This window comes from Pseudoalteromonas sp. NS-SX12 (assembly GCF_057367955.1).
Window position 1 is genome coordinate 2,843,497 of record NZ_CM170634.1, and the last position, 56,950, is coordinate 2,900,446.

The following is a 56,950-nucleotide window of genomic DNA, read 5'->3' on the forward strand; positions in this document are numbered from 1 at the left end:
CATGCGCTCTAAAGTTTGTAAACGCGTTTCAAGTGCTGTCGATGACATGCTTGAACTTGCGCCTACCTCAGAAACAGGAGCGGGAGCAGCCAGTAACTGACTGCTCCCGCTAAGAAACATGGTTGCCAAAATAACTTTCGGCTTAATCATATTATCTTCTATATTAGTATACTAAAACTGCGCGACGGTTTTTCGCGAAAGCATCTTCAGTACGTGTTTTAACCATTGGCTTTTCTTCACCGTAGCTAACTACTGAGATTTGGCTTTCCGCAACACCTAGGCTTTGTAGGTATTTAGATACAGCTTCACCACGACGCTCACCTAGTGCGATGTTGTACTCAGGAGTACCGCGCTCATCAGCGTGACCTTCTACAAGTACTTTAACACTTGGGTTCTTAACTAAGAAATCAGCGTGTGCTTGAAGTAACTCAACGTAATCACTGCGAACTGTTGATTTATCAAAACCAAAGTAGATGATTTGCTCTTGACGAAGCGCTTCGTATTTTTCTGCAAGAATTTCTTCTGGCGTCTTTTCTTTAGCAACAGTTTCAACTTGTACTGTTTCTTCTTGACCTTGATTACTTTGATTCGCAGATGTATCTTCTTCAACAGTTGAAGATGAGCTACAAGCAGCTAACGTCATTACAGGCACTGCAATGAGTAGGCTTTTTAGTAGTTTGTTAAGTTGCATTGAGTTGATTCCTTTTTTAAAAGTCTAACCTGTAATCTTTACAAAAATGGCGACCACGCGGGTGCCTTAACTTCACCTTCCGCTACCGGTAGGCGAGCTTTAAACCGTCCATCCATTGATACCAATGCAAGGACCTGTTTATTATTATGTAACGTACTATAGATAATCATTGAGCCATTTGGCGCAATGCTTGGTGACTCATCTAAGCGAGTACGTGTTAACACACTGAAGTCACCTGATTTTAATTCTTTTTTAGCAATATGGTATCGACCTAAGGTACGATTTACCATCACCAAGCTATTACCATCAGGCGTGATTGAACCCGCTAAATTCATATCACCGTCAAAAGTAAGTCTTCTTTTCTTACCAGTTGCTAAATTTACGCTATAAATCTGAGCATTACCAGCCCTTTCCGACGTAAATATGATTTCTTTACCGTTTGGATGCCAGCTTGGCTCAGTGTCGATACTTCTGTGTCTTGTAATGCGGCGTGCTTTCTTACTTTTCAAGTCCATAACGTAGATTTCAGTCGCACCGTTTTTGTCTTTAGACAGCACCATTGCTAGCTTATTACCGTCAGGCGAAAATCGTGGTGCACCATTGATGCCTTTGAAGGTTGTTAAGCGCTCGCGTTTACCGGTGTAAATATCTTGAATATAGATCTGACTCTGGCGATTTTCGAATGTTACGTACGCCAGCTTTGTGCCATCTGGTGACCACGTTGGCGACATTAGCGGCTCTTTCGAACGTAATAGCGTTTGCTCGTTGTAACCGTCATAATCTGCAATCACTAATTGATATGGACGATCTTCGTTTTCACGTACAATTACATACGCAATTTTAGTTAAAAACGCACCGCGTTCACCGGTAAGTGCTTCGTACACCACGTCGCTAATACGGTGACCGTAACGGCGGAAACTATCGCTGCCAATTACGGTTTGACGCGCATCTAAAATATGGTCTTCCGAATTAACTAAGCGGCCTTTACTTAAAATCTTTGTATCGCCACCTGTAATTTGGCCGCGAATAACATCAATTAGTTGATAGCTCACTAAGTAACGGTCGCCCATTTGCTCGGTAATGCTACCAACTAAAATGGCTTCAACACCTTCAGAAACCCACGCACTGTAATCTACTTCTAAATCCGTTGTTGGCTGCTGAGGCATATTAGCCGGCGCCACTGGATTAAAACGACCACTGCGACGTAAGTCGGCAGCAATCACGTCTGTAATATTGCTTGGCGCGATACCATTTCCGCTATATTTAAATGGCACGATACCAATCGGGCGTGCTGAATCGACACCTTCGGTAATTACAATTTCAAGAGCGGCGTTCGCTGCTGTACTCACTAATAGCACAACCAACAAAGCCCATTTTTGTAATGCGCTAATCATGTTATCCCTTAAATATCTGGTTTAATGGTTAAGTTAATATTTTTAAGTTTTTCAAAAACCGCTTTGTCTTTTGACACTGGTAATGTATCAGCTCTGCGTACCGCACGAATACTGGCTTCACACACTTGTTTATCGCCACTTAGTGCTTCAACCTGTGTTACTAAACCGTTAAACGCAAGGCGCAAGTTAAGACGGCATTGCTTGCCTTTCATGCTGTCTTCCAACAATAAGTTTTGCTGGATTTTGGCGATAATAAGCGCGGTGTATTTTTCTACTTCAGAAAGTACTTGTGCTTGCTTAGCACGACTGCGCGCTGCAGCTTCCGCGGCAAGTTGCTCTTGCATCATTTTTTCAGCGAGTGCTTTTTGACGCGCAGCTTCGGCATCGGCCTTACGTTTGGCCTCCGCTTTTTTCAGCCTTTCCTCTTCTGCTTTGCGTTTTTTCGCAAGCGCTTCGGCTTTTTTCTTCGCTTCTGCCGCTTTTTTCTGTTCAGCTTGCTGCTTTTTCTTCGCTTCTCGCGCTGCAGCTTCCGCTTTTTTCTTTTCTCTTTCTTTACGCACGCGCTCTTTTTCAAGCTTGGCGATACGTCTTGCCTCTTCTTCACGCTTCTTTTTAGCGTTTGCAGCACGACGTTCTAAGTCACGAATGCGTTTTGCCTCAGCGGCTTTTTTATCTGCTTCTTGCTTTTTGAGTTCGTTAATGCGTTTTTCTACGGCTTTATTATCAACCGACACGGCCTCAACGGCTTTTTGCTCTGGCTTAACGGGAGCATTTAAAGTGACTTCCATTACTTGTGGTGTTGATGGCTTTAACCAGTTGCCAATAACAAGCGCGACAATAATGCCAATATGCAAAGCTGATGATTTTACCAGAGCAGATTTAAAGTCGTTTTTCATAATTACTGCTCAAAAGACTCCGTCATTAATCCCACCGACGGTACGCCTGCTTTTTTTAGAAAATCCATTAGCAGTAACACTTCTTGGTAAGTTACCTTGCCATCGCCTTTTAACATTACTGGGGTTTTGGGGTCTTTATCCAACGCCAATTTAACTTGAGCAGCAATATCAACTGCTTCCATTGGCGCTTCAGGATCAATACCAATACTGGCATAGTAATTACCATCAGCATCGATTGATACCACAATTGGTGGTGTTTCCGTTGCTTCAACAAGCTCCGATTGTTCCATCTGTGGTAAATCAACCTTAACACCGTGGGTGATTACGGCCGCTGTCGCCATAAAAATAATAAGCAAAACCAACATAACGTCTATATAAGGTACTACGTTGATTTCGGCGACCGGACGACGTTTTTTACGTTGGTACATTAGTTTGCTTCCACTTTTGCCACAGCTTGGCGATGAAGAATATTAGAAAACTCTTCCATAAAGTTGCCGTAAGATGATTCTACTTTTTCAACCGTATGAGAAAAACGGTTAAACGCGATAACAGCAGGAATTGCAGCAAATAAACCCATTGCAGTTGCAATCAACGCTTCTGCGATACCAGGCGCTACCATTTGTAAAGTTGCCTGTTTTACTGAGCCAAGTGCGATAAATGCGGTCATAATCCCCCAAACCGTTCCAAACAGACCAATGTATGGGCTAATTGAACCAACCGTTGCAAGGAATGATAGGCTTGATTCTAATTTTTCCACTTCACGAGAAAGCGTTACGCGCATTGCGCGGTGCGTGCCATCTAAAATAGAACCTGGTGATGCATGATTGTTTTTTGCAAGGCGTGCGTATTCTTTAAAACCAGAAGTGAACATTGCCTCTAGGCCATCAAGTTCATTACGGGCAGACAATTCCGCATACAATTTACTTAAATCGACACCCGACCAAAATTTGTCTTCAAACTTTTTAGCATTCGTTTTTGCCGCTGTTAGCGCTTTTCGACGTTGAATGATCATAGCCCAAGAAAAAATAGACATTAATACCAAAGTCAACATCACAAGTTGCACCAAAAAGCTCGCTTTAAATATTAAGTCAATAATTGAAATTTCGGTGGCCACTGCTCACTCCTGAAATGATTGATAGTCAAGGGTTAGTTCGTTTAGTGCTTGGAAAGTTCCCTTGTTAGTATGAGATTTAGTTTAACCATACTAATACCTGCATACAATGGCTAGACACTAAGAATCGCATCAACTGAACAAAAAAAACACACAAATTAACTTTATGATACTAAATGATGATTTTATAACGCACTAAACATTCAAAAACATAACGTTTATTCACTAAATATGAATAAATACTCAAAACTTTAAATGTAAGAATCACCAAAACAATAAAACTTATAGAACAAATTTTACGCTTTAATAAATTTTCCTTTAAATACAACGGTGTAATTATTAACAATTAATTAACTGATGGTTATATGCACAAACAAAAACACCATCGCATTAGTTTTTTTTATATCAAAAAATAATTTTTCTAGTTTGATGAAAACCACACTAATCCGTAATATAGCACCTGTAAACACGAGGACATGCACACACTGTGCTAACCCTAGTTTCATATACACAGTGATTACTGATTTGTCATTGTGTAGCATTTTTTTAAATGCGTTCCCTGGATTACTTCCTTCAACTTGTTGTTTGCCCGCTCCCTAGCGGGCTTTTTTTTGCCTAAAATTTAGAACAACCCCACTAACTCCACTATAAATACGCTCAGATATAGATAACGAATCGACTTCTAACCCACATTTTTGCTAACTGCTATCGTTAATTGATTGGCAATAGACCGCCTTTACATAAAAGACTCTTTTACAAGTGTTACCTGTTGCAAAGCAAAAGTTACATAACGAAAAAGGCCGCTAAGCGACCTTTTTCAATAACTAATCCAAACTAACGTTCCTTGTATTACGCGTCTTTTATTGGAAAGCCAAAATGTTTATAGGCAAACTCTTGGGCAATACGCCCTCTTGGCGTACGCTGAATAAATCCTTGCTGTATCAAATATGGCTCAATCACATCTTCGATTGTTTCGCGCTCTTCTCCTATTGCCGCAGCAATATTATCAAGACCAACAGGGCCACCCATAAACTTCTCAATAAGGCACAGTAAATATTTGCGGTCCATATAATCAAAGCCGCTTTTATCAACATCTACCATATCAAGTGCGCTGCCAGCAACTTCAGCTGTTACCACACCATCGGCTTTAACTTCTGCATAATCCCGAACACGGCGTAATAATCGGTTGGCAATACGCGGGGTACCACGGGCACGGCGTGCCACTTCAACCGCCCCTTCGTCCTCCATTTCAAGGGATAAGAAATCCGCAGAACGACTAACAATGTGTGATAAATCTTCAACTGAATAAAACTCTAAACGCTGAACAATACCAAAACGATCTCTAAGTGGCGAAGTAAGGGAACCTGCACGGGTTGTTGCACCCACTAATGTAAACGGCGGCAAATCTAATTTAATAGAACGTGCAGCCGGTCCTTCACCTATCATAATATCGAGTTGATAGTCTTCCATTGCTGGGTAAAGAATTTCTTCAACATGTGGGCTTAAACGGTGAATTTCATCAATGAAAAGCACATCGTTTTCTTCTAAGTTGGTTAGCATAGCCGCAAGATCGCCGGCTTTTTCAAGTACCGGGCCTGATGTTGTTTTAATATTCACATTCAGCTCGTTAGCAACAATATTCGCTAACGTAGTTTTACCTAAACCCGGCGGGCCAAAAATAAGCAAATGGTCAAGTGCTTCTTCACGAGAGCGCGCCGCTTCAATAAAAATTTCCATCTGCTCTTTTACATGGGGTTGACCACGGTAATCAGACAACAGCTTTGGACGTATCGCTCTATCGATAACGTCCTCATTTCCTTTTTTCTCGGGCTCTATTAATCTATCTGCTTCAATCATCTTACATCATTGCCTTTAACGCTTCTTTAATTAGCGCTTCGCTTGATAAGCCACTGCCTTTAATTGCTTTAACCGCTTTTTCTGCTTGATTTGCTTTATAACCGAGCGCCATTAACGCTGCTATTGCATCATCTTGTGCACACCCTTTAACGGTTGGATCTTCCTGCATTTCCAATATTGCACCATCGGTATAAGGAGTAAAGAGGTCCATACCCCAATCTTTCAGCCTGTCTTTCATTTCAAGCACTAAACGCTCAGCTGTCTTTTTACCTACACCAGGCAATTTAACAAGACTAGTTGCATCTTCATTATGTACACAGGCAACAAATTGCTCGGCAGACATACCTGATAAAATTGCCAAACCTAACTTAGGTCCTACACCATTGGCTTTTAATAATTCACGAAATAGTGCGCGTTCAGTTTTATTATTAAAACCAAACAATAACTGTGCATCTTCTCTTACCACAAAATGGGTGTAAACAACCGCTTCTTCACCTTCTTTAGGCAAGTTGTAAAAGCAGGTCATTGGCATATTCACTTCATAGCCAACACCACTCACTTCAATTAAGATTTCCGGTGGCTGTTTTTCTACTAATGTTCCGCGTAATCGCCCTATCATCGTCTTAATCGTCCTCTTACTGTTTTACTCGCTTGCCCTGAAAGCTTGATTAAATGTTGTTGTGAATGGCCATGACAAATGGCGATTGCCAACGCATCGGCGGCATCTGCTTGTGGTGTACCAGGTAATTTTAAAAAACTCTTTACCATATGTTGTACTTGCGATTTATCAGCACCACCGGTGCCAACAACGGCCTGCTTAACTTGCCTTGCAGAATATTCAAACACCTCAAGTGACTGAAGCGAAGCCGCTACCATGGCAGCGCCACGGGCTTGGCCAAGTTTTAAAGCAGAATCGGGATTTCGCGCCATAAATACTTGTTCTATCGCAAAGCTATCTGGCTGATATTGTTCAATTAGCTGCGTCACACCTTGAAAAATTATTTTAAGGCGCTCGGCCATTGGCTTTTCGCCCATTTTAATACAGCCGCTACCTAAGTATTCAAACTTCATACCTTGCTGTTTAATTAAACCATAGCCCGTAAAGCGAGAGCCAGGGTCGATGCCAAGTATTATTGCCAATGCACACCTTTTGCGATGTTTTCTTGTGATAACTAATAATGACTAATAACTGTATGGATTACCAGTAATAGTTTTTAAACTGCGCACAGTTGCACAAAATTTAACTTATTTTGCGCTATATGCTTTGCGCCAAAGCCACTCTATTGGACCTGACTTGAAAAGTTTTAAATAGAAAAACGCAAATACCAGCTGAAAAACTGAGAATATTAAACACAAGTAGATATAGTCTAAACGCGTTGCACTATGCACAAATTCAGGTGAAAAGTAGCGAAAGAAGAGCGCAAATACGATTGATTGCAAAATATAAAGCGAAAATGCCATACGTCCCGCAGGCGCAAAAATACTGTTTAATACGGTAAGCTTTTCATTTAGCTTAATAAAAACATGGCAATACATTAACGCACACACTAGTCCTGAAAATGTGGCAATGGACATAGTGAGTTCAACCAAGTGAACATAATTAACACGCAGCAGCGCGTCGATGCTCGATATGGTTATCACCACCAATAAAGATGCAAGCAATTGCTTTGTTGATAAACCCGTATTGAAAAAATCGGCGCGATATAAATAAACACCAAACAGTATAATGCCTGCGGTAATCCAAATAAAACACACCCAGCTAAACACAAACATAATAATGGTAAACACAATTTGCTGAATTAATTGCTCACCATAACCTGATTGCCAAGTGTTAATAATTTCGAAATATTCATCGCTATTGCGGTAGATGGGTTCGTTTGGGATTAACGCAAACAGCAATATTAATGAAAAGCCTATAGCAAAATAAGTTTTTGCTTTTTTTAAGAGAACTTCTTGGCTACTGCCTATTTCCCGATACACAATCAACCCTGCTAGTGCGTAGTTAACCAAAATATCGCCAGAAAAAATAAACACACTATGGATAAAGCCAAAAATAAGAAGCCAATTTAAACGCGACTTTAACAACGTAAGGGCATCGTCTTGACCATGCTTATCATACAAAATAGCTAAGCCTACACCGAACAATAAACAAAATAAGGCTCTAAAACGACCATCAATAAAAAAGGCATTTATCACCTCAATCACATTATCGCTAAGCGGTGTAACTTGAAGCGGCACATAACCTAATTCAAAAACGCTATGATAGTAAATATTCATAAACAGAATACCCAACACAGCAAAACCTCTCAGCACATCAAGCGTTTTAATACGTGGCATACATACAACCTACATTCGAGAAAACTAAAAACGCAGCCATAGTGAGCGTCAAGTAACTGTTGGTAAAGTTTTAAATGATAAACGGCGAGATTAAAGGATAACAATCACACGCTCATAGCTGTCCGTATCAAAACAATAATACGCAGTGATGTGCGAACTTCTCATATTTCCAATGGCGCGATGGAAACACCCTATGTTACCTGAACGCGGGTTAACAAACTTATTCGCCATTTGAAATCTATTAGCTTTGATAAAGGTGATTTATTCGCTCGGTTCAATTATTAGAGCAAGATAAAAAGCCGCTAATATGACATTTTTGTGGCAAGAATTAAAAACTGATCCTAGCATTATTGATAGTTAAATATCGTACTAAATTACGAGCAATTCTACTGATGAATAAGGAGTGTTCATGTCTATCAAACGATCATTTTTGTCACTATCGGCGCTAATTATTTTAGCAATGGCAGTAATGGCGAGTCTTATTTGGTATTCAACAAATCAAATGGCAGAACTCGGAAGCGAACTAGCGCTAAGTAAAGAGTTGAGCAACAACATGTTGATGTTGCGACGTCATGAAAAAGACTTTTTACTGCGTAAAAACGAAAAGTATGTTGATAAGTTTAATCAGCGCATTGTGTTAATTAAGCAAAATATCCATGCATTACACAACGCACTCGATACCATTCCATCGTTAAAGCTACAACTTAGCGATACTCACGATTTAATCGAACAATACGAAACTCAGTTTCTTACCTTAGTGGCACTCGACAAGCGCATTGGCTTAACAAAAGATCAAGGATTGCGACAGGCATTCAATTTAGCCGAAACCCAATTAAAAGAAGCGGTGCTAACAACGGGCGACACCAATGCAATAAGCTCTATGGTACGGCTTGTACTACTTGAAAACGACTTTCAATCATCGTTAGATATTGCGGCCAAAAATCAAGCTCAAGAAAAACTAAGCACGGTCAAAACCTATCTCACTACTTATAACACCGTAAGCGCCACAGCCACCCTTGCAAACTTCGAAAATGCCGCAGCAAACCTTGCTGATGCATTAAAACAGCGAGGTTTATCAGAAGAAGAAGGATTACGCGGTGCATTACGAGGCAGCATTCACCAAGTAGAATCCACGCTCAACCAATTAACAACGGGCATTAACGCTGAAATTTCCGACACATTGCAAGTCAGTAAAAAACAAGGCGCAATGGTGTCTGGACTTATCACAGTGGTTATTTCAATTATTTTATTGTGGCAAACTTATCGCATTATTCATCGCCTACACAGTGCCAATGAAAAAATGGCAGATATTAGCCACGGCAATGGCGATTTAACCCAACACATTGAACTAGACGGTGAAGATGAATTGTCAGAATTTACCGATAGCATTAACGAGTTTATTGATACCACAGCAGAAATAGTGCGTGAAATTAAGCATAAAGGTGAAGCCGTAGAAAAAGGCGCACACCACTCTGCCGAGTTAAGTTTACGTTCGCAAACCGCAATTGAAGATCAAAAAAATAATACGCTCGCAGTCAAACAAGCGGTGTCAGAACTGGTTAAAGCCGTTGAACTCATTGCCCAAAGCAGTGTTGACGTAGAGGCAAGTGTAGAGCAAGCGGAACAAGATATGCGTGAAGGCACTGATGTAATGAGCCAAACACACACCAATATGGGATTGTTAAAGTCACAAGTAGAATCCACCAGCGAGATTATGAGTGAATTAACCCTATCAAGTCGCGAAATTGAAGGGGTAACGAGCGTGATAAGTGATATCACTGAGCAAACCAACTTGCTCGCACTTAATGCCGCAATTGAAGCTGCACGTGCCGGCGAAACAGGCCGAGGATTTGCCGTTGTTGCCGATGAAGTAAGAACGCTTGCCAAACGCACACAGCAATCAACAGTAGAAATCGGAAAAATGATTAAAACATTGCAAGATCTAGTGGTTCGTTCTGAACAGGCAATGGAACAAAGTTTAAGTCTCACCAGCGAAATGAACGACTCTCTTGATACTGCGAGGGAAAGTATGGATCGCAATAAACAATCGCTCGATGCCATTCGGGATCGCGTTATTCAAATTGCAGGTGCCACACAAGAACAAATGTACACAGTGAAGGAAGTAGAAAGTGCAACCGAAAATATCTCTGTTTCGGCTGAACAATTGTTTATTGATTCATGCGAAAACAGTCAAAATTGTCATGCACTTGAAACCGATGCGCAAAATATGAAGCAAGATGTCGCGCGTTTTACCGTTTAGTTTCCCTTTGCAAGCAAACAAAAAAGGCGCACGTTAACGTGCGCCTTTTTTTAGATTTGGTAACGATTACTCGTCAGCCGCCTCAACCACAGATACACCTAGTTCAACCAGTGCATCTGGGTTTGCAACGCTTGGTGCATTTGTTAATAAACATGATGCTTGCGTTGTTTTCGGGAACGCAATTACGTCACGGATATTTTCAGTGCCACATAGCAACATGACTAAACGGTCTAAACCAAATGCTAAACCTGCATGTGGTGGTGTACCGTACTTAAGTGCATCAAGTAAGAAGCCAAACTTGTCTTCTTGCTCTTGCGCTTCAATACCTAAGATGCGGAATGCCGCTTGTTGCATATCATTGTTATGAATACGAACAGAACCACCACCTACTTCGTAGCCATTAAGTACCATGTCGTATGCATCTGAAATCGCTGCTGCTGGGTTTGCTTCTAGTTCAGCCGCAGAAACGTCTTTTGGTGCAGTAAACGGATGGTGAACCGCGTGCAGTGTACCTTCATCGTCTTCTTCAAACATTGGGAAATCAACAACCCAAAGTGGTGCCCACTTAGTTAGGTCAGTAATTTCAAGATCTAAACCAATTTTCAGACGAAGCGCGCCCATTGCTTCGTTAACAACATTGCGCTTGTCAGCACCAAATAAAATGATGTCGCCTGTTTGCGCATTAGTGCGCTCTAGTAATTGGCTGATCACCTCTTCATTTAAGAATTTAGCAATTGGTGATTGTACGCCTTCAACGCCAGCTGCAAGGTCGTTCACCTTCATCCATGCTAAGCCTTTCGCACCGTAAATGCCGATGAACTTAGTGTATTCATCAATTTGCTTACGTGAAAGCGATGCGCCACCTGGCACAGTAAGTACCGCTACGCGACCTTTTTCATCGTTAGCAGGACCTGAGAAAACTTTAAACTCAACGTCTTTAACTAAATCCGCAACATCAACTAATTCCATTGGGTTACGTAAGTCTGGCTTATCTGAACCAAAACGACGCATTGCATCTGCGTACGACATGGTTGGGAATGTACCTAGGTCAACGTTTAGTAGCTCTTGCCACATATCTTTGATCAGCTTTTCAGTCATTGCGCGCACTTCGTCAGAGCTCATAAATGACGTTTCTAAATCGATTTGAGTGAATTCAGGCTGACGGTCAGCACGTAAGTCTTCATCGCGGAAACACTTAACAATTTGATAGTAACGGTCAAAACCCGACATCATTAATAACTGTTTGAACAGCTGTGGTGACTGAGGTAATGCGTAAAAACTACCATTGTGTACACGGCTTGGTACTAAATAGTCACGTGCACCTTCAGGAGTCGCTTTAGTAAGTACAGGCGTTTCAATATCTAAGAAACCGTTATCGTCTAAGAAACGACGAACAAATGACGACGCTTTAGCACGTAACTTAATGCGCTCACTCATTTCGATACGACGAAGATCTAAATAGCGATACTTCAAACGCATTTCTTCAGAGTTTTGCTGATTAAAATCAAGTGGTAGAGGTTCTGAACGGTTAATGATCTCTAACCCTTTACCTAAAATTTCAACTTCACCTGTCGCCATATCTTTGTTGATTTGGCTTTCTGGGCGAGCACGTACAATACCCGTTACTTTTACACAAAACTCGTTACGTAACTGGTTAGCAGTATCCATTAAGCCTTCAACGTCTGGATCAAATACCACTTGCACTAACCCTTCGCGGTCGCGTAAGTCGATAAAGATTAAGCCACCTAGGTCACGGCGTTTATTGATCCAACCACACAGTTCGACCGTTTGTTCTACGTTTGATTTATTTACTTGTCCGCAATATATAGAGCGCATATCTATCCTGTCCGTAAAAGACTTATCAATTTTTCGAGCGCATAATCGGCTCGAAATTAGTCATCACTAAAAAATAAACGCCAATTATACTTAAGCGCTTTAAAATTGCGAGTGTAGAGAGTAAATTCCGTCTTTGATAAACTACAAAAATTGCTCATTAAATAATTTTCTAAATGCTGTATTTAGGTTGCCCACAGTGGTCCAGTAACCACTGGAAAGGTCGAGTGTTCACAAGCCACTGTAAAAATAGTGAAATGCTTACGCAATATGCCCAAATTTTTAATACTGTTGAGGGCAATACCAGCTTTTACGCCGACCCTACGCCAACAGCAATTAATAACTGGTATCAAAGCACTGGTGATGAATTTCGCTTTACCTTTAAAATACCGAAACGTATTTCGCATCAAATGGCGCTAGAAGGCATAAATCAAGACCTCAAAGGTTGGCTCACCTTATTTGAACCCTTACTACCTAAAATAGGTTCTGTAATGCTGCAGTTGCCCAAATCATGTTCGCCCGCTTATATGCCACGAATTGAGCAATTTATTCAAATTTGGCCAAAGCACATTCCATTATCCATTGAAGTAAGACACCTTGGCTTTTTCCAAAAAGACGACAATGAAAAGCATTTTAATCAGCTACTCATGCGTCACAATGTTGACCGCATTATAATGGATACCCGAGCACTTTTTTCTGAGCCTGCTAATACAGATGCGATTATTGATGCGCAAAATAAAAAACCACGCGTGCCTGTCAATGTTATCGCAACCGGAGAAAAGCCGATTATACGTTTTGTTGGTTGTTCGACATTAAAAAACAATCACGCCTTTTATGCGCCTTGGGTCAAAAAAATAAAACAATGGCAAAGTGAAGGTAAAACACCGTATGTATTTTTTCATACTGCCGACAACCACGACTCAGCCCAACTTGCCCGTCAATTTTGCCAAGATGGTGGCTTTAACCACAATGTGTTAGCGCCTTTTCCTGCGCAAACAGAAGCAAAACAAAACGACTTATTTTAGGTATTTATGTCAGCAATCGATAAAACCTCACCGTACATGAATTACTTTAACGGTTACCCTGAGCCAATAAGAGCGCAGGTTAACGCCCTGATAAGCTCAGGTAAGTTAATACAATACTTTAAGAAAAAATACCCAAGCGGCCATCAATATAATTCTGAAAAAGCGCTTTATGAATATGCCAATACGCTAAAACAACAGTTTTTGAAAAATGCCGCAAAGTTGGACTCGGTAAAGTATGAAAAGCGAAAAGACTTGGTGCTCAATGCACTTGGTACGCACACCTTTAAACGACACGCACACGGTAAAAAGCTTAAAGCTCAGCACCATATTGCGGTGGCAAATCAATTAAAATATGCGCCTTTAGAGGTTTTGAAAGCGTTAGTCGTTCATGAACTCGCGCATTTTAAAGAAAAAGACCATAACAAAAGCTTTTACAACTTATGCTGCCATATGCAAGCAAACTATTTTGAATGTGAATTGGATCTGCGATTGTTTATGGTGTTGTGTGAAAAAGGAGAGAATTTTTACTCTCCTTAACAGGGATGCTTTAAAAAATTATTTAAAGCTAGCGATTTGGTCGCGCACAGCATTTACCGTTTTGTGCGCGTATGATTGGCCTGTTACGCCATACGGGTAACTACCAAGGCTCCAATTTGGGTTAGAAAAATAGTCGTACTGTGTTGCACTACCAAACACATGCGGATACGCCATAATAGAAGCAAATACATTTTGTACGCCATGACCCATGCCATCAACATACACGCCACCACGCGTATCACCTTGCTTACGTGAGTGCGCTAATCCCATATTATGGCCAAGTTCATGAACAAAGGTTGTGGCACCACAATCTACCGCTGTAATGCTATACATTAGATCACTTGACGAATTATATAAGCGACCGTTGCTGCCTTGACCAACCCACGCAATACCGCATGAAATTAAACCCGAATTATCACCAACGGCTTGACTAGTACCCAGTAATGCAACCATATCTGCACGTGTTTGGTTACGGTAATTTTGAATGCTTGAACTGTTTGTTAATGAACGTAGCATACCTTCCGTTGGTTGTGCACTGACATTACCAATACTCGAAGAGCCTACTAAGCGTAACGTAATGTTATTGCCATTTTGGCTATATACTTGATTTGAAAACGAGATTAACTGGTTGATTTTAGTGTTAATGTTACCCGTTTTACGCGCTGCTTCATCTGTGTATAACACTGCAATATCAATTGTTGCTGCATAAGCGTTAGACGCAAGTAAGGCTGCCGCTACTGCAGCCGATTTTACCATTTTCTTCATTTTGATTTCCCTTTTAGATTGGCTTATTTGCCATTATCGACCACCGAAATGGGGTCATGATTATGTGATGACGTGTGGCCATCGCTATCACCTTGGTTTGGCATATGCTCAACATGATTTTTATAAAGATCACGTTTAGCGGCTATCCAACCATGCTGATTTTTAGATTCAAATGCATAGTTACCCGACGGTACTGTAAATTGGCCGTAAAGCGCGTCACTGCCAACCGTCAGCACGGTATTATGAAAACGCCCATCGCCTCCCACCACTAAGGCATGAACACTTTTATCCCCATTGGGAAAAACCGTTACCTTAGTGACTTCCGCTGAAAATTCTTCAGCCGTTTGTGGTATTGCCATATCAAACGTATTGCCCTCTTCAAGCGCCCGTAACGCGTCGAGATCAAATTCAACATAGTGCTCACCGTTTAAATCCGAAGGAATAAGCCCTGCATCGGCTAAAAAATGTTTTGCTTCTGGCGACGATTTGATGATATTGCTGTAATGATTTTTTGCTTGCTCAGAATTATCGGCCCCTTGTGTCTTTGCTGGCTGAACTGTGATTTCTATTTCATCCGTGGTAACGTCTTTTCCTGCCCCTAAAGTGCCAGCGGCGAGCACTAATTCGCTTGGCTGTTCTGTGGCAACAACCACAGACTCAACTTGCTGAGCACGCTGCGTGTGCTCATCAGATATTCCGTATAAATAGGCAGCACCCACAATTAGAGACACAAGGATTAAAATCACGACTTTAATTTTCATAACTTACTTTTTCATTTTCTATTTTGGGTACAAAATATTAAAGAAATGACCAATAAACAACCACCTGTTAACAGTTGTTTACTAAGTTTATTATGAGGAACAATGATTTAGCTGCAGATACAAAAAAGGCCTCACAAATGAGGCCTTAATAAATTGGGAAAAGGTTTTACAAACCAAGGTCTGCCATAAAGTCGTCATCAATATCATCGTTTGCCGATGATTTTACTTCAGCTTTTTTTGTTGGCTTTGCTTTTTCACTGGCAATAATATCGTCTGGATCAACAGCTTCAGCAATATCAAAATCATGCAGTTTGATAAACTCGGTTTTATCCATTGCGAGTTCTAGGTAGAAGATATTTTGATCTTCTGTGGTAAACGTAACGCGGCGTGCTTGCGGTCTATCCATGGTGGTATCAACAGAGATTTGAACTTGCTTATTAATTGCCATCATTTTTGGCTGGTTCTGCGTAATGGATGTATGTAATTGCTCACGTACCTTATTGGTAAAATCACCGACAACTTGGTTCATAAGTTCACCAAGCACATTTGATACGTCGTCTGATAAGTGGCTCTTAGCAATCTCACTTTCTGGCATACCCATATTACGCATATAGTCGCCATAAATTTCCATCGCAGCTTGCGCGGTGAAGTTTTTCACAACAAGACCAGTAAAGCCACCGTCAAACAGCACAAAGCAGCCGATATCGGGGCGCATACAGGTGCGTGTTATTTTCTGCACCATCGCAGAATAGGCGATTTTATTGTTGGTTGCCGCTGACAGCACTTCGGTTACGGATTTACACAAGGTCGCTAAAATATCTTCGGTACTGATTGTATTATTTTTTCTCATTCTTACTCTGCCTAGGGTCTGTTGATCTTTGCTGTTCTATTTTTGTTCTCTTTGAGCGTGCTTTTATCGCGGCGCTCGATGTGTGGCCTAGCAATCTAAGCTAATATCGAGCAACAATGAGAAAAGTGCGCTCAAAAGAACCGTTCGGCAGTGCTTGATTGGGTTTTCTACTGTGTTATCGGCTGACTCACATAGAATAACTATGCCACGCAGCCTCTGCCTTGTATAAAACCCAATCAAACTGCTGCAAAAACGAACTTGAAAGGTCAACAGACCCTAGAACTGCAACTATATTGAGTATAGACAGCAAACTACACCTAATTAACAAAAGAGAAAACTAAATTTTACTAAAAACATCAAAATTTTAATTAATGATTGTGTGAAGGCACTGACTAATGACGAGAAAAAACGTAAAATATGCCGATTAAAAGCTTGAGAGATCACGCAAGTGAGTAAAGACAATATTTACGCAAACCAACAAGCGGTTAAAGATTTTACCTTTGATGAACGCGTTGTTGAGGTATTTCCAGACATGATCCAGCGCTCTGTGCCTGGCTACGCAACCATTGTAAGCACAATGGGCAAGCTTGCGGGACAATATGCGCAAAACAATTCCAATTTATATGATTTAGGCAGCTCGCTTGGCGCGGTAACGCTGAGCATGCGCCGTAATATCGACAAACAAAATTGCCAAATTATCGCGGTTGATAATTCTGCGGCAATGGTTGAGCGCTGTAAACTTCACCTTGAGGGCTTCCGTTCAGATGTACCTGTCACAGTTGAATTAGCCGATATCAACGAAATTGAAATAAGCAATGCATCTGTGGTGGCGCTCAACTTTACGTTGCAGTTTATTCCTCAGCCGCAGCGTTTTGCCTTGTTAGAAAAAATCTACCAAGGCTTAAAACCCAGTGGTGTGTTACTACTGAGTGAAAAAATTAAAGGTGAAAATACCTTAGTGGATGATTTGCTGATTGACCTTCACCACGATTTTAAACGTGCCAACGGTTACTCAGAGCTTGAAATAAGTCAAAAACGCAGCGCAATTGAAAATGTAATGCGCCCAGAAACACTCAATGCACATTTTGAGCGCCTATCAGAGATTGGCTTTCAACATACCCAAGTGTGGTACCAGTGTTTTAACTTCTGCTCAATGATTGCAATTAAATAATAGGTTTAGAAATGAATAACTGGTTTACTGACTTTTACGCAGCAATTGCAAAATCACCATTAAGTCATTGGTTAGAAACACTGCCAGCGCAGCTTAGCCACTGGCAACGCGAAGCGCAACATGGCGATTGGCCTAAATGGGAAAAAGTACTTAAAAATTTACCTGAGTCAAATACCAAGCACATTAACATTCAAGATAAAGTTGAGTTTGGTGAAGCATCTGAGCTAAGTGAAGGTCATACTAAACAGCTTGAGCATTTGCTAAAACGCATGATGCCTTGGCGTAAAGGCCCCTTTACTATTCATGGCTTGCATATTGACACTGAATGGCGCAGTGATTGGAAATGGGATCGTCTATTGCCGCATATCTCAGATTTAACCAATCGTACCGTACTGGATATCGGTTGTGGCTCGGGATATCACTTATGGCGTATGCGCGGCGCAGGTGCTGAGTTTGTTGTGGGTATTGACCCATCAGATCTGTTTTTAAGTCAATTCCAAGCGATTAAACACTTTAATCCAGACCCTAATGTGCATCTTTTACCGTTAGGCGTAGAGCAATTACCTGAACTAAAAGCGTTTGATACGGTATTTTCGATGGGTGTGTTATATCACCGTCGCTCACCGATTGATTTCTTATCACAACTGAAAGCACAGTTACGCCCAGGCGGTGAGTTAGTGCTTGAAACCTTAGTGGTTGAAGGGGACGTAAATACCGTACTAATGCCAACTGACCGCTACGCAAAAATGCGTAATGTTTGGTACATCCCTAGCACCGCTGCATTAACCTTGTGGTTAGAGCGCGTTGGTTTTAAAAATGTACGTGTGGTAGACAATGATCAAACATCACTTGAAGAACAGCGTAAGACCGATTGGATGACCACTGAGTCACTGGCGGATTTTCTTGATCCAAATGATGTAAACAAAACCATCGAGGGCTACCCTGCTCCGCTTCGTGCCATCTTAATTGCCGAAGCCTAAGCGCTCTCTCAGTCTAAGTTACTCTCAAGCAAGCGATTATTTGTTTGCTTGAGAGCCACACCCTACACTTCTTTAAACTTCTTGGACAAATGTCCTCATCCAGTTGCAATAAATGTGGTAGCAACGCACGAAATCAGGTAAAATGCGCGCAATTTTTTATGCAACCCACATGCAACCGTTAAGGAATTTCCGTGAGCGAACAGAAACAATCTTTAAGCTATAAAGATGCAGGCGTAGATATCGACGCTGGTAACGCATTAGTTGAACGTATCAAAGGCGTAGTTAAAAAAACTCGTCGTCCAGAAGTAATGGGCGGCATTGGTGGTTTTGGCGCACTTTGTGAACTACCAACTGGCTACAAAGAACCAGTACTTGTTGCAGGTACCGACGGTGTTGGTACTAAATTACGTTTAGCAATTGACCTTAAAAAGCACGATACAGTTGGTATCGACTTAGTTGCTATGTGTGTGAACGATTTAATCGTTCAAGGTGCTGAGCCACTATTTTTCTTAGATTACTACGCAACAGGTAAACTAGACGTTGATGTTGCTGCTGACGTAGTAACGGGCATTGGTAAAGGTTGTGAGCTTTCTGGCTGTGCACTTATCGGTGGTGAAACTGCTGAAATGCCTGGCATGTACGAAGGTGATGACTACGATATGGCTGGTTTCTGTACCGGTGTTGTTGAGAAATCAAAAATCATCGACGGCACTAAAGTAGCTGCAGGCGATCAACTAATCGCGCTTGCATCAAGCGGTCCACACTCAAACGGTTATTCATTAATCCGTAAAGTACTGGAAGTGTCTGGTGCTGATACAAATGCTGAGTTTGAAGGCAAAACATTAGGCGAGCACCTAATGGAACCAACGCGTATTTACGTTAAATCAATTTTAGAACTTCTAAAAGATGTTGACGTTCACGCGCTATCACACATCACAGGCGGTGGTTTCTGGGAAAACATTCCACGTGTATTACCTGAGTCTGCAAAAGCAGTGGTTAAAGGTGATAGCTGGCAATGGCCTGCTGTTTTCAACTGGTTACAAGAAAACGGTAACATTGAAACACACGAAATGTACCGTACATTTAACTGTGGTGTTGGTATGATTTTAGTTGTGCCTGCAGATAAGCTTGAGCAAAGCTTAGAAATCTTAAAGGCACAAGGCGAAGATGCATGGCACATTGGTGAAATCCAAGCTGCTAGCCAAGGCGAAGAGCAAGTAGAAATTATCTAATGACTAGCAAAATCGTCGTTTTAATTTCTGGTAGCGGCTCGAATCTTCAAGCCATTATTGATGCGGTTCAAGCGGGTCAAATTAATGGTGAAATCTGTGCGGTTATTTCTAACCGCCCAGATGCTTATGGCCTTACCCGCGCTGAAAATGCCGGCATCGAAACGCTTGTGCTTGACCATAAAGCATTTGATAGCCGTGAAGACTATGATACAGCGTTAATGGATAAAATTGACGCTTTTAGTCCAGATCTAGTTGTATTAGCTGGTTTTATGCGTATCCTAACTCCTAGCTTAGTGCAAAATTATTTAGGAAGAATGTTGAACATTCACCCGTCTTTGTTGCCTAAGTACCAGGGTCTGAATACCCACCAAAGAGCATTGGACGCAAAAGACAAAGAGCATGGAGTTAGCGTACACTTCGTTACCGAAGAGTTAGACGGCGGTCCTGTTGTTTTGCAGGCCAAAGTTGCTATTGAGTCGGACGATACAGCGCAAACGTTAGCCCAACGTGTTCACCAACAAGAGCACATTATTTATCCTTTGGTGGTTCAGTGGTTCTGTGAAAAACGACTAACAATGGAAACAGATAATGCAGTTCTTGATGGCCAGGTTCTTCCAAAGCAAGGCGCTACAATCTAAATTTCTTATGGGTGCGGTACTTACCAGCGCCCTTTTCTCGCCATTTATTTCGGCAACACCAACACAACTTCATTCATATCAAGCTGAATACGATATTCTACGCCAAGGTGAACGTCATGGCAGTGCATTTCGCCGCCTAAATGTGTCAGAGCAAGGCTGTGAGTTAAGTTATAAAAGCGATATCAAATGGATGATTTTCAATGATAAACGCTCCGAACATGCCGAGTTTTATTGTGCGAATGGTGATATAAAGCCGCTAAGCTACGTGATGGAACGTACCGGAACGGGCCCTGATCGCAAGTACACATTAAATTTCAATCACGACAAAAAGCAAGTGATGTCGAATCGCTCAAAGTACCCGCTTGAAATTAACTGGGAAACTGGCGTGCAAGATTTAATGACTTATCAAGCGAAAATGCGCTTGGATTTAATGGCAGGGAAAAAGGTATTTGATTACCCTATCGTCGATAAAAAGGGGAAAGCTCGTCACTATAAGTTTGAAATATTAGGCACAGAAACCATTACACTGCCTTATGGTAATGTCGAAACAATCAAAGCTAAACGCGTTTACAACAGCGATAAACGCCAAGCCTTAGCATGGTTTGCGCCAAGCATGGATTACCTATTAGTACGTATGTGGAAAGGTGAAAAAGGCGTAGAGCAATTTGATGTGCAACTAAAGAGTTACGAAGTTAAAAAGTAATTTTGAATCTATTTAAAACAAAAAAGCAGCGACCATTCGCTGCTTTTTTAATTCATTTATGTCGATTAAAAAACGACGCAGTGAATAACGTGTGTTCATCGACAAAATGAGAATCAATAGAGACTATACTGGCACGCCTAGCTTAAATAATACAAACTCACCGCCGCTCATTTTGTGCCACGATTCATTATTGGTAAGTGGCCTGGTTGCGATAACCGTTACGATGTCATTTGGTGTGGTTTCTGTTTTAAAATCAACAATCATATCTGCATCAATTAAACGCGCTTCGCCAAACGGTGCTTTACGCGTGATCCAATGTAAATTGTTCGAGCACACCGCTAATACGTATACACCATCACTGAGTAGCATGTTAAACACGCCTTTTTCTTGCAGCTGAATTGCTAATTTTGCTGCATAACGAAAAACCGGTTTCATATCACTTGGCTTCTTCGGGTATTTTTTACGAATTTCATCTAAAATCCAGCAAAACGCCAACTCACTGTCAGTATTGCCCACAGGCTTGTAAAAGTCGGGCTTTAGGTCTTGATAGTTCGAAAGTTGTCCGTTGTGCGCATAGGTGATCTCTCTGCCCCATAATTCACGCGTAAAGGGATGCGTATTTTCAAGACACACACGACCGCGATTGCCCTGACGAATATGACTTATTACCGAACAACTTTTTATTGGGTAAGCTTTTACTAATTTGGCAATCTCAGACGTGCAGCTAGGTTCAGAGTCTTTAAAAGTACGACATCCTTTACCTTCATAAAAAGTAATGCCCCAACCATCTTTATGCGGCCCTGTATTACCGCCACGCTCTAATAAACCTGAAAAGCTAAAACAAATATCCGTTGGCACATTCGCTGACATGCCGAGCAATTCACACATTGCACAACCCCATAATAAATTTAGTTAATTCTAACCATAATCTAAACTGAGTTAAAGTAATCTAAAGGCTATCTATTAGAGATTATCGAGTACTTTTTGTTGTTGTTTTGCGCGCATTTCAAGTTGCTTTTTAGCAAGCTCAGCATCTGTTTTAAGCGTATTTACGCGCTCGAAATAACTTTTATCGGTATCTTTGTGTTTGCGCGTTTGATTACCTGGCGACTGTGTCTCTGGCCATTCAACTTTTTCGGCAGGTAGCACCGTAAGCTCAGGTAATTCGGCTTGCTTAGCGCCTTCTACTGGCATATCTGAATAATGTGTAACGCCTTTTTCATCAACCCACATATACACATTCACCGGCTTTTTCTGCGTAGTGCTGATGTTTGGCAATTCAATGTCATTAGGAATAATTGTTTTAACACGCTTCACTGAATCCAGTAGATCATTTACAGAAAATACAGTTTCGCCGTTTGGTAATTTAATAACAAACAGCCCAATAATTGCGATTGCTAATAGCGTAAATACATAATAACTAAATCGTTTCATCTTCAAGCTCTCGGTATTCAAGCATTGCTTTATTATCAAGAAATAAAAAACCAGCCCACGTAAACAAACTCGTGACCAAAGCAATTAATACTGTTGACGCTTCTCTTGGCAGTGAAAGTAGAACAAAGTATGCAGGTATAGATAACAAGCAAAATACTGAAACTTCGCTAATTTTTAATATTTTTGAGAGAAACCAAATGGCAGCCGCTGAAATTACCGCGCCAAACAACATACCAAACGCATAAGACATCAAACCATTTGCGTGCATATAATTTCCTAATGGCAAATCAGTATAGCCAAGAACAAAAGCCACTATTAGCAAAATACTTGCAATACCAATAAATAAGCCAAGTGCATATTTAATTGAAATGAACGCTGATGAATTAATCTTGTCATGGATGACCGAAAGCATGTTAATTCCTTTTAAACACAAATAGATAAGTTTACTGACAAAATACTAACAATTATTTTATGAAAGCCATAGCTATTTCATGTGGTTAGCTATAATTAATAGACTGCTTGAGTGCACATTTGTACGCTCAAAAAACCAATAATTTGTCTTGAATCTCTTGTACTGAAAAGCTAATCTTAAAGAGAATCTGGTCAGACCTCTTACAAGGATAATAACTATGACTGCTTTATTCGTACTCGGCTTGCTTGGTTGCTTAGCGATTGCTAGCTACCACAGAGCAAACTGGCATACCCATTTAACCGTTGCCGCTGCGGTATTGGTGATTGGCTCATTTATGGGCGCTTTCGCTATGATCAGCTGGCTAATTTTCTTAGCGATTGCGATTCCATTGTCGGTGACAAGTATCCGTCGCCAATACATTGTTGAGCCTATTTTCAAAGCATTTAAAAAAGTGACGCCAAGCATGAGCGACACAGAAAAATCAGCGATTGATGCAGGTACAACATGGTGGGAAGCAGATCTATTTTGCGGTAATCCAAACTGGAAAAAAATGCACCAGTACCCAGTTCCGCGTTTAACTGCCGAAGAACAGGCATTTATCGATGGCCCAGTAGAAGAAGTATGCGCCATGTTAGATGACTGGGAAGCAACCCATGAACTAACCGACCTACCGCAAGATGTTTGGCAATATCTAAAAGATAATAAATTCTTTGCCATGATCATCAAAAAGCAATATGGCGGTCTAGAATTCTCTGCATTTGCACAATCGTGTGTGCTGCAAAAACTAACTTCTAAATCAACGCTGTTATCGTCTATCGTTGGTGTACCTAATTCATTAGGTCCAGGTGAGCTATTACAACACTATGGAACTAAAGAACAAAAAGACCACTACTTGCCAGGTCTTGCGAAAGGCGATGAAATTCCGTGTTTTGCGCTTACTTCACCAGAAGCAGGTTCTGACGCGAGCTCAATCCCTGATTTTGGTATTGTGTGTAAAGGTGAATGGAACGGTGAAGAAGTGTTAGGTATGCGCCTAACGTGGAACAAGCGTTATATTACGCTCGCGCCAGTTGCAACTGTGCTTGGTCTTGCATTTAAACTACGTGACCCTGATGGATTACTAGGTGATAAAGAAGATTTAGGCATTACTTGTGCCCTTATTCCAACAAATACACCTGGCGTTAAAATTGGTCGCCGTCACTTCCCGCTTAACGTACCGTTCCAAAATGGTCCGACGCAAGGTGAAGAGGTATTTGTACCAATTGATTACATCATCGGTGGCGCGAAAATGGCCGGTCAAGGCTGGCGTATGCTGGTTGAGTGTTTATCAGTTGGTCGTGCGATTACACTGCCTTCAAACTCAGCAGGTGGTATTAAGGCGCTAGCAATCGCAAGTGGTGCTTACAGCCGTATTCGTCGTCAGTTCCGTTTACCAATTGGTAAAATGGAAGGTATCGAAGAGCCATTAGCAAAACTTGGTGGTTATGCTTACAGCTCAGATGCTGCAGTTTCTATGTCGACAGGTGCAGTTGATTTAGGTGAAAAACCATCAGTAATCTCAGCTATTTTAAAATATCACTTAACAGAGCAAATGCGTGATTCAACCAAACACGCTATGGATATTCACGGCGGTAAAGGCATTTGTTTAGGTCCAAATAACTACCTAGGTCGTGGTTATCAAGGTGCGCCGATAGCAATTACAGTAGAAGGTGCGAACATTCTAACGCGTAATATGATTATCTATGGTCAAGGCGCTATTCGTTGTCATCCTTTTGTGTTATCTGAGCTTGAAGCATGTAACATTGAAGACAAAGAAGCAGCACTTGCACAGTTTGATAAATCACTTATGGGCCACATTGGCTTTACCATTTCGAACTTTGCACGTACTGCATGGCTTGCCCTAACAGGCGCACGCTTTACTAAAACACCATACGATGATGAAACAGCACTATTCTACCGTACTGCAACACGTTACAGTGCGTCGCTTGCGCTAATGTCTGATATTTGTATGGCGGTATTTGGTGGTTCACTGAAGCGTAAAGAGCGTATTTCAGCACGTTTAGGTGACTTACTAAGCTACCTATATCTAGTGTCAGCAACACTTAAGCGTTACAACGATGAAGGTCGTCGTAAAGAAGACTTCGCACTTGTTCAGTGGAGCTGTCAAGACCACTTATACCTTTGCCAACGCGCACTTGCTGATCTTATCAACAACATGCCGTTTGCACCGCTTCGTGGTTTCTTAAAGCTAGTACTGTTCCCTTGGGGTCGTCCAATTCGTAAACCAACTGACGAATTAGAGCAAAAAGTAGCACGTTTACTGCAAACACCGAGCGAAACGCGCGACCGTTTAGCACATAATATTTATGTTACTAACGAGCCATTAAACTTAATTGGTCGCCAAGAGCAAACGCTAAAAGACATTCTTGCTGTTGAACCTATCTTCGACAAAGTATGTCGTGCTAAAGGCGATAAGCTGCCATTCTTTGCCCTTGATAAAGTGGCAGAGATGGGACTTGAACTTGGTGCAATTACAAGTGATGAAGCTGAGCAATTAAAAGCCGCTGAAGTTGGCCGTTTACAAGTTATCAATGTAGATGATTTTGACCCTGCAGACTTACTGGCAGGCAAAGCAGCCCACTCTGTAAAAAAGGTAAAAGCTGCTTAAGCATTGCTTAACAATTTGATTGTGTTATAAAAAGCCAGCATTAGCTGGCTTTTTTATGCCATTAGCAAAAAAATAAAAATAACACAAAGGGGTTGGCATGAATAAATTTTTGCTCGCATGTATCACTGCTGGCTTATTATTAGCTGGACTATACATAGCATTAAGTGAATCATTCACGCATTCAGTGCAATCTCAAACTAACACATCTTCGCAAATTAATAACGATACCAACACCAAGACGTTACTTTCGCCGCAAACCGATACTTTAGAGCAGCAACAACATGAAGCAACACAAAATGAATCTGAAAGTGACATTTCTTCAGAAACCATAACACTCTGTGATGACAAAGACGTTGACTTTTTTGCGCTTGAGCAGCTCGCTAAACAGGTAAGTAACAACCATGGTATTTTCGATAATCACACATTACTTGCTACCCTTAAAGACAACGCGGCCACACTTGAAAGTAAAATTACCCATGCTTTATTGTCTTACGCGCAAAACCCTGAACAGCCCCACCCTTTAATCACCCTTTTTAGTGAATATCCAAACAATCGCTATCTTGCTCATAACACACTGTTGGCCTGTACAACTCAAGTCTGTGACGAACAAACGATTCAATCAGCACTTAATACTGATCGCAATAATGGCGCAAGCTGGTTGGTATACGCCAGCTTGATAGATCCAAAAAAAGACCCACAACATACGCTAAATGCAATTAACAACGCTGCCAATGCACAAGATTACAATGAATATCGACAACAAACGTATTATTTCTTCGATGAAACGCTCAATCAGCTGAATATCAATAATGACTTATTATTTCTTATCGGTGTTGAAAGTATTCTCGCAGCCGCGCCAACTCCAAGTTTCAGCACAATTAACAAAACCTGTAGTAACGTAACGCAAGATGAAGTTACATTACTTGATGCCTGTATTAATATTGGTGAGCGATTAGAACAAAGCCAAAGCACCCTAATTTCAACAGCAATAGGCATTGCCTTGCAACGAAAGGCATATGAAGTACGTAATGACCAAAGTGAAATCGCGTTTTTAAATGAAAAAACTCAAAACTTTCAAAAACTGCTCACTCAAAGCAGCCTCGCAACGCAACTTATGTGGCAAAGAGAGCAACTCTTTAAGAATTATATTCGAGTTATTAAAAACAGTAATGAGGTAGATGCAACTCGCTACCTTGTTGAACAAGCGATCACGCTCAGCAATGACCCTAACTTTGATCCATGTGTTAGCGGTTGGTAGTGCTCAACTGAACCCTGCCAAACCATATTTATGGGCTAATACACCCAATAGTTAATCGTTACCAGTAAGCCATTAATCACAAACCAACCAAGGGCATAGTGTGTTGGTTTATACTTAGCAAACGCAATTGTTAACGCCCCTGCGACGGCAAAAATAATTAGGCTTTGCAAACTCAGTACAATCAATTGCAAACTCATTAAACCTACAACTGCCAAGCTCATAGGCACAACATATTGGCCATAAACTAACGTATTCGCATTGCGTAAACTGTTTAACCACAATTTGTACTGCAATACGCATTCGTTTTGATTAAGTTGCTGACTTGAAGCAATATAAACGATAAACGGCGATATAAAACAATGAACAAAAAAGCCTAAATCTGGCCGTTGTAAATTTAGTACATTTGCAAATACCCATAAGGCAAGTAACATTAATACACGCCACCAAATTTCGGCAAATGCATGGCTATGATAACTGAGCCAAAAACCGAGGTTAAACTTCGTCAGCCGTTTGAAAGCTAAGCTATTTGGCCAAAATGCAACGCCAATCAACAGTGCAATATAACTGGTTAACAACGAAAGTAAGCTTAAATCAAATAGCACTGGCAACAGAATGACCGCAATTACATATAACTTTATTCGTGTAGGTTTGAGGGTGGCAACAAATCCGCTGCCGAGCACACAAATGCTAAACAATACAAAATGAAGGCCTTGTTGCCATTTGCTAAAGTCTAACGATAACAATAAAGGCACACTCAATATAAATACTAAATTACCGGCTAAAGCTAACGTGTAATCACATAGCACACGCATTTCTTTGCTGGCAAATGAGCGTTGATAAAGTCGGTGTTTTACATCAAGCGCACCTTTGCTCAATGCAACACTGAGCTCACTTTGCATAACGATTAATGCAACCGATAATAAAATACTTAACGAAGGGTCCTGCGTCATAACTTTGCCAAGCGCAAGGTAAATGAGCAGAATAAGTGCAGGAAAAGCGGTATACATAAACAGCGCTAAAATAACGCCTAATTGCTTTAATTGACCCAATTGTTCAGCAATGAAATGATGAAAAGCCGCAATGCGATATTCGAAAAATGAAAAATTACGCACTTATCAACGCCTGTACTTCAAATCCAGATTGTAAAAATGGCTCAGGCTCATGACTTGTTAAAATAACTTGGCCTTGAAACTCATCAATACACGCCAGCAGCACAGGCACACTTTTGTGCTCAAGTGCCGCTGTGGGCTCATCCAATAGCAATACTGAGGCTTTGCGCATAAGCGCATTTATCAGTTGAAGCTTTTTAAGGTTACCACTCGAAAGGTTAATCACTTTAGTGTGTAAAAAGTCATTAAAGCCAAAGCGCTTAACCAAGCTTTCAAGATTGTCACACTCTTGATGCATGTAAGTTAAATCTAATACTTGTTTAGCTGTTAAAAATTCTGGAAAGATAATTTTATCACTCGCTAAAGCGACATTCGTTTGTAAAAACCGGGCATTGGCGCTTTGCTGTTGCAGTAAAATCTCGCCTTGTTGAAATGATTCCAACCCTGCAAGCATGGCTAATAGGGTTGATTTACCAAGGCCATTTGGTCCGGTAATTAAGACACGCTGAGAAGCAAATTGGCAGGTATAATCTGAAAACACAACTTTATCAAAATAAAGTTTGGTTAAACTGCGTATTTGAAACAAACGACCTTCCCTTTCATCTTGAATGCGTTTTGGTATGCACATTTTGCTTATTTATGCACTTATAGTCAAAGACTTATGATTAGCTATACTATAAACTACCAGCAAATATCACAGTAATCAGAGGCAATACACCAATGAAAAACCATGGCTTTACACTTATTGAACTGATCATTGTGATTGTTATTTTAGGCCTACTTGCAGTCGTTGCAGCACCTAAATTCTTAAACTTGCAGCAAGCGTCACGCATTAGTGTGTTAGAAGCAACAGCCGCTTCAATGAAAGCCACCGCAGAGCAAGTTCGCGCGAAAGCGTTAGTACAAGATGTTAAAAATGGGAATGTTCAGCTCGATGAGCTTGGCATTAGTGTACTGGTCTATAACGGCTATGTTGAAGGCTACTGGAATGGCGCTTGGCGTTACATTTTAAATATTGGCAAAGAAATTCCATTTACATCAGCAAGCGCTGTATGCACGGCAAATAGTTTATGCGGCGTGGGTAGGCAACAAACTGCACCAGGCTTTCCACTTGCTACAAATGGTGCACAAGGGCTTATTCTTATTTGGCCAAAAGGATTACGTCTTAGTGACGAATGCTATGCTTTTTATTACAACCAAGAAGATGGCACAACGCCAAACACAGGGGTTGTCACAACTGGGTGTTAGAAGCCAACAATTTGTTGGCTTACAGTAAGAAAGTCAGTTTTTTTCGTTGCTGAAGCACTGTTTTAAACTAAACAGCATACCTTTTTTCAAACCATCGACATACAAACTCGTGCGCAGCGTGCCCTCTGCATTTTCACCACGCATAATACCACCAGCGGTATACTTAAAAAGTACATCATTGTCTTTTACCTTTTGGCATAGCTCACGCTCTTTCACTTGGTAGCCGACAGCAAACCCCCAAGGCCACATTGCTGCCATCAACCCGACAACAATTACCCCTGATATAACAACCTTTTTCATTAATTTCTTTCCAAAAAAATTTTGCCATAGCGTAAACGTAGAATGCTGAATATTGGATTAATTAATCACAAAATATTGCGGTAAGTAGTTGTGAGATACTGAATTTATCTCAAGAATAAGTCAGAAATTTAAGCACAATATAAAAAGCGTAGCGCTAAGCGAATGAAATTAGTAAGAGCAGCGATGCTGAAATAAAGTAATAGATTACTGATTTGAAAATAAAAATTTAGAATGAAAGCGTAAAGCTTATCGTCATAAAAAAGGGGGAATATAAAATGGCGGAGTGGACGGGACTCGAACCCGCGACCCCCGGCGTGACAGGCCGGTATTCTAACCAACTGAACTACCACTCCGCATCGGGGAGAAATTTGCTAATGGCGGAGTGGACGGGACTCGAACCCGCGACCCCCGGCGTGACAGGCCGGTATTCTAACCAACTGAACTACCACTCCGCTGAGCAAATTTTTAAATGATATAAGATGGCGGAGTGGACGGGACTCGAACCCGCGACCCCCGGCGTGACAGGCCGGTATTCTAACCAACTGAACTACCACTCCGCAGCGTATATCATTTTAAATTGTTTTATTCCTAATGGCGGAGTGGACGGGACTCGAACCCGCGACCCCCGGCGTGACAGGCCGGTATTCTAACCAACTGAACTACCACTCCGCGAAGGAATAATGGCTACTCTTTAAATTAATGGCGGAGTGGACGGGACTCGAACCCGCGACCCCCGGCGTGACAGGCCGGTATTCTAACCAACTGAACTACCACTCCTAAAGAGTAACGTTTGAAATAATTGGCGGAGTGGACGGGACTCGAACCCGCGACCCCCGGCGTGACAGGCCGGTATTCTAACCAACTGAACTACCACTCCGCGTCATTTCAAACCTGTCATGACTCACTTTTGATTTGACTCTCAGTGCTCCTTGACAGCGGCGTGAATAATACGAATCACCCCTTTAAGAGTCAATAGTTTTTTTGCTTTTTTCTCGCTTTTTTACTCATCTGGCAACGAAAGGTTCAAAATTTCATCTGAACTGTCTGATTTCTGCTCAGAACCCGCTACTTTTTGTTCTTCTTGGCCTTTTTTGTTTTTCTTCAATTTACTCATCAAGCCACCTAATAACGGTTTTTTCTGAATAAATACACGGATCACAATAAAGCCAATTAAGATAATAAGCACATTACCCACCACAGCCCAGATGATAATTTGCTCAACATCGAGTTCTGGCTCTGGTGGCAGTTCAGGTGCTTGGTTTATTTCAGGTAGAATAGGTGCAGGTTGTTCTGGTACAGCTTCAATCGGTTTATCAATTTCAAACTCTTGCTTATCGATTTTAGCAACAAACTCACGACCATTAACGTTACTGCCAAATAGCGTTAACTCAACCTCATACACACCCCAATCGTAATTTATTAAGGTTAATTCACGCACCGCTTTATCTTGCGCTTCAAGATTAAAAGCTTGCGTCTCGCCATTAGGGTAAAAAATTGTACCTTGATAAATGAGTGATTCGGGCTGTACTTTCTCGGTATTCACATTAAGTGTAAGCTGATGGTGCTCTTCGCCCTCACCAGCTTCGCTAAATTCAAAAGTAATAGGAGCGTTTTCGATAATAATGGGATCTTTTACCAAACTGCGTCTTAATATTGGCGTTCGTACTTCGTATTCAGGCTGCCATTCACCAGAGGCAAAATTAAGCGCAAACTCACCGGTAAATACACCATCGCCCGGTCTTTCATCATAGCCTTTGCCATCATCTAATAGTTCTGCAATAGGCACCGGCTTTGCGCCAAAATTAAGGTAATCCTTATTATTCGTGCTAACAAAATCGACATTTAACGTCACTAAATCACGAAACAGCCCTTCTTCAATGGGTTTGCCGCCATTTGTTAAGCGACCCGTTACTTTAATGGTTTCGCCTTTAAATAATAGTGGTGGCAGCGGATCTACATGTAATTCAATATCACTTAAGATCATTAATTTACTGTCGGGTAGGATTTTTCCGATGGCTTGCCATGGACCTGGCATTGGCTTTTTAATTTTTATAATGTCGTAGGTTTCGTCATCAAACCATTCAATATTCATATCACCCAGCGAGGTAGTCGCATAAATTTTACTACCATCGGGCCTTACAAGAATGACTGCTGGTGTACCTTTTTGACGAAAGAAGAGTAACGTGATTTCATCAACTTGATAGTCGATGCGAAAACGGTTGTCGAAAATCTTAAGTTCATTTTGTTCGCTATTGCGTTGAATTACGTCTAATTCAGTCTGCTGCGCAAAGCTATTCGAAATCAAAAATAAACTAAAAAACCCTAACAACCATTTTTTCATTATGCGTCCTCAGTAAGCCAAAGGCAGTGGCCACCTTTATCATTAACTAAATTTAAGCGCTCTAAGTGTGCCGCTTGTTCTTCGTTATCGGCAAATACGACGTTTAGTCGAGGTCTATCTGGCGAAAGTCGGCGAATACCTTTACTGTTATCACCACTTTGCCCTTCTTTATTGGCCAGGTTAAGGCTTACTTGACCACCTGTCATGCCTAAATACACATCAGCCAATATCTCTGAATCGAGTAAAGCGCCGTGCAGTGTACGTTTTGAGTTATCTATATCGTAGCGGCGACATAAGGCGTCGAGGTTATTTTTTTGCCCCGGGTGTAAATCACGCGCCATCGCAAGGGTATCGAGTACTTGGCAAACGTCGTGGGTTTTGGGGTAATTTTGTCTAAGCAGCGCAAACTCATGATCCATAAAGCCAACGTCGAACGCTGCATTATGAATTACAAGCTCACCGCCTTTGATATAATCTAAAAACTCTGCCGCGACATCGCGAAACTTAGGTTTGCCCGCAAGAAAGTCGCGTGTAATACCGTGTACAAAGATCGCCTCGTCTTCAATATCTCGCTCTGGATCAATGTAAACGTGAAAGTTATTTCCGGTGAGCCTACGGTTTACTAATTCAACACAGCCGATTTCAATAATGCGGTGCCCTTGCTTAGGGTCGATACCCGTTGTTTCAGTATCCAGTACTATTTGCCTGTGAGCCATATCGCCAAATCACAAATTTTGTTATGTTAATAACTTCATTCTACATAATTTAAAGGCAAACTGTGCAAAAAAACGTAGAGATTTTTACTGATGGTTCATGTCTAGGCAACCCAGGTCCAGGTGGCTATGGCACCCTACTTCGCTACAAAGGTCATGAAAAAGAGTTGAGTCAAGGTTATACCTTAACTACAAATAATCGCATGGAACTGCTCGCAGCGATTATTGGCTTAGAGTCATTAAAAGAGCCCTGTCAGGTTATTCTCACTACCGATAGTCAATATGTGAAACAAGGTATTGAATCTTGGCTTGCCAACTGGAAAAAGCGCGGCTGGAAAACCGCCAGCAAGCAAGATGTAAAAAATAAAGATCTGTGGCAACGCCTTGATGCTGCCAATTCAAAGCACGACGTTGAGTGGCGCTGGGTGAAAGGCCATGCGGGTCACGCGGAAAATGAACGCGTTGACGACTTAGCCAGAGAGGCCGCAGAAAGTAGCGACTTGCTTGAAGATACTGGATTCGTAGCGCAAAGCTAGATCTCTTTATTACTCTATGATATATCTTATTCCATATTTGATATATCCAGTTTTTGCTAGTATGAATGTAACCATTGAAAGTTTCTTTCACAAACAGTCTTCAACCATCAGTTATGTGGTATTTGATAACCGTAGCTTAAAAGCCATGGTTATCGATGCCGCTGTTGATTTTGATATTGCGTCGGGCAACGTCAGCTACCAGTTTGCTGATTCGATTATTCATTATATTGATAGCCACCACTTAGATGTTGATTGGATTTTAGAAACACACGCCCACGCAGATCATTTATCTGCCGCGCAATACCTTAAGCAAAAACTCGGTGCTAAAGTGGCAACAGGCAAGCACATTACGCAAGTGCAGCAGCATTTTAATAAGGTATTTAACTTCGATATTCCAACGGATGGTAGTCAATTTTGCCATTTATTCGACGATGGCGAAGTATTTTATTTAGGTGAAGAAGCGGTGACCGTGATGTTTACACCGGGACACACGCCCGACAGCGTTACCTATATTGTCGATGGTAGTGCATTTGTTGGTGATACACTGTTTATGCCAGATAGCGGCACGGCGCGTTGCGATTTCCCAGGCGGTGATGCCAGCCAACTGTATCATTCAATTCAACGCATTTTTGAACTTGGTAACGATACCCACTTATATATGTGCCATGATTATCAACCGAATGGTCGCGAAGTGAGTGTTGTCACCAGTGTTGAGGCGCAAAAACAATATAATGTGCACTTAAAGCACGGCATTACCCAACACGATTATGTGAAAACCCGCGAATCGCGAGATGCCGATTTAGCGGTACCCAAATCGATTCACCCTTCAATTCAAGTAAATATCAATGCGGGGCACTTTCCCGAAGCCGAAGCTAATGGCACCACTTACTTAAAAATACCGCTAACGTTTAACTAGATTCACGTTTTGAGCTAATAGAAGCATTTCGAGGAGTGCTTCTTAGCCCTACACCTCTTACCGCTGGATTAAATTGCGGACGAGCATGCCATTTCGGTTTAATCGGCGTTAATGGCGCAACACGTTTTCTTGCCACAATCACGTATACACTACCCGTCGGTTTTAAATAATGTTGGCAAAACGATTGCCACGCTGCAAAACGCGATAGCCGCTTACCACGAGCAAGCGATGAGTAAATTGCTCGTTCTTCAAATACCACTTCGAACCCTAATAAATGTAACCAGTCTTTTACTCGTGCTGGGGTAAAAAAGCGCCCACTCCACGGTAACTTTTGCTTGGCAAAAGGCAGTATGCGCGCCAAGCCACAAAAGCTAAATGGATTAAACCCGCTAAGCACTAAGTAGCCGCCAGGCATTAATACTCGATGCACTTCTCGTAAGCAGTGGTGTGGGTCGGTTAAATACTCCAAGCCATGACTTAAAATACAACCATCGACTGTTTGTTCAGAAAAAGGTAATTCATCAATGTGCGCTCTTACTCCGGCTTTACTCGAGTTTGCGACATTTACTTGGTGTTTAATAACACACGCCGAGGTATCTAACTCAGCGCTCAGCTCACCTATTTTGAGCAAGTGATAGCCAAAAATTCGGTTTAACCACGGCGTGAAGATTTGCTCGATTTCTTGTTTTAAGTATTCGCCATGCGGAAAATCATACCAAGAATGGGGTTGAATGGTATTTTGTAAACTTAGCGCTGGTTTCAAGTCTTTGCCTCGTTATAATGAGAGATAGCCTACAGAGTAAACATAACAGAGCAAGTGAATATGGTACAAGTAATTCCCATTCCCGCGTTTAACGACAATTACATTTGGGCATTGGTTAATCAAGCCAATAAACAGCTTTATGTGGTTGACCCAGGTGACGCGGAACCCGTTTTAGCGTTCTGCCGCGAGCACTCATTGTCGCTAACAGGTATCTTAATTACCCATCATCATTGGGATCACACTAATGGGGTTGAAAAGCTGGTTACAAAGCTTAATGGTTTACCCGTTTATGGCCCGAGCAACAGCCCTTTTGACGGTATTACCCATAAACTTGAAGATGACGCTGTTATAACACTGGATGAATTACAACTAACATTAGCAATTATGCATGTGCCGGGACATACCCTTGACCATATTGCGTATTATAATGAAAACATGGTTTTTTGTGGCGATACACTTTTTAATGGGGGATGTGGTCGATTATTTGAAGGCACGCCAACACAAATGCTCACATCGCTTTTACGTATCGCAGCTCTGCCCGATTCAACACAGGTTTATTGCACACATGAATATACGCGTGCCAACCTAGACTTTGCTGCATATATCGAGCCGGACAATCATACGCTTGTTGCCTATCGCGATGAACTTGGCAAACATAGTGATATTTCCTTGCCTACCACAATAGAACAACAAAAGGCGATAAACCCATTTTTGCGCACTCATGAACATAATGTAAGAACCAGCGTGTTAGCTAAAAATTCAGTTACCGAAATAAACGATGTCAGTGTTTTTGCAGCCTTAAGGGAACTAAAGGACAATTATTAAATCTATTTATCAATTAATGATAAAAATAAATGAAATTGGCAATTTTTAGCCAAGATCGGTATTATTCGGCGTTCCGTTTTAACTCGGTATTTTGTATTAATGACTTATAAGCAAATAATTGCCCTAAGCGCCAGTGTGTGGCTTGTGGGCTGTCAAACGACAAATCAATCTCAATCAGAAAATACGGCAGAGCCAAACTATAAAGTTGCCAGCTCACAAGACGTATATGATGCATTAACAGTGCTTGCACTTGCAGAAGAAGAGCAAGAAGTCATTGAACAAATCCCTGAATTTGACGATGTATGGCAGCGAATTCGCTATCAGCTTTCGATTCCTGTGCCGCAAAATCGCGCCGTAGTTGCGGAGCGTAACTACTACGCAAAGCACCAAAAATATTTAGATCGTATCGCCACACGCGGCACTCCCTACCTTCACTATATTGTGGAAGAGGTCGAAAAGCGTCAGATCCCTATTGAAATAGCGTTATTACCTATTGTTGAAAGCGCATTTGACCCATTTGGCTATTCGCACCGCAGTGCTTCTGGTATTTGGCAGTTTATGCCAGCCACAGGAGAGCGTTTTGGTCTAAAGCAGAATTGGTGGTACGACGGTCGCCGTGACATTACCGAGTCGACTCGCGCTGCACTTGAATATTTAACGTATTTACACAAAACACTTGATGGTGATTGGCTAAATGCAATCGCTGCATATAATTCAGGTGAAGGTCGTGTATTACGTGCGATTAAAAAGAACCGTAAAAAGCAGTTACCAACAGATTTTTGGTCGCTTGATTTACCGCGAGAAACAACCCAATACGTACCTAAACTGCTAGCGTTATCAGACTTACTTGCGCGCTCAGATGAGTTTAAAGTAACGTGGAAAAAAATAGATAATAAGCCAGCTGTTGAATTGGTTAATACTGGCGGTCAAATTGACTTAGCAAAAGCCGCTGAAATGGCCGACATTCCAGTGACTGAAATGTATAAGTTAAACCCCGCATTTAACCGTTGGGCAACCGATCCAACCGGTCCGCATAAGCTACTTGTACCAGCAGATAAAGCTTATGGCTTCAAAGCACAACTTGCCAAAATGGACGCTAAAGATCGCATTCGTTGGCAGCAATACACAGTAAAATCAGGTGATAGCCTATCAAAAATCGCCAAGCAATTTGATACCAGTACGACTAGCATCAAAACGCTAAACAAGTTGAGTAACAACACTATTCGCGTTGGTCAACAGCTGTTTGTGCCATTAAGTAATGGCCAAATAGACAATAACTTATTAAGCGGTCCAATGCGTGTTGCAGCTAACAACAAAGCAAACCGCAAAACTACGCATACCGTCGTTAGTGGCGATAGCCTGTGGAAAATTGGTCGCAAATATAAAGTATCAACCAAAGACTTAATGAAGTGGAACAACTTACGCAAAAATGCGACCTTGCGTCTTGGCCAGCAGTTAACGGTTTATCAAAAAACCAGTTCAACCTTAGCGGGTAATGTGACTGAACGCACAATCACCTATAAAGTACGAAAAGGTGATTCGTTAGCGCGCATTGCGGGTTTGTATAAAGTGTCAGTATCGGACATTATGAAATGGAATGGCATTGCCAAGAATGAATACATTCAACCTGGACAAAAGCTAAAACTAAAAGTGGATGTAAAAACAGGTTAACACCAAGCAAACATATTAAAAAAGGCGCTATTTAGCGCCTTTTTTGTCGTACGTTAACTGATGAAAGTTAAGCAATACCAATATACTTATGAACTTGCACCGATAAGCGCCAGTTTTTAGCCTTACATACTTCAATCGCTAAGCGCGTTGCCTTTGCCTTTTGACTAATAGGCTGTAAATAAACGAGTTCTGGCGTATGCCCTGCTTCAGCAAACAGCTCTTCTAACTCCTCAACATGGCGCATCATCGCAACTGGATGTTTAATCTCGTTAGCACGTTGCATGGCGCTTTTAAGTACTTTATAGCCGCCACGCATATTAATTTTTGGTGATACCGTTACCCACGTTGTTGCTGGCGCTAAAATTTCAAATGTACCGCTGGTTTCAATTTGCGTAGAAAACCCGTTTTCATGAAGTAATTCACAAAGCGGGTTTAAGTCGTACATGCATGGCTCACCACCGGTGATCACAATATGCTTTGCTTGATATTGCTTGTCGCGAATTAGCGCAAGAATTTGTTCTGCGGTGCAATTAGCAAAATAATCCGAGTCAGCTTTCTTTTCAACTGTGTCAGAGAGATCAACTAAATAAGTATCGTCCGTATGCCATGTTTGCTTAGTGTCGCACCAAGCACATCCCACAGGACACCCTTGCAAGCGAATAAATATAGATGGGCAACCTGTGTAACTTGCCTCACCTTGAATGGTTTCGAATACTTCGTTAATTTTGTACAACGTACGCCTCTAATTACTGCTAGATTTGTCTTCAAGGTCACGAAGGTGTAGACTATCGCGCCCGCAAAAACCGCTATTATAGCTAAAGTGAGAGAAATATGTCGCAAAAAGTTGTTGTAATTTACTCTGGTGGAATGGATTCATATACCGTTTTAAATAAAGCCATTCGCCAAGGTTATGAAGTGTATGCACTTTCGTTTGATTACGGCCAGCGTCATGTTAAAGAATTAAAAGTCGCAGCAGACGTATGTGCGGAATTAAACATTTCTCATAAGGTTGTTGATATTTCGGCAATCAACCAGTTAATTGGTGGCTCATCGCTGACTGACGATATTGACGTACCGGAAGGTCACTACGAAGAAGAAAGCATGAAATCAACTGTGGTACCAAACCGCAATATGATTTTATTATCACTTGCTGTTGGCTATGCAGTTTCACTTAAAGCCAACAAGGTATTTTACGGCGCTCACTCAGGCGATCATGCAATTTATCCAGATTGCCGCCCTGAATTTGTACAAAAAATGGATGATGTGTGCCGCATCGCTAACTACGAAGAAATTGAAATAGTTAGCCCATACTTAAATAATACTAAAATTGAGATTTTAACCGACGGTTTAAATATGGGCCTCGATTACAGTAAGACATGGACTTGCTACAACGGTCGAGAAAAAGCCTGCGGTAAATGCGGCGCTTGCCAAGAGCGTTTAGAAGCATTTGAGCTAAACCAGACAAGCGATCCGCTACCATATGAAGCAAATTAACTAAAACCTGTTAGTTAACGCACATAAAAAGCACCAAATGGTGCTTTTTTGTTTTGCCCTGTCCGTTCGCAAAATCCATTTTCATTGTTGTTATGCACCTTAAAAACTAAAGCCATATTTGTACTCCACGCGTAAGTTACATCCTTTTGCGATAAGCCATTCTAATTTGTTTACAATCCCCTCTTTTTAAGCACCCAAATTACGAATAAACTATTGGCCTTTCCCACAACTGGATTTACTTATGCCTAAGACATTGAAAGTACCTCATACGCTGGTTTTGCTACTAGCGATGATGTTTGTCGCTTATCTTGCCACTTGGATTGTACCCCAAGGCTTTTTTGATACCGTAGAAACAGCAAATGGCCGCCAAGCCGTTGTACCTGGCACTTATCAAGTTGCTACTGAAAGTCATTACCTTACACCGTGGGACTTTCTAACGGCAATTCCACGTGCATTTGCTGCTGCACAGGATGTTATCTTTTTTGTATTAATTGTGGGAGGTGTACTCGCAATTGCACGTGCTACAGGCACAGTAGATGCGTTAATTGGCCGTTTATTAGAAAAACATGGCGATAAGCCGCAAAAACTTATTTTTGCCGTAGTCTTTTGTTTTGCCCTTGCTTCAAGTGCAATTGGTACAGCGGGCGAATACATTCCATTTGTACTTATTTTAGTGGCATTATGTAAAGCCATGCGCCTAGATGCGATGACGGCGGTCGGTATGATTGTTGCTGGCTATGGCATCGGTTATGGCGTATCTGCGTTTAATCCGTTTACTGTATTAATTGCACAACAAATTGCAGAAGTGCCTGTCTATTCAGGCTTATGGCTACGTTTAGCGATTTTCGTGCCGTTCGTATTAATTGGTTTCCATCATGTTTGGTCATACACCAAACAAGTACACGCTGATCCGTCTCGCTCGTTAATGGCTGGTATTCCTTGTCCATTAGAGGGTAAAGAAACTCATGATTATCCTAAGCTTAATCGTCGTCACCAACTGGTGTTATTAAGCTTTATTGCCACCTTAGTAATCGCTGTATGGGGTATTGCAACCAAAGGCTGGTACTTATATGAACTTGGCGGCTTATTTGTAGCATGGGGCCTAGTTATCACTGTATTAGGTAAACTTGATGCCAACACTGCTGCAAATAAATTTATTGAAGGTACCTCTGATTTAGTAACCACTGCAATTTTGATTGGTGTTGCACGCGGTATCGCACTCATTTTAGACGACGGTAAAATTCTGCACAGCCTAGTGTACGGTATGAGTTTACCGCTTTCTTATGTGAGCGCAGAAATATCAGCTGTTGGTATGCTTGTTATTCAAACTCTGCTAAATACTTTTATTCCATCGGGTTCAGGTCAAGCGTACGTTACTATGCCGCTAATGGCGCCTCTTGGTGATTTAGTAGGTGTACCACGCCAAGTTGCGGTACTTGCATATCAATTTGGCGACGGCTTCTCAAATATGATTATTCCAACCAATGCGGTATTGATGGGCATTATAGGTATGGCAGGTGTACCTTATGGTCAGTGGTTTAAGTTCTGCTTACCGTTATTGGTGAAGCTAATGATTGCAGCCTCTGTAGTTCTAATCGCCGCCACTTTCTTTGGCTATGGTTTAGATGTGCAACCGCAAATAGCTGGGGTTGAAAGCCAAGTAACAACAAATAGCTAATTCAATTACAAGCATAAAAAAGCCACCGAATACGGTGGCTTTTTTGTAACACATCTATTTACAGAGCTTAGCTAATAGCTGCTCTTTTACATTTGGCCATTCAGTATTAAGAATAGAATACACTGCGGTATCACGAATACTGCCGTCTTTTAGGATTTGATGGTTGCGTAAAATGCCATCTTGTTTTGCACCTAAACGCTCTATTGCGGCTCTGGAAGCATCATTTTTAACATGCGTACGAAATTCCACTGCTATCACCTTACTTTGTTCAAACAACTGTTTTAATAGCAAGTATTTACATTCTGTATTGACTGCTGTTCGCCTAACAGAATTTGCATACCAAGTGTAGCCAATTAGCGCGCGCTTATTTTCACGGTCTACACCATAGTAACGTGTCGTGCCAACGATTTGATTTGTTGCTTTATGGCGCACAGCGTAAGCAATATTACCTTTTTCCATCTGACTAATCGCCGCAGCAACATATTGTTCCATGCTGTCTGGCGTTGGTACATTAGCAAACCATAACCTCCAGTGTTCACCATCATTTACCGCTGTACTAAGGGCTTCCGTATGAGCTAGACAAAGGGGTTCCAAAATTACATGCTGACCTTCAATAACCTGCTTTTTAATCCACATCATTTATCTTTCTTATTATTGCTAATTTAGTATTTTCCAAAAAACACGGCATAAGTAACTGAAAACAGTTTATTTTTGCAAGCAAGAATATCGTGTTCTTTGAAACGCCATACAAAATTTTGGGCATAAAAAAACCCAAGCTAATGCTTGGGTTTTAAATACATGGTGCGGATGGAGGGACTTGAACCCTCACGTGATTGCTCACACAGCGACCTCAACGCTGCCTGTCTACCAATTCCAGCACATCCGCGAAGATGTTATTTATTAGTTTGGAACGTCGTTGCTTTTGTCTTGTGAAGCAGGAACGTCTTTATCTTTTGGTTCAGCAACCACTGTTGTTGCAGCAGGTGCGTCTGATGATAAATCTGACCATTCGTCAGTTTGTTTAATCTGACCTGCAGTTAAGTTACCTAACACAATGCTTAACACAAAAAATACGGTTGCTAAGATTGTGGTTGTTTTAGTCATAAAGTTACCAGCACCGCTTGAACCAAATACGGTTGCAGATGCACCAGCACCAAATGATGAACCCATATCAGCACCTTTACCTTGCTGGATTAAAACAAATCCAATTAAAGCAAGTGCGACGATAAGATAAACTACTAATAAAATTTCGTACATTGTTAGCCATTTCCTTTTGCGCTATTACAGATGGTTGCAAAGCTATCAGCTTTAAGGCTTGCTCCGCCTATTAGACCGCCATCAATATCAGGTTGCGCAAATAATTGTTCGCTATTGTTCTCGTTAACACTACCGCCATAAAGCAGTTGTATTTTTGCAGCTAACTCGCTGTTAAGTTCAGCCAGCTTGCTACGAATAAATTTGTGCACAGTTTGTGCTTGTTCAGGCGATGCAGTTTTACCTGTGCCTATTGCCCAAACGGGCTCGTATGCTATCACACTATTAGCAAGTGCATCTACACCTAATTTGCTAATAATCGCATCAATTTGCTGCCAAACAACCTGTTCGGTTAATTCTTGTTCACGTTCTTGTTCACTTTCACCTACACATAGGATGGGTGTTAAGTTGTTTTCTTGCGCTTTTGCAAATTTTGCAGCAACTGTTTCGTTACTTTCACCGTAAATTGCTCGTCTTTCTGAGTGACCAACTAAGGTGTAATTTGCGCCTAGAGCGTGAATCAATTGGGCGTCAACTTCACCAGTAAATGCACCAGCATTGTTTTCTGACACTGTTTGAGCGCCTGCTTTCAAACCTGCACCTAAAGCAGATTTAATTAAAGGGAATGGCGGGAAAACTAAAATATCAACGTCAGAGGTATCAATTTTCGTGATTACTTCGGCAAGTTCAGATACAAGCTCAAGTGAGCCATTCATTTTCCAGTTGCCTGCAACCATAGGTTTGCGTTGTGCCATTGCTTACTCCAATTTAGAAAGCGAGCAGGATGTTATCCTGACTCGCAAAAAGTTACAAGGGGTTATTGTGCGTTTTCGAGTTGTTTGCTTATAGATTCAACAACATCAGCAATTTTCTTTGAGAAATCGAAGACTTGCTTCTCTTTTTCTGCTTCAACCATAACGCGGATCACAGGTTCTGTGCCTGACTTACGAATTAACACACGGCCTTTGTCACCCAGTTGCTGTTCAACTTCAGCAATCACAGATTTAACCTCGTTGCTTGCAAGCGGTTCAGTGCCTTTTGCATAGCGCACGTTAATCATATTCATTGGGTACTTTGTAAAGCCTTGACCTAAATCTTCAAGTGTTTGATTGCTCTCAACCATGGCAGCAAGCACTTGTAGGCTAGATATAATACCGTCACCCGTTGAGATGCGGTCAAGATTTAGAATGTGGCCCGAGCTTTCACCACCAATTTTCCAGCCTTTTTGCTTTAATAGTTCTAGCACATAGCGATCGCCCACTTTTGAGCGTTCAAATTCAACGCCGAGTGACTTAAGCGCATTTTCAAGGCCCATGTTAGACATTACAGTACCAACAACACCGCCGCCAAGTTCACCTTTCTCGAACGCGTATTTCGCAATGATATAAACAATGTCATCACCGTCAAATACACGGCCTTTATGGTCAACCATCATCACGCGATCACCATCACCATCGTAGGCAATACCTACGTCAGCTTTTACTTCAAGTACTTTTTGGATCATGGTATCAACATGGGTTGCGCCGCATTTTGCGTTGATATTTAAACCATTTGGCTCACACGCTACTTTAATCACTTCAGCGCCAAGTTCGCGCATAACATCGGGTGCAATGTGATACGTTGCACCATTGGCGCAATCAACCACAATACGTAAACCTTCAAGCGATAAGGCACTTGGGAACTGGCTTTTACAATATTCGATATAACGTCCTGCCGCAGTATCAAGGCGCTTTGCTTTACCGAGCGATTCTGAAGAAACGCACGTCATTTTTTCATCCATCATTGCTTCGATTTCAAGCTCTAACGCATCATCTAACTTAGTGCCTTGTGATGAGAAAAACTTAATGCCGTTGTCTTGATAAGGATTGTGAGAGGCACTAATAACAATACCTGCTTCACCGCGGAACGTTTGTGTTAAATACGCGATTGCAGGCGTTGGCATTGGACCTAATAAAATAACATCAATACCAGCCGCTACTAAACCGGCTTCAAGCGATGTTTCAAGAAGATAGCCCGAAATACGTGTATCTTTACCAATAATCACTTTTTTAGTGCCCGCTTTAGACAGTACTTTACCTGCCGCCCAGCCAAGCTTTAATGCAAATTCTGGGGTGATTGGGAACTGCCCTACCTCACCACGTACACCGTCGGTGCCGAAATATTTTCTATTGCTCATTTGTAATTCCTTGTTCACAGGCCCGCCATACATTAAGTGCATCGGCGGTTTCTGTAACATCGTGTACTCGAATAATCTTAGCGCCCTTTTGCGCGGCGATAAGCGCGCCCGCAACTGAGCCAGCTAAACGCTGATCTACATCGCGCCCTAATAAATTACCAATCATCGACTTGCGCGATAAACCAGCAAGTACTTCACACCCCATCATTCTAAACTCGTCTATGTATTTTAAAATATGGTAGTTATGTGCGAGGGTTTTACCAAAACCAAAGCCAGGATCAAGAATGATTTTATCGCGCGATATACCTGCAGTTTCGCAAGCAGCTATACGCTCAACAAAGAACTGTTTAATATCATTTATCACATCATCGTAATGAGGATTTGATTGCATGGTACGCGGTTGCCCTTGCATATGCATTAAGCACACCGGTACGCCCAACTCAGCCGTTGTCGCCAAGGCATTGGGTTCTTGCAGTGCACGCACATCGTTAATAATATCAGCACCCGCATTCACCGCCTGACGCATTACCTCTGCTTTGCTGGTATCGATGGAAATGAGACAATCTGACTTTTTGCGGATCGCCTCTATAACTGGAATAACGCGCGCAAGCTCTTCTTCTAATGCAACATCAGGTGCACCAGGACGCGTTGATTCACCACCAATGTCAATAATGGTCGCGCCATTTTCAAGCATCGCCAAAGCCGAAATGACAGCGCTGTCGATTTGTTGATAACTGCCTCCATCAGAAAAAGAGTCTGGGGTAAGGTTAAGTATTCCCATTATATGGGTTTGGCTTAGGTCAAGTACCTTGCCGTTTGGTAAATTGATAGTAGACATAGAAATGTAGATTTAAAAAAACCCCGAATTGCTCGGGGTTTTTAGGGTTGTTAGTTTACCGATGGTTGGTCGGTGTCATCAAGTTTATTTTCAGGTTTTTTCTCTGAATCAACCTGTTTTTCTGCTTGAAGTTCTTTATCGCCAGTGGCTGTTGCGCCAGCACTTGGCTTATCATCGTCTTTACGATCATGCGCATCACGTGGTGGGCGCACTTCGCGACGCGCCATTAGATCATCAATTTGCGCAGCATCAATCGTTTCGTACTTCATTAGCGCATCTTTCATTGCGTGAAGGATATCCATATTTTCTTTTAGAATATCTTCAGCGCGTTGATAGTTGCGATCTGAGAAGTCACGTACTTCCGCATCAATAAGCTTAGCCGTTTCTCCAGACATGCTCTTGTTCTGCGTTTGACTACGACCCATGAAAACTTCGCCTTGATCTTCTGAATAAAGAAGCGGACCTAGTTTTTCACTTAAACCCCATTGCGTAACCATTTTGTGTGCAATATCAGTTGCACGTTCAATATCGTTACTCGCACCTGTGGTCACTTTATCTGCGCCATAGATGAGTTCTTCAGCAATACGGCCACCGTAAAGGCTTGAAATCATCGACTCTAAATGTTGCTTAGAATGACTTACACGGTCTTGCTCTGGTAAATACATAGTTACACCAAGTGCACGACCACGCGGGATAATTGATACCTTGTAAACAGGATCATGCTCAGGCACTAAACGCCCAACAATCGCGTGACCAGCTTCGTGGTATGCCGTCATTTCTTTTTCTTGCTCGCTCATAACCATTGACTTGCGCTCTGCGCCCATCATGATTTTATCTTTTGCAGCGTCAAACTCGGCCATGCTAACAACACGCTTATTACCGCGCGCAGCAAAAAGAGCAGCTTCATTCACTAGGTTAGCAAGATCAGCACCTGAGAAGCCTGGTGTACCACGCGCAATTAGTGCTGGCTCAACGTTGTCTGCCAGAGGCACTTTGCGCATGTGTACTTTAAGAATTTGTTCACGACCGCGGATATCAGGTAAACCTACAACTACTTGACGGTCAAAACGACCTGGACGAAGTAACGCTGGGTCTAATACATCTGGACGGTTAGTCGCAGCAATTACGATAATGCCTTCGTTACCTTCAAAGCCATCCATTTCAACAAGCATTTGGTTAAGTGTTTGCTCACGCTCATCGTGACCACCACCAAGACCTGCACCACGCTGACGACCTACCGCATCGATTTCATCGATGAAGATGATACAAGGCGCAGCTTTCTTAGCTTGTTCAAACATGTCACGAACACGCGATGCACCAACACCAACGAACATTTCTACGAAGTCAGAACCTGAAATTGTAAAGAATGGTACTTTTGCTTCACCTGCAACCGCTTTTGCAAGTAGCGTTTTACCTGTACCTGGAGGACCTACCATTAGTACGCCCTTCGGAATGCTACCACCCAACTTTTGGAATTTTGATGGGTCACGTAAGAAATCTACTAACTCAGTAACGTCTTCTTTTGCTTCATCACAACCAGCTACATCGGCAAATGTCGTTTTAACTTGGTCTTCGCTCATTAAGCGTGCTTTGCTCTTACCAAATGACATAGCACCTTTGCCGCCACCGCCTTGCATTTGACGCATGAAGAATATCCAAACACCAATAAGCAGTAACATTGGGAACCAAGAAATGAAGATAGTTGCCAATAATGACTGCTCTTCCGGTTCTACACCTTCAACAATTGCACCGCTTTTGATCAGCTCGTCAACAATGTACTGATCGTGCATAGGGATAACAGTTTTAAACTGTTCACCATTTAATTTTGTGCCGTATACGATGCCAGCTGTGCGATCAAACTTCGCTTCGCGCACTTGTTGTGCACGGGCATCCTTTACAAACTGCGAATATGCGAGCTGGCGGTTAGCCCCTTCGCCTGGATTGAAACTCTGGAATACCGACATTAAAACTACGGCGATTACCAACCAGAGAATTAAATTTTTAGCCATATCACTCAAGGCATTAACCTCTTGTCTTATCTAACATTGAAAAAATCTTTAACTTTAAATACTGTACTACAGTTTGTAACCTGTCGCTACTATATAAACTTCGCGAGAGCGCGCACGCGACGAATCTGGTTTGCGAATTTTAACGGTCTTAAAACTATTACGTAAGTCTTTAACAAATTGATCAAATCCCTCTCCTTGGAACACTTTGACAGCAAAATTACCGTTTGGTTTAAGTACTTGATGGCACATATCAAATGCAAGTTCGACTAAGTACATGCTACCTGCCTGATCTGTCACGTTATTTCCGCTCATGTTAGGCGCCATATCCGACATAACAAGATCAACGTTCTTACCATCAATTCGTGATAACAGTGCATCCAGTACCGCTTCTTCACGAAAGTCACCTTGTAAAAATTCAACGCCAGGCAGGGGATCCATAGGTAAAATGTCACAAGATATTACTGTGCCGTTATCACCAACCTTATCGGCCGCATATTGCGACCAACCACCCGGTGCGGCACCTAAATCCACCACCGTAAGTCCCGGGCGAATTAATTTATCTTTTTTGTCGAGCTCTTCAATTTTGAAGTAAGCGCGCGAGCGATACCCGAGTTTACGGGCTTCATTGGCATATACATCATCAAAATGCTCCTTTAACCAGCGTTTTGAACTTGCCGAATGCTTTTTATTAGCCATTAAATTCTACTCTAGAATTAGTAATATTGGATATATGGCGGTAGAATACCCTTAATTCAAGATTATTTCTGCGAAATTTACTAAATATGAAGTTATCAAACAAACAAAAGCAGTTTTTAAAAGGCGAAGCACACGCATTAAATCCAGTTGTTCTTTTAGGTGCAAATGGTTTAACTGAAGGTGTGTTACTCGAAATTGAAAACGCACTTGGCATTCACGAACTAATTAAAGTGAAAGTACCAACTAGTGACCGTGAAACTAAAGCGCTTATTTTTGAAGCCATTGTGCGCGAAACGGGTGCTATCAAGCTTCAAACAATTGGTCATATTATTGTGCTTTATAAACAAAGCGAAGATAAGAAAATCCAATTGCCAAAAGGTTAATGTAAAACATATTTTAACCTGTAAAAAACGCGCTTTAAGCGCGTTTTTTATTGTATTGCTTTAAGGTTAAATCAAGAAAATCCGTAGTCAGCTCGTTCAAAATGCCCGCTTCGGCATTTATCATCAAACTAAAGCCTAACTCTAACCTTGGAATAACCAACACGTCAGCACGGTATCCCTGCACCCAGCCACTGTGATAATAAATTTTCTCACCTTTGTAGTCGTAAATGCGCCAGCCCAGTCCGTAATGAGCTTGATTTAGGTTTTTACGCCAAACTCGACGCCTTAACTCTTTTTTGGTTTTAATTTGTGGTGTACTTTGCAGCGCCAGTGATTCTTTTGATAACACACTTGGGTATTGGCCAAGCTGTGCTTTGAGCCACTGCACCATATCATCTGCACTGGCATTAACGCCCGCTGCAGGACCAACCTTATAGTAATTTGGTTTAATTTTTGTGGTGTACCAACGCTTGCGTGCCCGCACGTGTGGATGAGCGTAATTGTCATCTTGCATCATAGCTTGTATACCAAGGCTCGCATTTTTCATGTTTAACGGTTTAAACAAGAATTCATTTACCCAGGTGCTGTAATCCATCTGCGTGGATTTTTCGATCACATCACCAATCAGGCTAAACATCACATTTTGATACCCATAACAACGCCCCGGAGAACAAATCGGTTCTACTTCTGCAAGCTTGTTTTTAATTTTGTCATAAGGCATGCGTGATTCGATAAGATTGTCATACGCATTGGGTACAAGGCCACTGCTATGACTTAATAAATGCGACACCCGCAGCTTTTTATCACGACTGTGGAAATGAAAATCCGGCAGATATTTAGTCACCGTGTCATCAAGCTTTAACTGCCCTTCACTGGCGAGCTTTGCAGCCAAAGAGCCCGCAAATGTTTTTGATACCGACGCTAAACGAAAGCGTGTACTGGTGGTAATAGGTTTACCGCTAATGCGTTTAGTTTTGCCATAGCCATAGGCAAACTCCCCCGCATCTACTTTTACAACTGACAGTGCCGCACCTGGGATACCTTTTTTTCTTAATTTAGATACCATGGTGTTCTTGTAACCTTTAACAAAACGGTCAAAATCAACCTGTTCGTTTGCGTTATCAAGACTATCCGCAACTGAGAAACAACTAAAACTCAAAAATGTTGAGAAAAACAAAAACCGCATATATATCGCTATTCTCGGAATAAATACGCACATAGTTTAACAAGCCAATAACAAGGATGCAGGCAAAACTTTTAAATATTTTGTTTGTCCAAGCTGAACAACTACATTTTTTTACATGTGAACTACACATTTATACATATAATACGTATTTTATTAAACAGCATTTAGCCACAGATCAGTACAACTATAATTATTACAATGAACAAAATTACAATTTCACTTCTTATTTTGAGCACCTTGCTTGCGACGCCCTGCCTTGCTAGTAATCGGCTTTATGCAGACAACACACTCGAGGCAAGTGACGGGTTCACGTGGGATTGGAGTTTTGGTGCTGGCTACTATGTCGATAAACACTATTTACAAGGTGTGGACTATCAAGATGGTTTTGAATTAAACATCAATGTTGCCATCAACTACGACAAATTTTATTTTGATGTTGATAACTCACAGCTTACAGGTGGCTTGACGATAGGTTACAACCTCGTTGATAAGTATGACTGGAGTCTCGATTTATTCGCGATTAACGCCCATGAAGGCTTTGACGAAACTGGTACCTTTTACGACGACGATTTAGTATCTGAACTACGCGGAGTGACAGAACGTGAAGATGACTTTAATGCGGGTCTTCGCCTTACCCGTAAAGAAAAAACCCACCAGTTATCGTTAGAAATTCTCCACGACATTTCAGGTGCACACAAAAGCCTTTGGGCAAGTGGTTTTATTAGTACGATTCAAGATTATCGCAATTGGGAATTTCGTGTTGGCTCGGGCCTAAATATTTATTCATCGGATTTCACCGGTTATTATTTTGGCGTAGATGCCAACGAAGCAATCGCGGGATTTAGACCACAGTACAACCCAAGTGCCGCGTACAGCCTGACCTTTGAAATTCACGCCGAATACCCAATTAACGAAGATTGGGTGTTTCTTGGAGGCTGGTTATCCTCTTGGTATTCAAAGGAAATTAGCAATAGCCCATTAATTTCTAACAGCTTACGACACAAAGCTAAGGTTGGCATACGCTATGTATTTTAACCTTAAATTTGTCCTTATTAAACTCAAGCTTATTGCGTTATTTTGCTTCGCGAGCATTTGTTTCGCCGACGCCGAAAAGAACGTCAATTTGCCATTATCGCACCCTGAACTGGCCATTTTCCCTGAAAAATGTGTGGCATTGCGTCAAGGAAAACACTGTTACACCAAATTAAAGTTCCAGTGGCATGCGCCGGTCAGAGGCGATTATTGTATTCGCACAGTAAACGATAAAAAACTGATTCGCTGCTGGTATAGCAGTACCTTTGGTGAACTAGACAGTGAGTTTAACTCGCCAGAAGCAGTGCAATACGAATTAGTTGAAATTAGCTCAGGGCAAATCAGCGAGCCCGTAGAAATGAAAGTAAATTGGGTATACACCAATAAGCGAAAGAAACGTCGGTGGAGACTGTTTTAATGGATATAGCAAAAAAAATACTATTAGTTGAAGATGACACATCGCTTGCACAATGGGTAAGTGAGTACTTAGTTGAACAAGGCTTTGACGTTGTTTTGTGTCATCGTGGTGACGAAGCTGTGCAGGCAGTAAAAAAGCATAACCCCGATTTAGTATTACTTGACTTAATGCTGCCAGGTAAAGATGGCATGAGTGTATGTCGCGATTTACGTATTTTCTATCATCAACCAATTATTATGATGACAGCAAAAGGTGATGAAATTGATGAAGTACTTGGCTTAGAAGTTGGCGCAAGTGATTATGTCATAAAACCTGTGCGTCCACGTGTATTACTTGCGCGTATCAATGCAGTAATGCGTGAAAAACAAGGAGGCTCGGATGCCAATTCTGATGAGATCAGCATTGGAAGTTTACAAATCGATACCTTATCACGCGACGTATTTTTAGATGGTACTAAACTCGCCCTTTCAAATGCCGAATATTCCTTATTGTTTTACTTGGCATCAAATGCGGATCAAATTCTCGACCGCGATAGCGTGTTTTTAGCGACCAAAGGCAGAGAATACGACGGCTTAGACCGTAGCGTTGATGTGCTTATTTCGGCACTTCGTAAGAAAATTGGCGACGACCCACAAAGCCCAAATAAAATAAAAACCATTTGGGGTAAAGGTTATTTGTTCGTAAGCCAAGCTTGGTAGTTAATGAAAAAGCTTTATATTAGCCTGATCACAGGCGCACTGATTTCATCATTTATTCTTGGTTGGTTGATTGATTCATTAAGTGCGCCTCCGAGTACTCACGATAATTTTAAAGTTGAAAAGCAAATACTTGCAGGCGTGGTTGCTGAAATCAGCCATCACCCTAAAAGCGAACATGAAGCCTTTTTAAAACGCTTCACCCAAGCGAGTCATTTTAGCTTGAGTTACCACAGCAATAGCGAGCTTGCATTGCCCCGTGAACTGCACGGAGAATTACTGGTACCCGGCGGTATTACCCTAGAAGACGAATTAGGTTTTTACTTGATTCAAACAAGTGCTGCATTAGCCGATAGCCATATTCAGTTGCGTGTTGAAAAGCCGCCAATGCCAACTAATCGTACCGATCTCTTTTTAACCGTTGGTTTTTATCTAGGCATTTGCATTTTTATGTGGTGGTGGCTCGCGCCGCTCACCAAACGATTAAGTTTGCTAAATAAGGCCACCGCACAATTTGCCAATGGCAACCTCGATGCGCGTATCAACTTAACCGGGCTAAGCTATATTCGTGAGCTAGAAACCAGCTACAACCGCATGGCCGACCAAATACAGCAGCTGATCGAAGAAAACCAACTACTCGCATCCAGTATGTCGCACGATATCCGCACTCCCCTTGCGTGTTTACGGTTTGGCTTAGATGCCGCGATAGATACCAAAGATCCAACTAAAATTCAGCATTACCTTGAACGCATGGAAAACGACTTAGATCAAATGGAATCCATGCTCAATAGCTATTTAGAGTACGCGACCCTTGAGCAAAAATCGTATCAAATATCGCCTACTGCCATCACCAGCACTGAATTATTTGATAACTGTTTTTATCAAGTTGAACCTAAGCTCAATGCGCAATCTATCAAACTTGAAATAAAATCAGACACCCAGCAGCTTTATGTGGATCCGCACTGGTTAGCCCGCGCCATTGTTAATTTACTAAGTAACGCCGCTGACTTTGCAAAAACCACCATTACGATTAGCACCACGCAAACCCACGCTGACACGTTTATTGAAATTGAAGACGATGGCCCGGGCATTGATGAAGCAAACCTAGATAACGTGTTAAAGCCATTCTTCCAGCAAGAAAATCACCGCAACCGCGCGGCCAAAAACTATGGCCTTGGGCTTGCTATCGTAGCAAAAGTCATCGCATGGCATTTCGGCGATATTAAAGTGTCTCGCTCCAAAGAACTTGGCGGTGCAAAATTTACTTTACGCTTGCCACATCGCTGCCATTTAAAGAACAAGACCAGCTCATGGTAGCCCGCTCGCCCTTTAACAAATTACGCAACTATTACATTTAACAATTTAGCGAATTTGATTGTTTACATTTTTTTAATCTTATTGATCTAAATCAAGCGAACTCACTCTATTAATTTATTTCAATTTACAGTAGATTGGGCGGCAAACTAATAACGAGAAAAATATATGAGTGCTTCACGTGGAGAGTTTTCCTCTCGACTAGGATTTATCATGGCGGCAGCAGGCAGTGCTGTTGGTCTTGGCAATATTTGGGGCTTCCCAACACAAACGGCAACTAATGGTGGTGCAGCGTTTGTATTAATGTATTTAATTTTAGCGTTTTGCCTAGCATATCCTGCATTTATGGCTGAAATTCTAATTGGGCGATACGGCCAAGCGAATGCCGTAACATCTCTTGAAAAACTTTCTCGTACGCAAACACAAAAACGCTTCGCATTTATTGTCGGCTTTGGCGGCATTGTCTGTGCAGCGCTTATTTTAAGCTTTTACGGTATTTTAGCCGGTTGGATGACATCTTACGCCGTAGAGGCAGGTGCAACCATCGTTGGTGCCACCAGCGTTGCAGAGTGGGCCATTAGCGATAGCGTGGCACGCAATATTTTCTTCTGTGCAATTTTTATGTTTTTAACCGTGATTATTATTCGTAATGGCGTAGAAGATGGCATAGAGAAATGGTCTAAACGTTTAATGCCTGCAATGATTGCCCTGCTTATTTTATTGATCATCTATGTATTAACCCTAGATGGTGCAGACAAAGGATTAGAAGCTTACCTTAACCCGGATATTTCACGAGTACTTGATCCTGACTTACTAATTAGTGCACTTGGCCAAGCGTTCTTTTCACTGTCGTTGGGTACTAGTGTAATGGTGATCTATGGTTCATATATTTCGAAAAAAGAAAATATGGTTACCATCGGCGCACAAGTTACATTTATTGACGTATCAATTGCATTTTTAGCAGGTCTTTTAGTCATTCCGGCAATGTACGTTGCATTGGAACAAGGCGTTCAAATTTTTGCTGAGGATGGCTCACTGCTCGCAGGCCCAACCCTAGTATTCCAAGTATTACCAAGTTTATTTGATTCTATGGGTCAACTGGGTGTGTTTGTTGGTTTGGCATTCTTTATCCTGATGTCGATTGCCGCACTTACGTCGTCAATATCGATGTTAGAAGGCCCTGTATCTTATCTTGTTGAGCGCCATAATATTGAGCGTAAAACCGCGACTACGTGGACTGGTATAGGTATTTTAGCCATCAGCTTTGTGATTATTTTTAACATCGGTACGATGCTCGACTTTGTGGCAACATTGGCGACAGAATATGGTCAGCCAATTATCGCAATGTTCTGCTGTATATTCGCGGGCTGGATTTGGCAACGAAATTCACTTGTTGAAGAAATTAAACAAGGTAATGAAGACGTTGAATCAGGCGTGTTCTGGAAAATCTGGCCATGGTACACAAAATTTGTGTGTCCTCTCGCTATTGCTGCAGTATTTATTCATTCATTTACCTAACCAGCAACTACAGACATAAACAGATAAATAAAAAGCCGATGTGTATCATCGGCTTTTTACTTTTAAGCTCTTAGCAATTTTTTTTACAAAGCCGCTTTCATATGAATGTGCGGAATACCATCTTCTAGGTATTCTTGCCCGTCTACTTGAAAGCCAAGTTCAGTGTAAAACTCAGTTAAATAACACTGCGCTGATATTTCAATCCCTTGCTCAGGCCAATGTGAAATACAAATATCTTTGGCAAGGGATACAATAGCGTGTGCAAGCCCTTTACCTCGCGCCTCTTTTTTAACGAGCACTCGACCAATCGCCGCGCTGTTCTCATAGTTAATCTTTGGCGCTAAACAACGCGCATAGGCAACAACGTCATTATCGTCATAACCAATAATATGCTGGGTTTGCGGCTCGCAATCTAACCCATCAAGCTCTTCATACGGGCAGTTTTGTTCAACCACAAAAACATCAACGCGCAACTTTAAAATGGCGTAGAGCTCTGCCGTTGTGAGTTCATTAAATGTTTTACTATAAAATTTTGTCATTATGCACCCAATAAAAAAGGGGCCTAAGCCCCTTAGATAGTTATCTTCGCTTAGCTGAAAATATGTTCAAGCTGATCGCAAATTTGGCTCAGGTTGACCTGATCATGCTCAATGGTCAAATCAGCGTAACCATCTGAGCCAAACATTCGGTCTACTTCAATTAACACATGAGTTTTCAATGCCTCAGGCACAAATGACAACTCAACTTCCTTCGGACCAAACACTTTTAGACCTGCAGGCTTGTATTCAAGCTCTTGATAACACCCTGATGTGGAATTGAAATTAGACGTACGTAAATAGCCTTTTTCAACATCGCTTTTAACCAATTTATAGCCCAATTTTTCCATTGCTAGCATAAAGGTTTTTACCGCTTCATTTGGGTATACATAAACCGGATCTCGGTCGGTTGCGTCTAACGCAAAATCAATATTTAGACCAGTTGCAATCCAAACTACGCTTTGATTAATGCCCTGTGATATTTCAGTAATTGGCGTTTCTGAGTGCAAGCGCGCTTCAAATGGAATGCGTAATTCTTCACCTGGCTGCAATGTTCTTTGATCGACAATCGACCATTTATCTAACACATGATCTGCAAAATACTCGCCTTCGTCTGACTCTACTTTAACCTTAGTCATTAAGGCTAACTCTAATCCTGAAATATCTTGCTCTACATCGCCTGCTGTTATGATAACTTCTGCTGAAAATTTTTGCCCTGGCAGTAAATGCTCAGTATGTAGCACGGTATCCACTTTTGCCGCACCAATACCGATAGATGCGAGAACTTTTTTGAACATATAACTCACCTTGTTCTTTATACTTATACTGCATATTAACCATAAAAATATTAATTTGTCAGTTAAAAGTTATACTTGTTAAAAGTTGATTACATTTTAGTTTAGATTGCACCGTTGATTGGCTTGCGCTGAGCGTATTTCGTAGCACAGCAGGGTGTTTTTAGATAGACTAAGAAAAGCCTTACTATTTAACTGAGAATTATAAAATACTCTATGGAATTATTGTTTTACGCAACAGCCTTTATTTGCGGCTTCATTATTTTACAGTTTAAATTACCACCGCTGATCGGCTTCTTATGTGCCGGTTTTGTGCTTAATCTTGCGGGGTATCAAAGTACCGAGTTGCTTGAAACAATGGCTAATCTAGGCGTGACCTTACTGCTATTTAGCATTGGCCTAAAATTAAAGATTGGCAATCTAATAAAAGCCCAAGTTTGGGGGCCTGCAACCTTGCATATTGTATTGTGTAGCGTGTTGTTTTGGGCGGCTTTACTGGGGCTCAGCTGGTTAAAACTGCCTCTATTTTCTGAATTATCGAGTCAATCCGCAGCCATTTTGGCATTTGCACTAAGCTTTTCATCCACCGTTTTCGCGGTAAAAGTACTTGAAGAACGCGGTGAAATGGCCAGCTTACACGGTAAAGTCGCCATTGGTATTTTGGTAATGCAAGACATCTTTGCTGTTGTTTTCTTAGCGATTAGTACAGGTAAACTGCCAAACTATTGGGCAATCGCATTGGTACTTGCCTTGCCACTTATTAGACCCGCATTTTACTGGATGCTTGCGCGTTCAAAGCACGGTGAAGTGCTCCCGCTATTTGGTTTCTTCTTTGCGTTAGTGGTTGGCTATCACGCATTTGAATTTGCGGGCTTAAAAGGTGATTTAGGCGCACTGATTATTGGTATGATCTTAGCGCCACATAAAAAGGCAAGCGAACTCTCTAAGGCACTATTAAGCTTTAAAGATCTCTTCTTAGTCGGATTCTTTTTAACAATTGGCCTTAACGCCGAGCTCACGCTCAATGCACTCTTAGTTGCTGCAGTTTTAATTATTGTGTTACCCCTTAAAGTGCTACTTTACTACCTATTTACTAACGCTTTTCACTTGCGTGCGCGCACTTCCCTACTCGGTGCATTTTCATTATCAAACTACAGTGAATTTGGCTTGATTGTCTGTGCGCTAGCCGTATCGAGTGGCTGGTTAACGGGCGAATGGCTCGCGGTACTTGCAATTGCGGTATCCATAACCTTTATTATTGCGTCGCCGCTTAATAACAAATCAAACGAGCTTTACGTAAAATATGAGAATTTCTTACTGCGCTTTGAATCGAGCAAACGCTTAGCCGAAGAAATGCCGGTTAACTTAAACAAAGCGAAAATCTTGATCTTTGGTATGGGCCGTGTTGGTACCGGCGCCTATGAAACAATTGCGCAAAGCTACCCTGAATCGGTCGCCGGTGTAGATATTAACCCTGACACAGTAGAAAAGCATATCAAGCGCGATCGATTTGCCATTTTAGCCGATGCCACCGATCCCGATTTTTGGAACCGCATTAACCACTCAGACGTAGAAATGGTAATGTTAGCCATGCCAAAACACGCGCAAAACTTGTACGCCCTTGAGCAGCTAAAAGCGTCAGGCTTCTCTGGTCAAGTAACCGCAATCGCCAACTATCGCGACCAACAAAAAGA

58 protein-coding genes and 7 tRNA genes (2 of these 65 running past the window's edge) are annotated in these 56,950 nt (G+C 41.6%); 24 read left to right on the plus strand and 41 right to left on the minus strand.

Annotated features, from left to right (window positions below; translation table 11 throughout):
* The 10 genes from ybgF to AC2IOM_RS13230 all read right to left on the minus strand — a co-directional run.
* Positions 1-147, minus strand: partial view of a tol-pal system protein YbgF gene (gene ybgF, locus AC2IOM_RS13185; RefSeq protein WP_100914506.1) — the 5' portion only. It extends 612 nt beyond the left edge of the window; 147 of the gene's 759 nt are visible here — the first part of the coding sequence; it begins with the start codon at positions 145-147; the stop codon falls past the left edge of the window.
* 16 nt (positions 148-163) lie between these two features.
* Positions 164-691, minus strand: a complete 528-nt coding sequence (gene pal / locus AC2IOM_RS13190; RefSeq protein WP_010560436.1) for a peptidoglycan-associated lipoprotein Pal — start codon at positions 689-691, stop codon at positions 164-166.
* Positions 692-729: 38 nt separating this feature from the next.
* Positions 730-2,085 carry a Tol-Pal system beta propeller repeat protein TolB gene (tolB, locus tag AC2IOM_RS13195; protein WP_010560437.1) on the minus strand — a complete coding sequence of 452 codons (1,356 nt, stop codon included), beginning with the start codon at positions 2,083-2,085 and terminating at the stop codon, positions 730-732.
* An 8-nt stretch (positions 2,086-2,093) separates the two neighbouring features.
* A complete protein-coding gene (tolA, locus tag AC2IOM_RS13200; RefSeq protein ID WP_105171628.1) occupies positions 2,094-2,981 on the minus strand; it encodes a cell envelope integrity protein TolA in 888 nt (295 codons plus the stop codon).
* Between the two features lie 2 nt (positions 2,982-2,983).
* Positions 2,984-3,409, minus strand: a complete 426-nt coding sequence (tolR, locus tag AC2IOM_RS13205; RefSeq protein WP_010560439.1) for a protein TolR — start codon at positions 3,407-3,409, stop codon at positions 2,984-2,986.
* On the minus strand, positions 3,409-4,095 hold the full coding sequence (gene tolQ, locus AC2IOM_RS13210) for a protein TolQ (protein WP_010560440.1): 687 nt from the start codon (positions 4,093-4,095) through the stop codon (positions 3,409-3,411). Before tolQ ends, tolR begins: the two co-directional genes overlap by 1 nt.
* 846 nt (positions 4,096-4,941) lie before the next feature.
* Positions 4,942-5,949 (minus strand): Holliday junction branch migration DNA helicase RuvB, encoded by a 1,008-nt coding sequence (ruvB, locus tag AC2IOM_RS13215; RefSeq protein ID WP_010560441.1) that lies wholly within the window; start codon positions 5,947-5,949, stop codon positions 4,942-4,944.
* A gap of 1 nt (position 5,950) precedes the next feature.
* Positions 5,951-6,568 carry a Holliday junction branch migration protein RuvA gene (gene ruvA / locus AC2IOM_RS13220; RefSeq protein ID WP_010560442.1) on the minus strand — a complete coding sequence of 206 codons (618 nt, stop codon included), beginning with the start codon at positions 6,566-6,568 and terminating at the stop codon, positions 5,951-5,953.
* Positions 6,565-7,089: a crossover junction endodeoxyribonuclease RuvC gene (ruvC, locus tag AC2IOM_RS13225; RefSeq protein WP_010560443.1), complete on the minus strand. Its 525-nt coding sequence runs from the start codon at positions 7,087-7,089 to the stop codon at positions 6,565-6,567. The genes ruvA and ruvC overlap by 4 nt, the downstream gene beginning before the upstream one ends.
* 105 nt (positions 7,090-7,194) lie before the next feature.
* Positions 7,195-8,286 (minus strand): DUF418 domain-containing protein, encoded by a 1,092-nt coding sequence (locus tag AC2IOM_RS13230; RefSeq protein ID WP_486358619.1) that lies wholly within the window; start codon positions 8,284-8,286, stop codon positions 7,195-7,197.
* Between the two features lie 409 nt (positions 8,287-8,695).
* Here AC2IOM_RS13230 and AC2IOM_RS13235 point away from each other — a divergent pair, with 409 nt between their 5' ends.
* On the plus strand, positions 8,696-10,546 hold the full coding sequence (locus AC2IOM_RS13235; protein WP_138633470.1) for a methyl-accepting chemotaxis protein: 1,851 nt from the start codon (positions 8,696-8,698) through the stop codon (positions 10,544-10,546).
* Between the two features lie 66 nt (positions 10,547-10,612).
* Here AC2IOM_RS13235 and aspS read toward each other — a convergent pair whose 3' ends face one another.
* On the minus strand, positions 10,613-12,382 hold the full coding sequence (gene aspS, locus AC2IOM_RS13240) for an aspartate--tRNA ligase (RefSeq protein ID WP_010560446.1): 1,770 nt from the start codon (positions 12,380-12,382) through the stop codon (positions 10,613-10,615).
* A gap of 173 nt (positions 12,383-12,555) precedes the next feature.
* Here aspS and AC2IOM_RS13245 point away from each other — a divergent pair, with 173 nt between their 5' ends.
* Positions 12,556-13,404 carry a DUF72 domain-containing protein gene (locus AC2IOM_RS13245; RefSeq protein ID WP_486358620.1) on the plus strand — a complete coding sequence of 283 codons (849 nt, stop codon included), beginning with the start codon at positions 12,556-12,558 and terminating at the stop codon, positions 13,402-13,404.
* Positions 13,405-13,410: 6 nt separating this feature from the next.
* Positions 13,411-13,941, plus strand: coding sequence for a M48 metallopeptidase family protein (locus AC2IOM_RS13250; RefSeq protein ID WP_486358621.1), 531 nt, complete (start codon positions 13,411-13,413; stop codon positions 13,939-13,941).
* A gap of 18 nt (positions 13,942-13,959) precedes the next feature.
* On the opposite strand, the gene AC2IOM_RS13255 is transcribed toward AC2IOM_RS13250, so the two are convergent.
* The 3 genes from AC2IOM_RS13255 to AC2IOM_RS13265 all read right to left on the minus strand — a co-directional run bounded on the left by AC2IOM_RS13255 (position 13,960) and on the right by AC2IOM_RS13265 (position 16,317).
* On the minus strand, positions 13,960-14,706 hold the full coding sequence (locus AC2IOM_RS13255; RefSeq protein ID WP_054978426.1) for a zinc-dependent metalloprotease family protein: 747 nt from the start codon (positions 14,704-14,706) through the stop codon (positions 13,960-13,962).
* Between the two features lie 23 nt (positions 14,707-14,729).
* Complete coding sequence (locus AC2IOM_RS13260; RefSeq protein ID WP_486358622.1) at positions 14,730-15,467, minus strand: hypothetical protein; 738 nt, start codon at positions 15,465-15,467, stop codon at positions 14,730-14,732.
* 166 nt (positions 15,468-15,633) lie between these two features.
* Positions 15,634-16,317 carry a DUF3334 family protein gene (locus tag AC2IOM_RS13265; protein ID WP_100913107.1) on the minus strand — a complete coding sequence of 228 codons (684 nt, stop codon included), beginning with the start codon at positions 16,315-16,317 and terminating at the stop codon, positions 15,634-15,636.
* A gap of 448 nt (positions 16,318-16,765) precedes the next feature.
* On the opposite strand from AC2IOM_RS13265, the gene cmoA reads away from it, so the two are divergent.
* From cmoA to AC2IOM_RS13290, 5 genes are all read left to right on the plus strand, one after another.
* The gene (gene cmoA, locus AC2IOM_RS13270; RefSeq protein ID WP_486358623.1) at positions 16,766-17,488 is read left to right on the plus strand and encodes a carboxy-S-adenosyl-L-methionine synthase CmoA; all 723 of its coding nucleotides are present in this window, start codon (positions 16,766-16,768) and stop codon (positions 17,486-17,488) included.
* Between the two features lie 11 nt (positions 17,489-17,499).
* Positions 17,500-18,468: a tRNA 5-methoxyuridine(34)/uridine 5-oxyacetic acid(34) synthase CmoB gene (cmoB, locus tag AC2IOM_RS13275; protein WP_105171634.1), complete on the plus strand. Its 969-nt coding sequence runs from the start codon at positions 17,500-17,502 to the stop codon at positions 18,466-18,468.
* 191 nt (positions 18,469-18,659) lie between these two features.
* Positions 18,660-19,700, plus strand: a complete 1,041-nt coding sequence (purM, locus tag AC2IOM_RS13280; RefSeq protein WP_105171635.1) for a phosphoribosylformylglycinamidine cyclo-ligase — start codon at positions 18,660-18,662, stop codon at positions 19,698-19,700.
* Positions 19,700-20,338 (plus strand): phosphoribosylglycinamide formyltransferase, encoded by a 639-nt coding sequence (gene purN, locus AC2IOM_RS13285; protein WP_486358624.1) that lies wholly within the window; start codon positions 19,700-19,702, stop codon positions 20,336-20,338. Before purM ends, purN begins: the two co-directional genes overlap by 1 nt.
* On the plus strand, positions 20,301-21,041 hold the full coding sequence (locus tag AC2IOM_RS13290) for a DUF3108 domain-containing protein (RefSeq protein WP_486358625.1): 741 nt from the start codon (positions 20,301-20,303) through the stop codon (positions 21,039-21,041). Before purN ends, AC2IOM_RS13290 begins: the two co-directional genes overlap by 38 nt.
* A gap of 123 nt (positions 21,042-21,164) precedes the next feature.
* Here the strand turns inward: AC2IOM_RS13290 and AC2IOM_RS13295 are convergent, their stop codons facing one another.
* The 3 genes from AC2IOM_RS13295 to AC2IOM_RS13305 all read right to left on the minus strand — a co-directional run bounded on the left by AC2IOM_RS13295 (position 21,165) and on the right by AC2IOM_RS13305 (position 22,887).
* A complete protein-coding gene (locus tag AC2IOM_RS13295; RefSeq protein WP_054978418.1) occupies positions 21,165-21,929 on the minus strand; it encodes a class II glutamine amidotransferase in 765 nt (254 codons plus the stop codon).
* Between the two features lie 75 nt (positions 21,930-22,004).
* Positions 22,005-22,475 (minus strand): DUF4124 domain-containing protein, encoded by a 471-nt coding sequence (locus AC2IOM_RS13300; protein ID WP_486358626.1) that lies wholly within the window; start codon positions 22,473-22,475, stop codon positions 22,005-22,007.
* On the minus strand, positions 22,462-22,887 hold the full coding sequence (locus tag AC2IOM_RS13305) for a hypothetical protein (RefSeq protein ID WP_395388389.1): 426 nt from the start codon (positions 22,885-22,887) through the stop codon (positions 22,462-22,464). The genes AC2IOM_RS13300 and AC2IOM_RS13305 overlap by 14 nt, the downstream gene beginning before the upstream one ends.
* Before the next feature lie 217 nt (positions 22,888-23,104).
* Between AC2IOM_RS13305 and fadE the strand changes: the two genes are divergently transcribed.
* Together fadE and AC2IOM_RS13315 are read left to right on the plus strand one after the other, a co-directional pair.
* On the plus strand, positions 23,105-25,555 hold the full coding sequence (gene fadE / locus AC2IOM_RS13310) for an acyl-CoA dehydrogenase FadE (protein ID WP_105171640.1): 2,451 nt from the start codon (positions 23,105-23,107) through the stop codon (positions 25,553-25,555).
* A 97-nt stretch (positions 25,556-25,652) separates the two neighbouring features.
* Complete coding sequence (locus tag AC2IOM_RS13315) at positions 25,653-26,813, plus strand: hypothetical protein (RefSeq protein ID WP_486358627.1); 1,161 nt, start codon at positions 25,653-25,655, stop codon at positions 26,811-26,813.
* A 35-nt stretch (positions 26,814-26,848) separates the two neighbouring features.
* Here the strand turns inward: AC2IOM_RS13315 and AC2IOM_RS13320 are convergent, their stop codons facing one another.
* Both AC2IOM_RS13320 and AC2IOM_RS13325 read right to left on the minus strand, forming a co-directional pair.
* A complete protein-coding gene (locus AC2IOM_RS13320; RefSeq protein WP_486358628.1) occupies positions 26,849-27,925 on the minus strand; it encodes a DUF6136 family protein in 1,077 nt (358 codons plus the stop codon).
* The gene (locus AC2IOM_RS13325; RefSeq protein ID WP_486358629.1) at positions 27,918-28,508 is read right to left on the minus strand and encodes an ABC transporter ATP-binding protein; all 591 of its coding nucleotides are present in this window, start codon (positions 28,506-28,508) and stop codon (positions 27,918-27,920) included. The genes AC2IOM_RS13320 and AC2IOM_RS13325 overlap by 8 nt, the downstream gene beginning before the upstream one ends.
* 134 nt (positions 28,509-28,642) lie before the next feature.
* Here AC2IOM_RS13325 and AC2IOM_RS13330 point away from each other — a divergent pair, with 134 nt between their 5' ends.
* A complete protein-coding gene (locus tag AC2IOM_RS13330) occupies positions 28,643-29,170 on the plus strand; it encodes a prepilin-type N-terminal cleavage/methylation domain-containing protein (protein WP_486358630.1) in 528 nt (175 codons plus the stop codon).
* Positions 29,171-29,203: 33 nt separating this feature from the next.
* Here AC2IOM_RS13330 and AC2IOM_RS13335 read toward each other — a convergent pair whose 3' ends face one another.
* The 9 genes from AC2IOM_RS13335 to dnaQ all read right to left on the minus strand — a co-directional run bounded on the left by AC2IOM_RS13335 (position 29,204) and on the right by dnaQ (position 32,527).
* On the minus strand, positions 29,204-29,470 hold the full coding sequence (locus AC2IOM_RS13335) for a hypothetical protein (protein ID WP_486358631.1): 267 nt from the start codon (positions 29,468-29,470) through the stop codon (positions 29,204-29,206).
* Positions 29,471-29,746: 276 nt separating this feature from the next.
* A tRNA-Asp gene (locus AC2IOM_RS13340) sits at positions 29,747-29,823 on the minus strand.
* Positions 29,824-29,845: 22 nt separating this feature from the next.
* A tRNA-Asp gene (locus tag AC2IOM_RS13345) sits at positions 29,846-29,922 on the minus strand.
* A gap of 28 nt (positions 29,923-29,950) precedes the next feature.
* Positions 29,951-30,027 (minus strand) — tRNA-Asp (locus tag AC2IOM_RS13350).
* A 35-nt stretch (positions 30,028-30,062) separates the two neighbouring features.
* A tRNA-Asp gene (locus AC2IOM_RS13355) sits at positions 30,063-30,139 on the minus strand.
* Between the two features lie 31 nt (positions 30,140-30,170).
* A tRNA-Asp gene (locus AC2IOM_RS13360) sits at positions 30,171-30,247 on the minus strand.
* Between the two features lie 23 nt (positions 30,248-30,270).
* Positions 30,271-30,347, minus strand: a tRNA-Asp gene (locus AC2IOM_RS13365).
* Between the two features lie 123 nt (positions 30,348-30,470).
* Entirely contained in the window at positions 30,471-31,811 is a 1,341-nt protein-coding gene (locus AC2IOM_RS13370) for a TIGR03503 family protein (RefSeq protein ID WP_486358632.1), read from the minus strand.
* Positions 31,811-32,527 (minus strand): DNA polymerase III subunit epsilon, encoded by a 717-nt coding sequence (gene dnaQ, locus AC2IOM_RS13375; RefSeq protein WP_010560467.1) that lies wholly within the window; start codon positions 32,525-32,527, stop codon positions 31,811-31,813. Before dnaQ ends, AC2IOM_RS13370 begins: the two co-directional genes overlap by 1 nt.
* 62 nt (positions 32,528-32,589) lie before the next feature.
* Between dnaQ and rnhA the strand changes: the two genes are divergently transcribed.
* Together rnhA and AC2IOM_RS13385 are read left to right on the plus strand one after the other, a co-directional pair.
* The gene (rnhA, locus tag AC2IOM_RS13380; RefSeq protein ID WP_100913096.1) at positions 32,590-33,060 is read left to right on the plus strand and encodes a ribonuclease HI; all 471 of its coding nucleotides are present in this window, start codon (positions 32,590-32,592) and stop codon (positions 33,058-33,060) included.
* Positions 33,061-33,121: 61 nt separating this feature from the next.
* A complete protein-coding gene (locus AC2IOM_RS13385) occupies positions 33,122-33,976 on the plus strand; it encodes an MBL fold metallo-hydrolase (protein WP_486358633.1) in 855 nt (284 codons plus the stop codon).
* Here the strand turns inward: AC2IOM_RS13385 and AC2IOM_RS13390 are convergent.
* Positions 33,969-34,739 (minus strand): class I SAM-dependent methyltransferase, encoded by a 771-nt coding sequence (locus AC2IOM_RS13390; RefSeq protein WP_010560470.1) that lies wholly within the window; start codon positions 34,737-34,739, stop codon positions 33,969-33,971. The genes AC2IOM_RS13385 and AC2IOM_RS13390 overlap by 8 nt on opposite strands.
* A gap of 60 nt (positions 34,740-34,799) precedes the next feature.
* On the opposite strand from AC2IOM_RS13390, the gene gloB reads away from it, so the two are divergent.
* On the plus strand, positions 34,800-35,564 hold the full coding sequence (gloB, locus tag AC2IOM_RS13395; RefSeq protein WP_486358634.1) for a hydroxyacylglutathione hydrolase: 765 nt from the start codon (positions 34,800-34,802) through the stop codon (positions 35,562-35,564).
* A 99-nt stretch (positions 35,565-35,663) separates the two neighbouring features.
* A complete protein-coding gene (locus AC2IOM_RS13400; protein ID WP_486358635.1) occupies positions 35,664-37,235 on the plus strand; it encodes a LysM peptidoglycan-binding domain-containing protein in 1,572 nt (523 codons plus the stop codon).
* Positions 37,236-37,302: 67 nt separating this feature from the next.
* Here AC2IOM_RS13400 and queE read toward each other — a convergent pair whose 3' ends face one another.
* Positions 37,303-37,968: a 7-carboxy-7-deazaguanine synthase QueE gene (gene queE, locus AC2IOM_RS13405; RefSeq protein ID WP_105170624.1), complete on the minus strand. Its 666-nt coding sequence runs from the start codon at positions 37,966-37,968 to the stop codon at positions 37,303-37,305.
* A 98-nt stretch (positions 37,969-38,066) separates the two neighbouring features.
* On the opposite strand from queE, the gene queC reads away from it, so the two are divergent.
* Positions 38,067-38,729, plus strand: coding sequence for a 7-cyano-7-deazaguanine synthase QueC (queC, locus tag AC2IOM_RS13410; RefSeq protein ID WP_486358636.1), 663 nt, complete (start codon positions 38,067-38,069; stop codon positions 38,727-38,729).
* A 241-nt stretch (positions 38,730-38,970) separates the two neighbouring features.
* Positions 38,971-40,407, plus strand: a complete 1,437-nt coding sequence (locus tag AC2IOM_RS13415; RefSeq protein WP_486358637.1) for a YfcC family protein — start codon at positions 38,971-38,973, stop codon at positions 40,405-40,407.
* 54 nt (positions 40,408-40,461) lie between these two features.
* Here the strand turns inward: AC2IOM_RS13415 and AC2IOM_RS13420 are convergent, their stop codons facing one another.
* From AC2IOM_RS13420 to rlmE, 8 genes are all read right to left on the minus strand, one after another.
* The gene (locus AC2IOM_RS13420; protein WP_486359567.1) at positions 40,462-41,043 is read right to left on the minus strand and encodes a GNAT family N-acetyltransferase; all 582 of its coding nucleotides are present in this window, start codon (positions 41,041-41,043) and stop codon (positions 40,462-40,464) included.
* A gap of 163 nt (positions 41,044-41,206) precedes the next feature.
* Positions 41,207-41,293, minus strand: a tRNA-Leu gene (locus tag AC2IOM_RS13425).
* Between the two features lie 14 nt (positions 41,294-41,307).
* Entirely contained in the window at positions 41,308-41,664 is a 357-nt protein-coding gene (secG, locus tag AC2IOM_RS13430) for a preprotein translocase subunit SecG (protein ID WP_486358638.1), read from the minus strand.
* Between the two features lie 2 nt (positions 41,665-41,666).
* Positions 41,667-42,416 (minus strand): triose-phosphate isomerase, encoded by a 750-nt coding sequence (gene tpiA / locus AC2IOM_RS13435; RefSeq protein ID WP_486358639.1) that lies wholly within the window; start codon positions 42,414-42,416, stop codon positions 41,667-41,669.
* Positions 42,417-42,478: 62 nt separating this feature from the next.
* Complete coding sequence (glmM, locus tag AC2IOM_RS13440) at positions 42,479-43,837, minus strand: phosphoglucosamine mutase (protein ID WP_486358640.1); 1,359 nt, start codon at positions 43,835-43,837, stop codon at positions 42,479-42,481.
* Positions 43,827-44,675: a dihydropteroate synthase gene (gene folP / locus AC2IOM_RS13445; protein WP_394226648.1), complete on the minus strand. Its 849-nt coding sequence runs from the start codon at positions 44,673-44,675 to the stop codon at positions 43,827-43,829. Before folP ends, glmM begins: the two co-directional genes overlap by 11 nt.
* A gap of 50 nt (positions 44,676-44,725) precedes the next feature.
* Positions 44,726-46,684, minus strand: coding sequence for an ATP-dependent zinc metalloprotease FtsH (gene ftsH, locus AC2IOM_RS13450; RefSeq protein WP_486358641.1), 1,959 nt, complete (start codon positions 46,682-46,684; stop codon positions 44,726-44,728).
* 66 nt (positions 46,685-46,750) lie between these two features.
* A complete protein-coding gene (gene rlmE / locus AC2IOM_RS13455; RefSeq protein WP_010560484.1) occupies positions 46,751-47,380 on the minus strand; it encodes a 23S rRNA (uridine(2552)-2'-O)-methyltransferase RlmE in 630 nt (209 codons plus the stop codon).
* Between the two features lie 86 nt (positions 47,381-47,466).
* On the opposite strand from rlmE, the gene yhbY reads away from it, so the two are divergent.
* Positions 47,467-47,763, plus strand: a complete 297-nt coding sequence (gene yhbY, locus AC2IOM_RS13460) for a ribosome assembly RNA-binding protein YhbY (RefSeq protein WP_010560485.1) — start codon at positions 47,467-47,469, stop codon at positions 47,761-47,763.
* A gap of 34 nt (positions 47,764-47,797) precedes the next feature.
* Here the strand turns inward: yhbY and AC2IOM_RS13465 are convergent, their stop codons facing one another.
* Positions 47,798-48,949 (minus strand): serine hydrolase domain-containing protein, encoded by a 1,152-nt coding sequence (locus AC2IOM_RS13465; protein ID WP_138632755.1) that lies wholly within the window; start codon positions 48,947-48,949, stop codon positions 47,798-47,800.
* A gap of 198 nt (positions 48,950-49,147) precedes the next feature.
* Between AC2IOM_RS13465 and AC2IOM_RS13470 the strand changes: the two genes are divergently transcribed.
* From AC2IOM_RS13470 to AC2IOM_RS13490, 5 genes are all read left to right on the plus strand, one after another.
* On the plus strand, positions 49,148-49,984 hold the full coding sequence (locus AC2IOM_RS13470; protein WP_486358642.1) for a MipA/OmpV family protein: 837 nt from the start codon (positions 49,148-49,150) through the stop codon (positions 49,982-49,984).
* 88 nt (positions 49,985-50,072) lie between these two features.
* Entirely contained in the window at positions 50,073-50,399 is a 327-nt protein-coding gene (locus AC2IOM_RS13475) for a DUF3019 domain-containing protein (protein ID WP_486358643.1), read from the plus strand.
* Positions 50,399-51,097 carry a response regulator gene (locus AC2IOM_RS13480; RefSeq protein ID WP_054978388.1) on the plus strand — a complete coding sequence of 233 codons (699 nt, stop codon included), beginning with the start codon at positions 50,399-50,401 and terminating at the stop codon, positions 51,095-51,097. Before AC2IOM_RS13475 ends, AC2IOM_RS13480 begins: the two co-directional genes overlap by 1 nt.
* 3 nt (positions 51,098-51,100) lie before the next feature.
* Positions 51,101-52,411, plus strand: coding sequence for an ATP-binding protein (locus AC2IOM_RS13485; RefSeq protein ID WP_336434758.1), 1,311 nt, complete (start codon positions 51,101-51,103; stop codon positions 52,409-52,411).
* 165 nt (positions 52,412-52,576) lie between these two features.
* On the plus strand, positions 52,577-53,926 hold the full coding sequence (locus AC2IOM_RS13490) for a sodium-dependent transporter (RefSeq protein WP_486358644.1): 1,350 nt from the start codon (positions 52,577-52,579) through the stop codon (positions 53,924-53,926).
* A gap of 83 nt (positions 53,927-54,009) precedes the next feature.
* On the opposite strand, the gene AC2IOM_RS13495 is transcribed toward AC2IOM_RS13490, so the two are convergent.
* Together AC2IOM_RS13495 and AC2IOM_RS13500 are read right to left on the minus strand one after the other, a co-directional pair.
* A complete protein-coding gene (locus AC2IOM_RS13495; protein ID WP_100913081.1) occupies positions 54,010-54,465 on the minus strand; it encodes a GNAT family N-acetyltransferase in 456 nt (151 codons plus the stop codon).
* Positions 54,466-54,515: 50 nt separating this feature from the next.
* A complete protein-coding gene (locus AC2IOM_RS13500; RefSeq protein ID WP_010560493.1) occupies positions 54,516-55,259 on the minus strand; it encodes a sporulation protein in 744 nt (247 codons plus the stop codon).
* 213 nt (positions 55,260-55,472) lie between these two features.
* Here AC2IOM_RS13500 and AC2IOM_RS13505 point away from each other — a divergent pair, with 213 nt between their 5' ends.
* A protein-coding gene (locus tag AC2IOM_RS13505) for a cation:proton antiporter family protein (protein WP_105170636.1) crosses the window boundary here: on the plus strand, positions 55,473-56,950 show its 5' portion. Its footprint extends 103 nt past the window's final position; the window shows 1,478 of its 1,581 coding nt (coding positions 1-1,478); it begins with the start codon at positions 55,473-55,475; its stop codon lies beyond the right edge, outside the window.

Excerpts from the sequence above, each read along its gene's own strand:
- pal (WP_010560436.1), bottom strand. The coding sequence starts at position 691 with ATGCAACTTAACAAACTACTAAAAAGCCTACTCATTGCAGTGCCTGTA.
- tolB (WP_010560437.1), bottom strand. The coding sequence starts at position 2,085 with ATGATTAGCGCATTACAAAAATGGGCTTTGTTGGTTGTGCTATTAGTG.
- tolA (WP_105171628.1), bottom strand. The coding sequence starts at position 2,981 with ATGAAAAACGACTTTAAATCTGCTCTGGTAAAATCATCAGCTTTGCAT.
- tolR (WP_010560439.1), bottom strand. The coding sequence starts at position 3,409 with ATGTACCAACGTAAAAAACGTCGTCCGGTCGCCGAAATCAACGTAGTA.
- ruvB (WP_010560441.1), bottom strand. The coding sequence starts at position 5,949 with ATGATTGAAGCAGATAGATTAATAGAGCCCGAGAAAAAAGGAAATGAG.
- ruvA (WP_010560442.1), bottom strand. The coding sequence starts at position 6,568 with ATGATAGGGCGATTACGCGGAACATTAGTAGAAAAACAGCCACCGGAA.
- AC2IOM_RS13230 (WP_486358619.1), bottom strand. The coding sequence starts at position 8,286 with ATGCCACGTATTAAAACGCTTGATGTGCTGAGAGGTTTTGCTGTGTTG.
- AC2IOM_RS13235 (WP_138633470.1), top strand. The coding sequence starts at position 8,696 with ATGTCTATCAAACGATCATTTTTGTCACTATCGGCGCTAATTATTTTA.
- aspS (WP_010560446.1), bottom strand. The coding sequence starts at position 12,382 with ATGCGCTCTATATATTGCGGACAAGTAAATAAATCAAACGTAGAACAA.
- AC2IOM_RS13245 (WP_486358620.1), top strand. The coding sequence starts at position 12,556 with ATGCTGTATTTAGGTTGCCCACAGTGGTCCAGTAACCACTGGAAAGGT.
- AC2IOM_RS13250 (WP_486358621.1), top strand. The coding sequence starts at position 13,411 with ATGTCAGCAATCGATAAAACCTCACCGTACATGAATTACTTTAACGGT.
- AC2IOM_RS13255 (WP_054978426.1), bottom strand. The coding sequence starts at position 14,706 with ATGAAGAAAATGGTAAAATCGGCTGCAGTAGCGGCAGCCTTACTTGCG.
- AC2IOM_RS13260 (WP_486358622.1), bottom strand. The coding sequence starts at position 15,467 with ATGAAAATTAAAGTCGTGATTTTAATCCTTGTGTCTCTAATTGTGGGT.
- AC2IOM_RS13265 (WP_100913107.1), bottom strand. The coding sequence starts at position 16,317 with ATGAGAAAAAATAATACAATCAGTACCGAAGATATTTTAGCGACCTTG.
- cmoB (WP_105171634.1), top strand. The coding sequence starts at position 17,500 with ATGAATAACTGGTTTACTGACTTTTACGCAGCAATTGCAAAATCACCA.
- purN (WP_486358624.1), top strand. The coding sequence starts at position 19,700 with ATGACTAGCAAAATCGTCGTTTTAATTTCTGGTAGCGGCTCGAATCTT.
- AC2IOM_RS13290 (WP_486358625.1), top strand. The coding sequence starts at position 20,301 with ATGGCCAGGTTCTTCCAAAGCAAGGCGCTACAATCTAAATTTCTTATG.
- AC2IOM_RS13295 (WP_054978418.1), bottom strand. The coding sequence starts at position 21,929 with ATGTGTGAATTGCTCGGCATGTCAGCGAATGTGCCAACGGATATTTGT.
- AC2IOM_RS13300 (WP_486358626.1), bottom strand. The coding sequence starts at position 22,475 with ATGAAACGATTTAGTTATTATGTATTTACGCTATTAGCAATCGCAATT.
- AC2IOM_RS13305 (WP_395388389.1), bottom strand. The coding sequence starts at position 22,887 with ATGCTTTCGGTCATCCATGACAAGATTAATTCATCAGCGTTCATTTCA.
- fadE (WP_105171640.1), top strand. The coding sequence starts at position 23,105 with ATGACTGCTTTATTCGTACTCGGCTTGCTTGGTTGCTTAGCGATTGCT.
- AC2IOM_RS13315 (WP_486358627.1), top strand. The coding sequence starts at position 25,653 with ATGAATAAATTTTTGCTCGCATGTATCACTGCTGGCTTATTATTAGCT.
- AC2IOM_RS13330 (WP_486358630.1), top strand. The coding sequence starts at position 28,643 with ATGAAAAACCATGGCTTTACACTTATTGAACTGATCATTGTGATTGTT.
- AC2IOM_RS13335 (WP_486358631.1), bottom strand. The coding sequence starts at position 29,470 with ATGAAAAAGGTTGTTATATCAGGGGTAATTGTTGTCGGGTTGATGGCA.
- AC2IOM_RS13370 (WP_486358632.1), bottom strand. The coding sequence starts at position 31,811 with ATGAAAAAATGGTTGTTAGGGTTTTTTAGTTTATTTTTGATTTCGAAT.
- dnaQ (WP_010560467.1), bottom strand. The coding sequence starts at position 32,527 with ATGGCTCACAGGCAAATAGTACTGGATACTGAAACAACGGGTATCGAC.
- AC2IOM_RS13385 (WP_486358633.1), top strand. The coding sequence starts at position 33,122 with ATGAATGTAACCATTGAAAGTTTCTTTCACAAACAGTCTTCAACCATC.
- gloB (WP_486358634.1), top strand. The coding sequence starts at position 34,800 with ATGGTACAAGTAATTCCCATTCCCGCGTTTAACGACAATTACATTTGG.
- AC2IOM_RS13400 (WP_486358635.1), top strand. The coding sequence starts at position 35,664 with ATGACTTATAAGCAAATAATTGCCCTAAGCGCCAGTGTGTGGCTTGTG.
- queC (WP_486358636.1), top strand. The coding sequence starts at position 38,067 with ATGTCGCAAAAAGTTGTTGTAATTTACTCTGGTGGAATGGATTCATAT.
- AC2IOM_RS13415 (WP_486358637.1), top strand. The coding sequence starts at position 38,971 with ATGCCTAAGACATTGAAAGTACCTCATACGCTGGTTTTGCTACTAGCG.
- AC2IOM_RS13420 (WP_486359567.1), bottom strand. The coding sequence starts at position 41,043 with ATGTGGATTAAAAAGCAGGTTATTGAAGGTCAGCATGTAATTTTGGAA.
- secG (WP_486358638.1), bottom strand. The coding sequence starts at position 41,664 with ATGTACGAAATTTTATTAGTAGTTTATCTTATCGTCGCACTTGCTTTA.
- tpiA (WP_486358639.1), bottom strand. The coding sequence starts at position 42,416 with ATGGCACAACGCAAACCTATGGTTGCAGGCAACTGGAAAATGAATGGC.
- glmM (WP_486358640.1), bottom strand. The coding sequence starts at position 43,837 with ATGAGCAATAGAAAATATTTCGGCACCGACGGTGTACGTGGTGAGGTA.
- folP (WP_394226648.1), bottom strand. The coding sequence starts at position 44,675 with ATGTCTACTATCAATTTACCAAACGGCAAGGTACTTGACCTAAGCCAA.
- ftsH (WP_486358641.1), bottom strand. The coding sequence starts at position 46,684 with ATGGCTAAAAATTTAATTCTCTGGTTGGTAATCGCCGTAGTTTTAATG.
- rlmE (WP_010560484.1), bottom strand. The coding sequence starts at position 47,380 with ATGGCTAATAAAAAGCATTCGGCAAGTTCAAAACGCTGGTTAAAGGAG.
- yhbY (WP_010560485.1), top strand. The coding sequence starts at position 47,467 with ATGAAGTTATCAAACAAACAAAAGCAGTTTTTAAAAGGCGAAGCACAC.
- AC2IOM_RS13465 (WP_138632755.1), bottom strand. The coding sequence starts at position 48,949 with ATGCGGTTTTTGTTTTTCTCAACATTTTTGAGTTTTAGTTGTTTCTCA.
- AC2IOM_RS13470 (WP_486358642.1), top strand. The coding sequence starts at position 49,148 with ATGAACAAAATTACAATTTCACTTCTTATTTTGAGCACCTTGCTTGCG.
- AC2IOM_RS13480 (WP_054978388.1), top strand. The coding sequence starts at position 50,399 with ATGGATATAGCAAAAAAAATACTATTAGTTGAAGATGACACATCGCTT.
- AC2IOM_RS13485 (WP_336434758.1), top strand. The coding sequence starts at position 51,101 with ATGAAAAAGCTTTATATTAGCCTGATCACAGGCGCACTGATTTCATCA.
- AC2IOM_RS13490 (WP_486358644.1), top strand. The coding sequence starts at position 52,577 with ATGAGTGCTTCACGTGGAGAGTTTTCCTCTCGACTAGGATTTATCATG.
- AC2IOM_RS13495 (WP_100913081.1), bottom strand. The coding sequence starts at position 54,465 with ATGACAAAATTTTATAGTAAAACATTTAATGAACTCACAACGGCAGAG.
- AC2IOM_RS13500 (WP_010560493.1), bottom strand. The coding sequence starts at position 55,259 with ATGTTCAAAAAAGTTCTCGCATCTATCGGTATTGGTGCGGCAAAAGTG.